The following is a 56,219-nucleotide window of genomic DNA, read 5'->3' on the forward strand; positions in this document are numbered from 1 at the left end:
CGACCGGTTCGGCCGCCGCACCTTCTACCTGATCGGCGTCGCGGGCTTCACCCTCGCCTCCGTCGCCATCGGGCTGTCCGGCTCCATCGAGGGCGGGACGGCCTCAGCCGGCTCATGCCGGACCCGGACGTGCTGCACCGGGCCCTGGAGACGCTCGACGCCGCGCCCGGCGAGTGCGTGCTGGTCGGCTCCTCCGTCGCCGAACAGACCGCGGCCCGCCGCGCCGGCCTGCCCTTCATCGGCCACTGCCCCACCGAACCCGTCCGCCGCGCCCTGCACGCCACCGACCCCGGCACCCCGCTGGTCGCGGACCTGCGCACCCTGCTGACGGCGGCGGAGCAGCGCTGACGGCACGTCACCGGGTGGGGTGTGGAGCGGCCGTCCCGGGCGGCCGTCCCGGCCCCCCCTTCAGGGCCCGCGCCCGACGCCCCCATTCAGCGGCCCCCCGCCCGGCCCCCTCCGGCAGGCGCCGGGCCGGGGCCGCCCGCACGATGCGAGGGAGACCGGCCGCCCGTCGGTCGAACGGTCTGTGCTCTCGGGAGGATCCGCCATGACCGCCACTCTGGAGCAGCTGCGCCGCTGCCACTTCGCCGTCGATCTCGGGGCGGCGCGGACCCGCGTGTACGTCAAGGGCGCCGGGCTGGTCGTCGACCAGCCGTCCGCCGCCGCCGTCAACACCCGTACCGGCGCGCTCATCGCGGTCGGCGAGTTCGCGGAGAAGATGACCGGCCGCACCCCCGGCTACATCCGCGTCGTCCGGCCCGTCTCGGGCGGCACGATCGTCGACATCGAGATGGCCCAGCGCATGCTGCGCCACCTGCTCGGCGACAAGGTGCGCCGCGCGCTGCGCCGAAAGCCCCGGCTGCGGGCCGCCGTCTGCACCCCGCACGACGCCGACCCGCTGGCCCAGCGGGCCGCCATCGAGACGCTGGTCGGGCTCGGCGCCCGGCGGGTGGAACTGGTCGACACCCTCATCGCCGCGGCCGTCGGCTGCGGACTCCCCGTCGAGCAGCCCGAAGCCACCATGATCATGGTCTGCGGGGCGCACGCCACCCAGGTCGCCGTGCTGTCGCTGGGCTCGATCGTGACCGCGGCCCGCATCCCGGTCGGCGGCGAGGCGGTGGACGCCGCGATCGTCCAGCACCTGCGTCACCAGCACGAACTGGTGCTGCCCAGCCAGTCCGTGCGCCCGCTCCAGCTCGCCCTGTCCGGCAACGGGCTGACCGCGCAGGGCCCGGCCTGCACCGAGATCCACGGCCGGGACGTGGCGACCGGCCTCGCGCGCAGCGTGCAGGTCGACACGGCCGCCGTGCGCAACGCCATCCAGACGCCGCTGACCGGTGTCCTCGACGGCATCGGCCGGGTGCTGCGGGACTGCCCGCCGGATCTGGTCGCCGACCTCGCCGACCGGGGCATCATGATGGTCGGCGGCAGCGCCCTGCTGCCCGGCTTCGACCAGATGCTGCGGCAGGCCACCGGTATGCCGGTGCACATCGCGGAGCGGCCCGACATCTGCGCCGTACAGGGGCTGGGCACCATGCTGGAGGGCAAGGTCGAGCCGGTGTCGCTCCAGCCGACCGCCGACTGACCCCGGCGTGAGCGGCCCGCCGCCCGGCTCCCGGCTGACCCGGCTGCTCGACGCCGTCCTCGGTCTCGGCACCGACCTGGACCCGGGCGTCACGCTGCGCCGTCTGGTGGCGGGCGCGGCCGAGCTGACCGGGGCGGCGTCGGTCGTCCTGCGCACGGCCGAGCCGGGACCGGACGGCCGTACCGGGATGCGCGCCGGCCCGGACCCGGCCGCCACCGGCCCCGCGCTGCGGGTCCCGGTCCGGGTGGGCGACGAGGAGTTCGGCGCCCTGCTGCTGACCGGGCGGCCGGGCGGCGGGCCGTTCACCGACGAGGACGAGCAGGTGGTGCGGGTACTGGCCACCCAGGCCGGCATCGCGATCGGCAACGCCCGGCTCTACCGGGCGGCCCGGCAGCGCGAGCGCTGGATCGAGGGCGCCGCGGCCGTCACCACCGCGCTGCTCACCGGGGAGGACGCCGGCGACGCGCTGACCACGGTCGCCGAGCGGGCCCGGCGGCTCGCGGACGCCGCGGCGGGGGTGATCCTCCAGCCGACCGAGGCGGGCGGCATGGAGATCGTGACCGTCTCCACGCCGGACGACCCGGCCGGCATCGTCGGCAGCGTCATCGCGCCGGGCAGCCCGGTGCTGGACCAACTGCTGGGCGGGGAGCCGGTGTTCCTGGAGGACTCGGCGACCGACCCGCGGATGACGACCCCGGTCCGGCACCGGTACGGGCCCAGCATGATGCTGCCGCTGGAGGCCGGCGGCCGCCTGATCGGCACCCTCGCCCTGCCCCGGCGGCGCGGGGAGCGCCCGTACACCGCCGTGGAACGGCAACTGGCGACGCAGTTCGCCTCGCAGGCCGCGCTCGCCCTGGTGCTGGCCGACACGCACCGCGGCCGGGCCCGCCTCGCGGTCTACGAGGACCGCGACCGCATCGCCCGCGACCTGCACGATCTGGTGGTGCAGCGGCTGTTCGCCACCGGCATGATGCTGGAGTCCACCCGCCGCCGCACGGCCGCCGGGCAGGTCGGGGAGCTGCTGGACGGGGCGGTGGACGAACTGCGGTCCACCGTCGGCGAGGTCCGCACCGCGATCATCGCGCTGCGGCAGCCGCCCGCCGGCCCGCCGGCCGGGCTGCGCGGCCGGGTGCTGCGGGAGGCCGCGGTCGCCGCCGCGGTCCTCGGGTCGCCGCCGTCCACGCACTTCACGGGCCCGGTCGACCACCGGGTCCCGGACGACACCGCCGACCGGCTGGTCGGCGCGCTGCGCGACGCCCTGGCGGACGCGGTACGCCGGCCGGGGGCACGCCGGGTCCGGATCGGCGTCGACGCGACGGCGACCGCCCCGGACGGCCGGGCCGCCGTCCGGCTGACGGTCTCCGACGACAGCGACTCCGCTACGGCCTTCGACTGGTCCGCACCCCTGTGACGGCCGGCACCCCACCGGACGGGACAGCCGACACCCCGCCAGGCGGGACAGCCGGGACCCCACCGGACGGGACAGCCGGCACCCCGCCAGGCGGGACAGCCGGCACCCCACCGGACGGGACAGCCAGCACCCCGCCAGGCGGGACAGCCGGCACCCCGCCGGGCAGGACAGCCAGCACCCCACCGGACGGGACAGCCAGCACCCCACCGGGCGCGGTCAGCCGGCACCCCGCCGGGCAGGACAGCCAGCACCCTGCCGGGCGCGGTCAGCCGGCACCCCGCCGGGCAGGACAGCCGGCACCCCGCCAGGCGCGGTCAGACCGCGAACCAGCAGCGCACCGTCGTGCCGTCCGGCCCGGTGTATGTGCGGACCAGGTCCGACACCAGGTTGACCAGCAGCAGTCCGCGGCCGCCGCGCTGGTCGCGGGCGGCGGGCCGACGCCCGGCCAGCGGGTCGGCGAGCCGCCCCTTGTCCCGCACCTCGCACACCACGTGCCCGTCCTCGGCCCAGACCCGCAGCACGCCCGTGCCGCCGCCGTGCACCACGCTGTTGGTGGCCAGCTCGGCGGTGACCAGCGCCAGGTCGTCGAGCCGGACCCCGGTGAGGCCGAGCCGCGCGGCCTCGGCGGTGGCCGCGTGCCGGGCGTCGGGCAGCGAGTCGGCCACGAAGGACAGGAGCGGCACGTCCGGGGCGGGCGGCAGCGGCTCGTTGTAGCGGGCGACGACCCCGGCCGGGTCGTAGGCGGCGCTGGCCGACTCGCCGCGGGAGCCGGCCGGGATGACGACGGGGTGGGTGGCGTGCGCGTCGGCGAGGACCCGCGCGTCCAGGCGTACGGCGTCGTACGGACACAGGATGGTCGCCGCGCGGCCCTGGAAGGCGTCGTTGATCAGCGCCTCGTGCTGGGCGCAGGCCGGGTACTCGGCGCTGTTGCGGCCGGCCCAGATCGGCTCGCCGATGATCCGCACCCGGCGGCCGGCCGGCTGGGCGTCGGCGAAGGCGCGCAGCACGCCGGGGATGATCCGGCCGGGGTTGCGGCCGGCCTCCCGCATGTCCAGCAGCCGTACCGTTTCGGCGTCGGTGCCGAGCGCGTCGCGGATCAGCGCGAGCCGCTCGCCGGGGACCGCCACGGCGACCGGCTCGCCGCCGGCCAGGCCCTCGCGGACGAAGGGGACGGTACCGGCCAGGTACTCGTCGTCGTCCCGGTAGAACAGCGCGGGGTGGACGAAGCCGCCGGGGTCCGGGACGCCGGCGGCCGGTTCGGTCACAGCACTCATGACATCGACACCTCGATCGCCGGCTGGTCGGGCCAGAACATCTCCAGCACCCGTCGCAGTGTGGCAGGCGGCCGGTGCAGCACCAGCCGCCGGCCCTGCGGAAGCCGGCCGGCCAGGTCCGCGAGCGTGTGCGCCCCGTCGACGTCGACGAACGTCACGCCCGACATCTCCACATGCACGTCGCCACCCTCACCCACCGCCTGTTCCAGCGCCCGCCGCCAGGCCCCCCGCGTCGTCAGCACGATCTCCCCGGCCGCCCGCACGCCGTCGCGCCCGGGCAGCGGGCAGACCGTCAGCCCCGGCGCCGCGCCCCCGGCTGCGGACGGCGCCTCGCCCTGAGTGCCCACTGTGTTCTCCCCTACTCCCGGACTCCGCCCCCCTACCCACCTCACGCCACCTCATTCCCCGGACTCGGGTGTACGCGCGCGGACGGCGGGCAGGCGCACTGGCGACACCGACGAGGACCGACAGGACTTCGTGACGCCGACGAGGACCGACAAGGCGGTGACATGACCTCAACGGCATCGCATTCGACGGACCGGCCGGCCGACCTGGTCATCGAGTGCCGGGTGGAGGGCGGGGCGGAGGAGGAACGGGCGCTGCTCGTGCCCCGGGGCGAGCTGGTCCAGGGCTGCGTGGATCCGCTGGCCGAGGCGCTGGCCGGGCTGCCGCCCGGGATCGGCCGGATCGACGTGGACATGCGGCACGTGGTGTTCATGGACACCGCGGGTCTCCAGTTCCTGGACCTGCTCAACGGCCACGGCCGCCGGCAGTCGCTGCCGGTGACCACCGGGCACTGGCGTGGCCAGCCGCGCCGGACCCTGGAGCTGACCGGCCTGGACCCCGACGATCCGCTGCGCGGCCCGGAGCACGACCTCCAGCAGGAGGTGGACCAGCTGCGGCACGCGATCGTCTCCCGGCCGGTGATAGACCAGGCGCGGGGCGTGCTGATGGCCGTCCACTCCTGTACGTCCGAGGAGGCGTGGGACATCCTGCGCGAGGCGTCCCAGCTGTCCAACACCAAGCTGCGCGCGGTCGCCGAGGCGGTCACCGCCAGCGCCGGCAGCGACGGCCCGGCCCCGCCGCCGAAGGTCCGCGCGGCGCTGCGCGCGGCGGTCCGCACGGCGACGGGGCGGCACGGCCGCTGAGGTGCCCGCGGCCTGGTCCGGGGTACTCGGCGAGAGGCCCGCCGGACCGACGGCCGGACCCCGTCAGCTCAGCAGGAGGCACCATGTCGAACCCGGACCAGTCCACCCCGTCGCAGGCCGAGGGCGAACGCGACGACGAACCGGGCACCCCCGAGCGCCGGACCCCGCCGCACCCCACGCCGTCCCAGGCGGAGGGCGAGCGCGACGACGACGACCGCGAGACCGAGGCGCCCGGCTCCTGAGACCCCGGCCCCGGCACGGCGGCGGGCCGCCGCGGCACCCGGCCGCGGCGGCCCGCCGGTGCGCCGGGGTCCCGGTCAGCCGCCGAGGACGCCCGCGGGCAGCAGCGACTGCGGGGAGGTGGCCGGGTGGCCGATCTCCAGCGCGCCGAGCAGCCCCTTCAGCAGCGGCGCCGAGGGAACCCCGCTCAGGGGGTCGGGGGCGGGTGCGGCCTGGGCGAGGGGGGCGGCCGTCAGGAACGCGGCGGCCAGGACGGAGACACAGACGAGTTTCTTGGTCATGCCCGGCCCAACGACCGGCCCGCCCGGGAGAGCCTCCGGCAAGCGGGTGACCGTGCGGCCCGCGCGGGCCTACGGCCGGCTGAACCCGTGGCTCCGCTCCACCTTCGCCACGTGCAGCGTGTAACTCTGGTACCACTCGGCCCGCCCGCGCCGCTGCGCCGCCCGGTGCTCGGCGTTGTCCCGCCACCGGGTGAGGGCGTCGGCGTCGCGGAAGTACCCGACGGTGATGCCCAGCCCGCCGGGAGTCTGGGCGTGGTCCATCCCCAGGAACCCGGGGACGTCCCGCACCAGCTCTTCCATGCGCGCGTTGGTCTCGCCGTAGCCGCCCTGCTCCGGAGTCCGCACGGTGGTGAAGACAGCTACGTAGTACGGCGGTTCGTACGCCGCTACGGGCGCGACGGGCTGTCCCGGTCGATCACTCATGGCGTCACGATAGGGCGGAGGCGCCGTCGCGCGCAGGCGATGTACGGCACCGGGACACTGCCCGTCGAGCGGCCCGCCGGACCGGGGGTCAGCTCGCGCCGCCCTGGCCCGCGCTGCCCATCGGGCCGACCGTGAGGGAGGAGCCGGTGCCGTCGGTGACGGGCAGGCTGGCGGCGCCCGGCCAGTCGAGGGTGACCGACTTGGTCTCGTCGGGCGGGGTCACCACGAGGCCGGTGATGCCGACGCCGGAGCCGCCCGTGTCGTTGAGCGGGTAGGAGAGGTTGAAGGAGACCGACTCACCGTCCTTGAGGACCACCGGGTCGGAGTCCTGGCCGCTGCGCTCGGCGGACAGCTCGCCCTCACTGGTCGTCAGGTCGACGCCCGCGTATCCGGTCACGGAGCAGTCCTGGCCGCCGCCGTTCTGGAAAGTGACCGCGACCGACCCCTCGGTGTCGCCGTCGATGGTGGTGTCCGACGCGGTGATCTCCAGCTCGTCGGTAGTGCACTTGCCACTCCCGGCATCGGTCCCCGTCCCGGCGGCACCGGAGGAACCGGATGACGTGTCGGACGTGCCGGACGCGGCGGAGTCGGACGAGCCGGAGTCGGACGAGCCGGAGGACGCGGCGGACACGGACGTCCCGTCGCTCTGTGCCGTGCCGTCGTCGCCGTTGCAGGCCGTGAGCGAGAGACCCGCGGCGACGGCCAGGGCGGCGAAGGTGAGCTTGCGAAGGCGCATCGTTACTTCCTCAGTCCCGGTGATAGGTCTCGGCCGCCCGGTCCAAGCCGGTACGAGCGAGCGTTTCTGATCACCAAGACAGGCCCGCCCGGCAACCCGTTCCGCCCGGCCACGGCTGCGCACAGGGCCGTTACACAGCCACCGCGAACCACCACCGCCCAGCCCCACCGACTCCCGCGCCCTGCCACGCCTCTCCCCCGGTTCCGACCACCGACCGACACCCTCCACCCCCACCACCCGGCTGGGACAGACCCGTAACCCAGCCCCCCTTGACCGCCCCCCGCCACCTCGAACCCGGGGCCCACCACGGCCGCCAATAACCAGAAGCGCGAAAGACCGCCACCGGGCTAACCTCCGCAGTCGCACATCAACCGTCCCCGTCCCCATCCCCGTTCGAGGAAGCCACCGCCCATGCCGCGTCGTTCGACCGTCTCCCGCACGGAGTTCCCCGTGTCCGACCACGGGGCCGGACCGTACGGCGCGTTGTGACGGACGTGAAGCCTGACCCCGGACAGCGGCAGGCCCTTCGGAAACCCGGGAGCGCCGAGCCGGGCCTCTTCGCCCAGCGGTACGCCACCACGACCATGACGTTCACCGCGGTCATGTTCGTCACCGGGTTCGCCGCGCTGGCCGTGGTACCCACCCTGCCGACGGCCGCCCAGGAACTGGACGGGGTCTCCCTCTTCCCCCTGGTCGCGGGCTGCTTCGTGGCCGCCGGCCTGTTCGGCGGGGTCCTCGGCGGGCACTGGGCCGACCGGTCCGGAGCCGGCCGCCCACTGGCCCTCGGCATGGTGCTCTCCGTGGTGACGCTGCTCGTCTCGGCGTCCAGCGGGTCCGTCTGGCAGCTGGCGGCCGGCCGGTTCCTGGACGGTCTCGCGGCGGGCATGGTCGCCGTGTCGGTGACCACCGCGATCGGCCAGTCCTACCCGGAGCGCCTGCGGCCCCGGATGCTCGCGATGATGAGCACCAGCTGGATCATCCCGTCCCTGGTCGGACCGCCGATGGCCGGCATGGTCGCCGCGACGTGGTCATGGCGCACGCTCTTCTACGGACTGGCCGCGCTGACCGCGCTCCCGGCACTCGGACTGGTGGTGGTCCTGCGCGGCGCCTCCACACGCAGTACGGCCGGCAGCGGACAGGCACCCGCCGACGCGCCGCCCGCCGGGGAACACGCCGCCCGGCCGCCGCTGCTGATCGCGGCACTGCTCAGCGCGGGCGCGGCGTTCGGCCAGTACGGCGTGTCGGAGTGGGACGCCCACCACCTCCCCTTCGTCCTCGCCGGCGTCGCCCTGCTGGTCCTGTTCGCGCCGCGCCTGCTGCCCAGGGGCACGTGGCGCGGCGTCCCGGGCCTGCCGACGGCCGTACTGCTGCGGGGGCTGACCTCCGGCACGTACTTCACCGTCGAGGCCCTGGTGCCGCTGATGCTGATCACCGAACGGCACGTCGCGGCGGTCACGGTCGGCGGCGCGTTCACCGCCTCCGCGGTGCTGTGGGCGGGGGCCTCCTGGGTACAGGGCAGACTGCTCCAGCACGTTTCCCGGCACCGGCTCGTCGTCGCGGGCGCCCTGCTCATGACGGTCTCGGTCGGCTTCGCGACAGCGGGCAGCTTCGAGAGCCTGCCGCCCCTCACCGCCGTGGCCGCCATGCCGCTCGCGGCCATCGGGATGGGCCTGCTCGACCCCTGCGTCACCGTGCTCTCGCTCTCCCACAGCGCCCCAGGACGCCAGGGCCACACCACCAGCGCCATGCAGACCAACATGAACCTCGGCCAGGTCGTCGTCCTGGCGCTCACCACGGCCGCCCTCAACGCCTGCCTGACCGCGGGCCTCGACACCCCCACCGGCTACGCGACCGCGCTGGCGCTGCTGTTGCTGCCGCCCCTGCTCGTCGCCCTCGAAGCGAAGGCGATCGCCGCGACAGCGACTGCCCGCGCCGGTCACGATGTCGATGAACCAGACGGTCTCCGCCGAGCGTGCGCGTCGGCCTCTGCCAGCCGGGAGTTGCAGGCGGTCGCGCCGGTGCCGTACTCGTCGGAGTGCTGGACGGTGATGTCCCGTGGACATTGCCGAGTTGCAGAACGGTGGAACCGCTGGCGCGATACCCACGAGTTGCCGTACGCGCGAGCCCGGGGAGCGACCCGGAGTTCTCCGCAGGCCGCGACTCGGCCGGCACGAAACAGACCGGGAACAGCGCAGACGTCGTGCGGATGTGGCGGGTCGCGGACGGAGCGCAAAGCCTCCCTCGAACCCCCTGAAAAGCGTATCCCCAGGTCAGAACGATTCTTCCTGGGGAAGCTCGGTGGGGCGGGTGGGACTCGAACCCACGGCCGGCGGATTATGAGTCCGCTGCTCTAACCGGCTGAGCTACCGCCCCATAGCGGCGTGTCGCGTACACGTGTGCGCGCCGTCTGCCGCAGCATAGCCGCTCATACGATCTCCTGCTCCGGGTGGTCGGCTTCCCGCTGCGGCCTCATGACCTTGAGGACTCCGGTGCGGCCCGTGCGGTTCCCGGGCCGGGTCACGGACTGTCCGCGGACGTGAAAAAGGACCCCGCGGGGTCCTCGTTCAGCAAGCTCTCCCGACTGGACTCGAACCAGTAACCTGCCGGTTAACAGCCGGCTGCTCTGCCAATTGAGCTACGGAAGATCGAAGCTCCCCGGACTGGACTCGAACCAGTAACCTGCCGGTTAACAGCCGGCTGCTCTGCCAATTGAGCTACCGAGGATCGCCTCGTCGCATCGAACGTAGCTCCCTGGGTATCCGCCAGGGGGCGCGCGCTCGCTGCGACACATACATTAGCGCAAGCAGGGGGGTGCTCCGCCAATCGGTTCTCCCCGGCACCGCAGACAGAAGGCAAAGGAAGGGTGGCCGTCATGCGTTACCGGCTCACGTTCGTCGTCGGACTCGCCGTGGGGTACGTACTGGGCACGAAGGCGGGACGGGAGCGTTACGAGCAGTTGAAGAAGGCTGCTCGCCAGGTCTCGCAGAATCCGGCGGTGCGCAACACCGCGGAGTCGGCCGCGCAGCAGGGCCGGCAGTTCGCGGACAAGGCGTACCACGTGGTCAGCGACAAGGTCGGGGACCGGGTGCCGGACTCGGTGGCGCAGCGGGTGAAGTCGCTGCGGGAGCGGAGTGCGGGCGGTGGTGGGGACGACTGGGGCGGCAGCAACACCTGAGGGTGGTGCCGCTCACACCCGCTCCCGTGACTCCCGGCGGCTGAGCGAGCGCAGCGATACGGCAGAATTTCGGTCATGGGGATAGTCGCCGGGTTGGACAGTTCACCCGATTTCACTCGTATCGTCGTCTGCGACGCGGACACGGGAGCCGTACTCAGGCAGGGGTACGCGCCGCATCCGGTGGACGGTCCCGAGAGTGGGGGCCGTCCCTCCGACGTCGATCCGCAGGCCTGGCTGCTGTCCCTGGGGGAGGCGGCCGGCGGGGGGCTGCTGGAGGGGGTGCAGGCGATCGGCGTGTCGGCGCAGGCCAACGCCGTGGTGCCGTTGGACTCGCAGGGGAACACCGTGCGGCCCGCGATGGTCGGCGGGGACAAGCGGGCGCAGGTCGCCGGGGCGGACCTGGTGGACGCGTTCGGCGGGCGGGAGGCGTGGGCGCAGGCCGTGGGGTGTGTGCCGGGGGCCGCGCAGCCGGTGACCAAGCTGCGCTGGCTGGCCCGCAGCGAGCCGGAGAACGCCGCGCGGACCGCCGTGCTGCTGCAGGCCCACGACTGGCTGGTGTGGCAGTTGCTCGGGCGGCCGGTGCGCAGGACGACGGATCGGGGCGGGGCGTCGGGGACCGGGTACTGGTCGGCGGCGAGTGGGGGGTACCGGCCGGATCTGGTGGAGCTGGCGCTCGGGCATCACGCGATGCTGCCGGAGGTGATCGGTCCGGCGGACGCGGCCGGTACGACGCCGGAGGGGCTGCTCATCTCCGCCGGGACCGGGGAGACCCAGGCCGCCGCGTTCGGGCTCGGGATCGGGCTGGGGGACGCGGTGGTGTCGCTGGGCGCTTCGGGGTCGGTGATGGCCGTGCACTCCGAGCCGCTGGTCGAGCCGTCCGGGATGATCACCGCGCTCGCGGACGCCACCGGTATGCATCTGCCGGTGGTCACCACCCTGAACGCGGTACGGACCCTGCGCGGGGCCGCCGAGCTGCTCGGGGTGCCGGATCTGGAGGGGCTGTCCGAGCTGGCGATGAAGTCGACGCCGGGGGCCCACGGGCTGGTGCTGCTGCCCTATCTGGAGGGGGAGCGGACGCCGCATCTGCCGCACACCGCGGGGACGCTGGCGGGGCTGCGGCGGGAGTCGATGCGGCCGGAGCATCTGGCGCGGGCCGCGTTCGAGGGAATGCTGTGCGGGCTCGCCGACGCGCTGGACGTGCTGCGCGGCCGGGGGGTCGACGTACGGCGGATCTTCCTGCTGGGGCCGGCCGCCGAGCTGCCCGCCGTGCAGGCGGCGGCGCCCGCGCTGTTCGGCGTACAGGTGGTCGTACCGCAGCCGGCCGACTACGGGGCGATCGGGGCGGCGCGGCAGGCCGCCTGGGCACTGGGCGCCTCGCAGGGGGCGCTGGACGCGCGCACTCCCCCGGCCTGGCAGGGCGCGGTCGCCCAGGTGCTGGAGCCGGGTGAGGAGCTGGCGGTGGGCCAGGCGGTGCGTCAGCAGTACGTGTCCGTACGGGAACAGACGCATCCCGGCGCGTTCCGCGGGTGAGAACTCGTTAAGAGGTCCTGTTGGGTTAATCGGTTGGGGTAACGCGGGGGGAGTGCCCGACGATAGGGGCCAGGGGCAACCAACCGCCCCTCCCGCCCACTCCGAGAGACCGAGCGTGCTCATACGACTGCTGCGGACCTATCTGAGGCCCTACAAGAAGTCCATCGTCCTGCTGGTGGCGCTCCAGTTCCTGCAGACCTGCGCCACCCTCTACCTGCCGACCCTGAACGCCGACATCATCGATCACGGTGTCGTCAACGGGGACACCGGCTACATCCTGAGCTACGGCGCCCTGATGATCGGCATCTCGCTGGTGCAGGTCGTGTGCAACATCGGGGCCGTCTACTACGGCGCGCGGACCGCCGCCGCGCTCGGGCGGGACGTGCGCGGTGCCGTCTTCGACCGGGTGCAGACCTTCTCCGCCCGGGAGGTCGCGCACTTCGGCGCGCCGTCGCTGATCACCCGCACCACCAATGACGTGCAGCAGGTCCAGATGCTGGCCCTGATGACGTTCACGCTGATGGTGTCGGCGCCCATCATGTGCGTGGGCGGCGTGGTGCTGGCGCTCGGTCTGGACGTGCCGCTGTCCGGGGTGCTGGTCGCGGTGGTGCCGGTGCTGGTGATCTGCGTCACGCTGATCGTGCGGCGGCTGCGGCCGCTGTTCCGTTCGATGCAGGTGCGGCTGGACACCGTGAACCGGGTGCTGCGGGAGCAGATCACCGGCAACCGGGTCATTCGCGCCTTTGTGCGGGACGAGTACGAGGAGCGGCGGTTCCGGAAGTCGAACGGTGAGCTGACCGAGGTGGCGCTGGGCACCGGCAATCTGCTCGCGCTGATGTTCCCGGTGGTCATGACGACCGTGAACCTGTCGTCGATCGCGGTGGTCTGGTTCGGCGCGCACCGGATCGACAGCGGCGGGATGCAGATCGGTGATCTGACGGCGTTCCTCGCCTATCTGATGCAGATCGTGATGTCCGTGATGATGGCCACCTTCATGTTCATGATGGTGCCGCGCGCGGAGGTCTGCGCCGAGCGCGTCCAGGAGGTGCTGGCCACCGAGAGCAGTGTGGTGCCGCCGCTCGCGCCGGTCACCGAGCTGCGCCGGCACGGGCATCTGGAGATCCGGGGGGCGGGTTTCCGCTACCCGGGCGCCGAGGAGCCGGTGCTGCGGAACATCCGGCTTCAGGCCCGGCCGGGCGAGACGACCGCCGTCATCGGCTCGACCGGCAGCGGCAAGTCCACGCTGCTCGGGCTGGTCCCCCGGCTGTTCGACGCCACCGACGGGGAGGTGCTGGTGGACGGGACCGACGTACGGACCCTCGATCAGAAGGTGCTGGCGAAGACGGTCGGGCTGGTGCCGCAGAAGCCGTATCTGTTCGCGGGCACCGTCGCGACCAATCTGCGGTACGGCAATCCGCGGGCCACCGACGAGGAGCTGTGGCACGCGCTGGAGGTGGCGCAGGCCAAGGGGTTCGTCGAGGGGCTGGAGGGCGGTCTGGACGCGCCCGTCGCGCAGGGCGGCACCAATGTGTCGGGCGGGCAGCGGCAGCGGCTGGCCATCGCCCGGACCCTGGTGCAGCGCCCGGAGATCTACCTCTTCGACGACTCCTTCTCGGCGCTGGACTACGCCACCGACGCCGCGCTGCGCGCCGCGCTCGCCGCGGAGACGGCGCAGGCCACCGTCGTCATCGTCGCCCAGCGGGTGTCGACGATCCGCGACGCCGACCGGATCGTCGTCCTCGACGAGGGCCGGGTGGTCGGCACCGGACGGCACCACGAGCTGATGGCGGACAACGACACCTACCGGGAGATCGTGCTCTCCCAGCTCACGGAAGCGGAGGCTGCCTGATGGCCGGGCCGGCAGGGCGGATGATGGCCGGGGGCGGGCCGGACACCCGTTCGATGGATTTCAAGAACTCGGGCAAGCGGCTGGTGGGGCAGTTCCGGCCGGAGCGGCTGACGATCGGCCTGCTGCTGCTGTGCCTGGTGGTCAGCGTCGGCCTCAACGTGATCGGGCCGAAGATCCTCGGCGAGGCCACCGACCTGGTCTTCGCCGGCATCATCGGACGGCAGTTCCCGTCCGGGGCCAGCAAGGACCAGGTGCTGGAGTCGATGCGGGAACGCGGTGAGGGCAGCGTCGCCGACATGCTGCGCTCCACCGACTTCACGCCCGGCCAGGGCATCGACTTCACCGCCGTCGGGCATGTGCTGCTGCTGGCGCTGGGCACCTTCCTGGTCGCCGGGCTGCTGATGGCGGTGGCCACCCGGCTGGTCAACCGGGCGGTCAACCGGACCATGTTCCGGCTGCGCGAGGACGTGCAGACCAAGCTGTCGCGGCTGCCGCTGTCCTACTTCGACAAGCGCCAGCGCGGCGAGGTGCTGAGCCGCGCCACCAACGACATCGACAACATCGGGCAGACCCTCCAGCAGTCGATGGGCCAGCTGATCAACTCGCTGCTGACCATCATCGGCGTGCTCGCGATGATGTTCTACGTGTCCTGGATCCTGGCGCTGGTCGCGCTGGTGACCGTGCCGCTGTCGTTCGTGGTCGCCACCCGGGTCGGCAAGCGGTCGCAGCCGCACTTCGTGCAGCAGTGGCGCTCCACCGGCACGCTGAACGCGCACATCGAGGAGATGTACACCGGGCACGCGCTGGTGAAGGTGTTCGGCCGGCAGGAGGAGTCGGCGGCGCAGTTCGCCGAGCAGAACGAGGCGCTGTACGAGGCGGGGTTCAAGGCGCAGTTCAACAGCGGGGTCATGCAGCCGCTGATGATGTTCGTGTCCAACCTGAACTACGTGCTGGTCGCCGTGGTCGGCGGGCTGCGGGTGGCGTCGGGGACGCTGTCCATCGGCGACGTGCAGGCGTTCATCCAGTACTCCCGGCAGTTCTCGATGCCGCTGACGCAGGTCGCCTCGATGGCCAACCTGGTGCAGTCCGGCGTCGCCTCCGCCGAGCGGATCTTCGAACTGCTGGACGCCGAGGAGCAGTCGGCCGACCCGGCCGAGGCGGAGCGGCCGGCCGAGCTGCGCGGGCGGGTGGCCCTGGAGCACGTGTCGTTCCGGTACGACCCGGAGAAGCCGCTGATCGAGGATCTGTCGCTGACGGTGGAGCCGGGGCACAAGGTCGCCATCGTCGGACCGACCGGAGCCGGCAAGACCACCCTGGTCAATCTGCTGATGCGGTTCTACGAGGTGTCCGGCGGGCGGATCACGCTCGACGGGGTCGAGATCGCGAGGATGACCCGGGACGAGCTGCGGGCCGGGATCGGGATGGTGCTCCAGGACACCTGGCTGTTCGGCGGCACCATCGCGGAGAACATCGCGTACGGTGCCGCGCGCGAGGTGACCCGCGGGGAGATCGAGGAGGCGGCGCGGGCCGCGCACGCCGACCGGTTCGTCCGGACGCTGCCCGAGGGCTACGACACGGTCATCGACGACGAGGGCACCGGCGTGAGCGCCGGGGAGAAGCAGCTCATCACCATCGCGCGGGCGTTCCTGTCCGACCCGGTGATCCTGGTCCTGGACGAGGCGACGTCCTCCGTGGACACCCGGACCGAGGTGCTGATCCAGAAGGCGATGGCCAAGCTGGCGCACGGGCGGACCTCGTTCGTCATCGCGCACCGGCTCTCCACCATCCGGGACGCGGACACCATCCTCGTCATGGAGAACGGGTCGATCGTGGAGCAGGGCGCGCACGACGAGCTGCTGGCGGCGGGCGGGGCGTACGCGCGGCTGTACCGGGCGCAGTTCGCGCAGGCGGTGGCCGAAGTGGACTAGGGCCTGTCGTTTGGATCAGGACGCAGGGCATCGGCGGAACTTGTCCATGCCGGTGAGCGGGGCCTGGTGCGTGCAGCTGCAAGGCGGAGGAGGGCGGCAACGCGATGGGGGTCCCCCCGCGCGAGCGAAGCCGAGCGTGGGGGAGTTGACAACCGACGACAACGCGGCTGGGGGTCCCCCCACGCCGTTCAGGCAGTGGGGGAGCGCGTGCCAGGCTCCGCGTCTGCGGCGTGATCCAAACGACAGGCCCTAGCGGGTCGAGGACAGGAGCATCGGCAGGGAGACCGTGTCGGCCAGGGCCTGCTGGCCGGCGATGTTCGCGTGGATGCCGTCGCCGGTGTCGTAGCGCGGGTCGATGCTGTTCGGCCGCACCGGGTCCTTGAGGACCTGGTCGAAGTTGAGCAGGCCGTCGCAGGTGCCGCCGCAGGTGTTCCACTTGGTGACGGCGTTGTTGACGGTCTGGCGGATCCGGTTGTGCTGGTCGGTGTAGCCGGGGCGCGGGGTGACGGGGGTGACGTACACCTCGATCCCCGCGTCGTGCAGGCGCTGGAAGGTGGTGCGGTAACTGGCCAGGATCTGTTCGGCGTCGCAGCCGGCGGGCAGGTCGTTGGTGCCGTAGTAGTACAGGACGCCGGTGACTCCGTGCAGGGACAGGACGTCCCGTTCGAGCCGGGCGCCGGCGTCCAGGCCGCGGACCGGGTCGGCCAGGTTCGGGCAGCCCGGCGCGCTGGTGGTGCCGTTGACGCCGGCGTTGGCGATCGCGAGCTGCCGGTCCGCCGGCAGTTCGGTGCCGATCCGGCGGGCCAGGTCGTCCGTCCAGCGGCGGTTGCCGCCCAGCTCCGTGCAGCCGGGGCCGCAGTTGGTGGAGCCGATGCCGTCGACCACCGAGCTGCCGTAGGCGACGACCGTGCCCTTCAGGCGGGGGTTGCGCACGTCGACGGCGGTGACCAGGTACGTGGACTCGGTGGTCCGGGTGAAGGCGGTGGCGTCGGTGTCGGCGGTGTGGTCGCCCGCGCCGGGCTCGGTGAGGTAGTTGGTGCGGAAGGCGGTCTCGTGCCGACCGGGTACGACGGTGCCGGAGACGGACAGGGAGACCGCGACGTCGCTCTGCGCGCGGGTGGTGAGGGCGGTGGCGTCGCTCCACACCTCGCCGCCGGCCGGGACGACGACCCGGCGGTCGCCGTCGAAGGTGAGCGGACTCGGACGTCCCTCGGTGGCGGCGCTCTTGCCGTCGGTGGGGGCGGCGGTGGCGGCGTCGACGGTGAGGGGGGTCGTGCCGAAGGTGTTCTGGACGCGCACCCGCAGCGCGTCGCCGCCCTGGCTGAGGTGGGTGACCACGCGGACCGTCTGGTCGGTGAGGGCGGTCGGGGCGAGGCTGTGCTGGGAGGCGGACCAGGAGGTGAACCAGCCGCGGGTGCGGGTGTCCTGGGCGGCCGCGGTGCCCGAGACCAGGAGGGCCGCCGTGGTGACCGTGAGGGCCAGGGCGGCCACGGCCCGTCGCACTTCGGGGATCGACCACATGAGCGCCTCGCCGGGGACGGTGCCGTCTTCACTTGCGGACGGTCTTGTTCTGTCCCGCCCGGCACAGGAACAAACTTACGATCAACGCGGTCACGTCAAGCACCGACGCAAGGGGGCACCATGTCCGGCATGTCCAGGCGAGCGCTGCTGGGTTACTCGGGAACGGCCGCGGCGGGCGCGGCCGTCGGGGCCTCGGCTCCGGCGCAGGCCGCCGCCGCGGCGGCCGACGAGACGGCGGCGGTCACGTTCCAGCGGGACACCTACTTCAGCGGCGACGCCCATATCGCCAACACCAACCCCGAGTTCACTGAGCCCGACGCCGCCGTGCACATCGACTTCCGCGTGAGCTTCGAGCGCAGCAACCCCGACATCGCCGCCGTCGAGCCCATCGACATCGCCGACGCCCTGAACGAGTTCCTCGTCTCCCGCGGCTTCCCCGCCATGACGTTCTACGGCACCCCGGAGCCCGCCCCGCTCAACTAGTCCGAACAACTAGTCCAGGTAACCCCGGAGTTGGTCCGCGAAGGCGTGGTCGCGGAGTTTGTTGAGGGTCTTGGACTCGATCTGGCGGATCCGTTCCCGGGTCACGCCGAAGATGCGGCCGATCTCCTCCAGGGTGCGGGGGCGGCCGTCGACCAGGCCGTAGCGGAGCTGGACCACCTTGCGTTCGCGCTCGCCGAGGGTGGAGAGCACCGCCTCCAGGTGCTCGCGCAGCAGCAGGAACGCGGCCGACTCGACCGGGCTGGCGGCGTCGCCGTCCTCGATCAGGTCGCCGAGCGCGACGTCGTCCTCCTCGCCGACCGGGGCGTGCAGCGAGACCGGTTCCTGGGCCAGCCGCAGCACCTCGCTGACCCGCTCGGGCAGCAGGTCGAGGTGGGCGGCGACCTCGGCCGGGGTCGGCTCGTAGCCGCGCTCCTGGAGCATCCGGCGCTGCACCCGGACGACCCGGTTGATCAGCTCCACGACGTGCACGGGGACGCGGATGGTGCGGGCCTGGTCGGCCAGGGCGCGGGACATGGCCTGGCGGATCCACCAGGTGGCGTAGGTGGAGAACTTGTAGCCGCGGGCGTAGTCGAACTTCTCCACCGCCCGGATCAGCCCCAGGTTGCCCTCCTGGACCAGGTCGAGCATGGTCAGCCCGCGGCCCACGTACCGCTTGGCGACGGAGACCACCAGCCGCAGGTTGGCCTCGATGAGGCGGCGCTTGGCCATCCGGCCCATGACGACCAGCCGGTCCAGGTCGTGCGCGAGGCGGCTGTCCAGGTCGGGGGCACCGCTCAGCTTCTCCTCGGCGAACAGGCCGGCCTCCACCCGGCGGGCGAGTTCGACCTCCTCGGCCGCGGTGAGCAGCGGGATACGGCCGATCTCGCGCAGGTACTGGCGGAACAGGTCCGAGGACGGCCCGCCGGTCTCGGCGCGGGCGGGCGGCGGCGCCGGCTCGGCGGGTTCCGGCTCGGGTTCGGCGGCGGCCGGGGCCAGGGCTTCGGCCGGCGGGTCCTCCGGGTGGTGCGCGGCGCGGTGCTGGCCGGGTACCGCGGCCAGGACGTCGCCGTCCGGCTGGGCCTCGGCCGGTGGGCCGGCGGTGCTGCTGTCGTGCTGTGCGAGGGTCTGGGTCTGCACGGGTGCGACCTCCAGGGTGATCGCTGCCCGGCCGTGCGGCAGCGGTACTTCGGGGACGGAGTCGGCGGCCACGCCGCTGCCCGTCCCGTACGCGTGGGTCGGAACCGCGGGGATCAGGGACCCGTCGGGGACGGGCCGGCCGCGCTCCGAGGACTCAGGCACCGGAACCAGTGTGGGGTACGACACAACTCCGCCACGAGGGGCGTGCGGTGACTTTTTGCGTCCGGTCCGTGACCGCGCGGTCATCTCCCCCACGGGTACTCAGCCACCGGGAGTCGAAACCGCTCGGGCGGCTCAGAGTGCGGCGGCGCCGTGCTCGCGCAGGGCGCGGTCGTACTTCTCCAGCACCCACAACTCGTTCTGTACGGTGGCGAGTTCGGCCGGGTCGCCGCCGTTGCCCAGCCGGGTGAAGGTGGCGTGGATGTCGCGGATGCGGCGCTCGACGGCGCGGCGGCGGACCCGGACCAGCACCTCGCCGGCGTACACCTCGTCGACCGCGCGGCGCATGATCGCCTCGACGGCGAGTTCGGTGACCATCGCGCGGACGGTGTCGTCGGGGGCCGCCTCGCGCACCCTGACCAGGTACTCGTGCGGGTCGTCGACGCCGTGCTCGGCGCCGCCCGCGTCCATGACCGCCTGGCGGACGGCGGCGTAGGGCGGGGCGGTGAACTCGTCGACGCCGTACGCGTCGAAGGCCGGGGAGACCAGTTCGGGGCGCTGGAGGGCGAGCTTGAGCAGTTCGCGTTCGGTGGCGTAGACGGGGTTGCGGAGGTTGAGGGCGGGGCCGCGGGGGCCGGCCGGGGCGGCGTCGGCGTACTGCTGCTGGGGGCCGCGGGCCGGCGCGGGGCCCCGGTCGCCGCGCTCGCGGGCCCAGCGGGCGAGCTGGCCGACCCGCTTGACCACGAACTGGGTGTCCAGGATGCCGAGCATGCCGGCCAGCTGGACGGCGACCTCGTGCTGGGCGCCGCTGTTCTTGATCCGGGCGACCACGGGGGCGGCCTCGTCCAGGGCGGCGGCGCGGCCCGCGGGGGTGTCCAGGTCGTACCGGGCGACGATCTGCCGCAGCGCGAACTCGAACAGCGGCGTACGCGGCTGGACCAGGTCGGCGACCGCCTCGTCGCCCTTGGCGAGCCGCAGGTCGCAGGGGTCCATGTTGTCCGGCGCGATGGCGATGTAGGTCTCGGCGGCGAACTTCTGGTCGTCCTCGAAGGCGCGCAGGGCGGCCTTCTGCCCGGCGGCGTCGCCGTCGAAGGTGAAGATCACGCGGGCGCTGCCATTGTCCATCAGCAGCCGGCGCAGGATCTTGATGTGGTCGGTGCCGAAGGCGGTGCCGCAGGTGGCGATGGCGGTGGTCACGCCGGCCAGGTGGCAGGCCATGACGTCGGTGTAGCCCTCGACGACGACCGCGCGGGACGCCTTGGCGATGTCCTTCTTGGCCAGGTCGATGCCGTAGAGGACCTGGGACTTGCGGTAGATCGGGGTCTCGGGGGTGTTCAGGTACTTCGGCCCGTTGTCCGCCTCGTAGAGCTTGCGGGCGCCGAAGCCGACCACCTCGCCGCCGATGTCGCGGATCGGCCACATCAGCCGGCCGCGGAAGCGGTCGATGGGGCCGCGGCGGCCCTCCTGGGCGAGGCCGGACAGCAGCAGTTCCTTGTCGGTGAAGCCCTTGCCGCGCAGGTAGCGGGTGAGGTGGTCCCAGCCCTGCGGGCTGTAGCCGACGCCGAAGTGCTGGGCGGCGCTCTGGTCGAAGCCGCGCTCGGCGAGGAAGATCCGGCCGGTGTCGGCCTCGGGGCCGGTCGTGAGCTGTTCCGCGTACCACTCGGCGGCGACCTTGTGCGCCTCGACCAGGCGGATGCGCTCGCCGCGCTGGTGGGAGGGGTTGTACCCGCCCTCCTCGTAACGCAGCGTGATGCCGGCCTGGCCGGCCAGCCGCTCGACCGCCTCCGAGAAGGTGAGGTGGTCGATCTTCATCACGAACGTGATGGTGTCGCCGCCCTCCTGGCAGCCGAAGCAGTGGAAGAACCCCTTGCTGGGGCTGACCTGGAAGGAGGGCGACTTCTCGTCGTGGAACGGGCACAGCCCCTTGAGGTTGCCGCCGCCCGCGCCGCGCAGCTGGAGGTACTCCGAGACGACGGCGTCGATCGGGACCGCGTCCCGTACCGCCTTCACGTCCTCGTCGTTGATCCGTCCAGCCACGTGGTGAGTCTACGGGGGCGGTACGACACTCAGGTGCCGAGGCTTTCGAGGGGGACGCGCGGGTCGGACAGCGCCTCCGCGTTCACCGGGGTTCCGGTGCGGATCAGCCGCTGGATGTCCTCTGTGACGTCCCACACATTCACGTTCATCCCGGCCAGCACCCGCCCCTCCTTCAGCCAGAACGCGATGAACTCCCGTTTTCCGGCGTCCCCCCGGATCACCACCTCGTCGTACGTCCCCGGCGGCGCCCATCCGCTGTACTCCATCCCCAGGTCGTACTGGTCGGAGAAGAAGTAGGGCACGCGGTCGTAGCCGATCTCCTTGCCCAGCATGGCGCGGGCGGCGGCCGGGCCGCCGTTCAGGGCGTTGGCCCAGTGCTCCACGCGCAGCCGGGCCGCCTGGGCCCGGGGGAAGGACGCCACGTCGCCGGCGGCGAAGATGTCCGGGTCGGAGGTACGCAGGTTCGCGTCGACGACGATGCCGCCGCCGTCGGCCGGGGCGGCGATCTCCAGGCCGGCCGCCTGGGCCAGCGAGACGCGCGGCGCGGCGCCGATCGCGGCGAGCACGTCGTGCGCGGGGTGCTCCTCGCCGTCGTCGGTACGGGCGGCCAGCACCACGCCGTCCTGGCCGACGATCTCGGTGAGGCCGACGCCGAACCGGAAGCGGACCCCGTGCGCCCGGTGCAGCTCGGCGAAGACGGCGCCCAGCTCGGGGCCGAGGACGCCGTGCAGCGGGGTCGGCGCGGATTCCACGACGGTGACCTCGGCGCCGTACTCGCGGGCCGCCGCCGCGACCTCCAGGCCGATCCAGCCGGCCCCGGCGATCACCAGGTGGCCGTTGTCCCGGCCGAGGGCGGCCAGTACGCCCTTGAGCCGTTCGGCGTGCGCGAGGCGGCGCAGGTGGTGGACGCCGGCCAGGCCGGTGCCGGGGACGTCGAGGCGGCGCGGCTCGGCGCCGGTGGCCAGCAGCAGCTTGTCGTAGCGGACCCGGGTGCCGTCGTCGCCGTAGCGGACGGTGCGGGTGGCGCGGTCGACGGCGACCACGGTCTGGCCGAGGTGCAGCTCGATGTCGTGGCGCGCGTACCAGGCGGGTTCGTGCACGAAGACGCTGTCGCGGTCCTCCTTGCCGAGGAGGTAGCCCTTGGAGAGCGGTGGGCGCTCGTAGGGGTGGTCGCGTTCGTCACAGATGAGGATCACCCGGCCGGTGAAGCCCTCCGCCCGGAGTGTCTCGGCCGCCTTGGCACCGGCCAGTCCTCCTCCGACGATGACGAATGTCTGATCAGCGTCGACCACTTGTTTGCCTCCTCGTCAGCGTTCCGCCACATGCGAGCGTCCCGCACCCGGCGGCCGCCGGGAAGGGGGGTGGTCCGATCAGCTCAGCCGGGCGTGGAGGGAGCGGGCCGAGGCGTCGGTGAGGGCGGCGATCTGGTCGACGATCACCCGTTTGCGGGCCCGGTCGTCGGGGGCCTGGCCGAACAGGGCGCGGAACTGGGGGTCCAGGCCGTCCGGGGCCCGGCGGGTGAGGGCGGCGGCCAGTTCGGCGACGACGACGCGCTGGTCGGCGCGCAGGCGTTCCTGCTCGGCGCGCTGGATGACGTAGCGGTCGGCGACGGCCTTGAGGACGGCGCACTCCAGGCGGGTGGCGCGGGGCACGACCAGTTCGGCGGTGTAGCGGGTGAGCCGGCCGGTGCCGTACCGCTGCCGGGTGGCGGACTCGGCGGCCAGGCAGAAGCGGCCGATGAGCTGGCTGGTGGCGTCCTTCAGCCGGGCCTGGGCGATCGCGGTGCCGTCGTAGCCGTGCGGCCACCAGTCCTGGGCGAGGAGGCGGTCGAGGGCGGCGGCGAGTTCGGCCGGGTCGGTGCCACCGGGTGCGTAGCGGGTGCGGGCGGTCGCGAAGACGGCCTGCCGTTCCGGGTCGGCGAGCAGGCAGGCCGGGTCGATGTGGCCGGCGTGCAGGCCGTCCTCGACGTCGTGCACCGAGTACGCGACGTCGTCCGACCAGTCCATGACCTGGGCCTCGAAGCAGATCCGGGTGCCGGGGGCGGTCGTGCGGACCCAGTCGAAGACCGGGCGGTCGTCCTCGTAGACGCCGAACTTGGCCGACGCCGGGTCGGTGGGGTGGGCGGCCCTGGGCCACGGGTACTTGGTGGCGGCGTCGAGGGTGGCCCGGGTGAGGTTGAGGCCGACGGGGCCCTCGGGGGTGAAGCGTTTGGGTTCGATGCGGGTGAGGAGGCGCAGGGACTGGGCGTTGCCCTCGAAGCCGCCGCAGTCCGCGGCGAACTCGTTCAGCGCGGATTCGCCGTTGTGGCCGAACGGGGGGTGGCCGAGGTCGTGGGCGAGGCAGGCGGCTTCGACCAGGTCGGGGTCGCAGCCGAGGGCCGCGCCGAGTTCGCGGCCCACCTGGGCGCACTCCAGGGAGTGGGTGAGGCGGGTGCGGGGGCTGGCGTCCCAGGCGGGGGTGGGGCCACCGGCCGGTGAGCCGGGGGTGACGACCTGGGTCTTGCCGGCGAGGCGGCGCAGGGCGGAGGAGTGCAGGATGCGGGCGCGGTCGCGTTGGAAGGCGGTGCGGCCGGGGCGTTTGTCCGGTTCCGGGGCCCGGCGTCGTACTGATGTGGGGTCGTAGGGGGTTTGGGGTGCGGTGCCTTCCATGTCTTTGACAGTACGGGGGGTTCGGTTGTTTTCCGGGTGCGGGTGGATCGTGGTTGCTCGCGCGGTTCCCCGCGCCCCTTAAGCCTGCTGCAGTTGCCCGGCGCCCCTCGGGGGCGCGGGGAACTGCGCGCCAAGCCACGACGCGCCCGCAGCGGGGAAACCGGCCCGTGCCTCGTCGTAGCGGTGCAGAAGCAGTTCTGCCATGGCCGGGTGGGTGCCCAGCGGGGCCGAGGCGATCCAGGACGCCGCCCCCGCCGTCTCCGTCGCGAAGCGGCCCGGCGCGGTGAAGTAGGACGCGACGGCGACGCGGCGGTGACCGGCGGCGGTCAGGGACGCGACCGCGTCCGGGACGGTCGGCGCGGCCGTGGAGGCGTAGGCGGGCCGGACGGGGACGCCCAGGCGCGCGGCGAGGAGGCGGGCCGTGCGGCCGGTGTCCGCGGCGGACGCCGGATCGCGGGAGCCGGCCGCGGCCAGCACCACCGCGTCGCCGTGCCCGGGTCGCCAGCCGGCCTCGGTGAGGCGGGCGTGCAGGGCGTCGACGAGGAGGGGGTGCGGGCCGAGCGGGCGCGCCACCCGGGCCCGTACCGGGGAGGCGGCGGCCGTCTCGGGGATGTCCCGCTTGACGTGGTAGCCGCGGCTGAGGAGGAGCGGGACGAGGACCGCCGCCCGGTCGCCGAGCGCGGCGAGCGTGTCGGACAGGAGCGGTTCGTTCAGCTCGATGTGCCCGAGGTGGACGCGGAGGCCGGGGCGCAGGGCGCGGACCTGGTCCAGCAGGGCGCGTACGGTGCGCAGCGCGCGGGGGTCGCGGCTGCCGTGGGCCACGACGACCAGGGCGGGGTCGTGCGCGGGGCCCGGCGGTGGCGGGAAGGTCGTCGTCATGGGTCGATGGTCGCCGGGGGAGGTTGCCGCCCCGTTGCACCGGCATCACGGGTGTTTTCCGGGGGTTCACGGTGGGGCGGGCGGGGGTGTGAGGCGGAGTGCGAGCGGGGCGAGGCGGGGTGTGAGGCGGTTCGGCTGCGGGTTTTCGCGCGGGGTGAACCGTGCGGGCCGGTGCGGCGTCCCTGAGGGGCGGGAGCGACGGTGCACGGAAGGAGTCCGATGCGGATGCGGGGACCGCGTCTGCCGCGTACCCGGGCCGGGCGGCGGCGGCTGGTGCGGGCCGTGATGGCGGGGTGCGTACTGGCGTTGCTGCCGGCGACCTGGCTGCGGCTCGGGACCGGCGACCGGGTGGGCGCCCTCGCCGACGCGCCGCGCACCGACGTGGCCGTGGTCTTCGGCGCGGGGCTGTGGGACGGCGAACCGTCGCCGTATCTCGCGCACCGGCTGGACGCGGCGGCGAAGCTGTACCGGGCGGGCCGGGTCGAGGTGGTGCTGGTCACCGGGGACAACAGCCGCGCGGACTACGACGAGCCGGACGCGATGCGCGGATATCTGGTCCGGCACGGGGTGCCGGACCGGCGGATCGTCAGTGACTACGCCGGGTTCGACACCTGGGACTCGTGTGTCCGGGCGAAGAAGATCTTCGGGGTCGACCGGGCCGTCCTGATCAGTCAGGGCTTCCACATCCGGCGGGCGGTGGCGCTGTGCGAGGCGGCGGGAGTGTCGTCGTACGGCGTCGGGGCGGCCGACGAGCACGACGTGACCTGGTACTACGGGGCCGCCCGCGAGGTCTTCGCGGCGGGCAAGGCGGCGCTGGACGTGGTGTTCGAGCCCGATCCGCGTTTCCTCGGGCCCCGGGAGCCCGGGGTGGCGCGGGCGCTGCGGACCGCCGGGCACTGACCTCACGGCGGTGCCGGGGCGGCGGGGAGGTCGCCGTCCCGGCCGCGTAACAGGGAGCCGTCCGGTCGCGTAACACGCGCGACGCACGCTGGGCGGTATGCCGAACTCCGCGACGCCGATTCCCACCCACTGCCCGTACTGCGCGCTGCAGTGCGGGATGAATCTGACGCCCGCCGGTGACGGGACCGTCGAGGTGACCGAGCGCGCGGACTTCCCGGTGAACCGGGGGGCGCTGTGCGGCAAGGGACGGACCGCGCCGGCCGTGCTGTCCTCGCGGGTGCGGCTGACGTCGCCGCTGGTGCGGTCCCCGGACGGCGTGCTGGTGCCGGCGGGCTGGGACGAGGCGCTGGACCGGATCGCCGGGGCGCTCGGCTCGATCCGCGCGGCACACGGCGCGGACGCGCTCGGGGTGTTCGGCGGCGGTGGGCTGACCAATGAGAAGGCGTACGCGCTGGGGAAGTTCGCGCGGGTGGTGCTGGGGACCTCGCAGATCGACTACAACGGGCGGTTCTGCATGTCGTCGGCGGCGGCGGCCGGCACGAAGGCGTTCGGGCTCGACCGGGGGCTGCCGTTTCCGCTGGAGGACATCCCGAGGACCGGGTGCGTGATCCTGGTCGGCTCGAACCTCGCGGAGACCATGCCGCCCTCGCTGCGTTTCTTCAACGAGCTGAAGGAGAACGGCGGCACGCTGATCGTCGTCGATCCGCGCCGGACGAAGACCGCCGAGCAGGCCGACCTGCATCTGGCGCCCCGGCCGGGTACCGATCTGGCGCTGGCGCTCGGGCTGCTGCACCTGGTGGTCGCCGAGGGGCGGGTGGACGAGGAGTACGTGGCGGAGCGGACCTCCGGGTGGGCGGAGGCCAGGGCGGCGGCGATGGCGCACTGGCCGGAGTACGTGGAGCGGATCACCGGCGTGCCGGTGCCGGAGCTGCGGGCGGCGGTGCGGATGTTCTGCGCGCCACAGGCGGCGATGGTGCTGACCGCGCGCGGGCCCGAGCAGCAGTCCAAGGGGACGGACACGGTGGGCGCGTGGATCAACCTGTGCCTGGCGACCGGGCGGGCCGGGCGGCCGCTGTCCGGGTACGGCTGTCTGACCGGGCAGGGCAACGGGCAGGGCGGGCGGGAGCACGGGCAGAAGGCCGACCAGTTGCCCGGCTACCGGAAGCTGACCGACCCCGAGGCGCGGCGGCATGTGGCCGAGGTGTGGGGGGTGGACCCGGACTCGCTGCCGGGGCCGGGGCGCAGTGCGTACGAGTTGCTGGACGCGCTGGGTTCGGACATCCGTTCGCTGCTGCTGATGGGGTCCAACCCGGTGGTGTCGGCGCCGCGCGCGGCCCATGTCGAGTCGCGGCTGCGGTCGCTGGACTTCCTCGCCGTGTGCGACGTGGTGCTGTCGGAGACGGCGGAGCTGGCGGACGTGGTGCTGCCGGTGACGCAGTGGGCGGAGGAGACCGGGACGACGACCAGTCTGGAGGGGCGGGTGCTGCTGCGGCGGCGGGCGATCAGCCCGCCGGACGGCGTCCGCAGCGATCTGGAGGTCCTGCACGAGCTGGCCGACCGGCTCGGGGTGGCGAAGGGGTTCCCGGCCGATCCGGAGGAGGTGTTCGAGGAACTGCGGCGGGCCAGCGCGGGCGGGATCGCGGACTACTCCGGGATCAGTTACGGGCGGCTGGCGCAGGAGAGCGGGGTGTTCTGGCCGTGTCCGGCCGAGGACGCGGCGGTCCACCCCGGTACGCCCCGGCTCTTCCTCGACCGGTTCGCCACGGAGGACGGGCGGGCCCGGTTCGTGCCGGTCTCGCACCGGCCGTCCGCCGAGGAGCCCGACGACGAGTACCCGGTGCTGCTCACCACCGGGCGGGTGGTGGCGCAGTACCAGTCCGGGGCGCAGACCCGGCGGGTGGACGAGCTGAACGCGGCGGCGCCGGGGCCGTTCGTGGAGCTGCATCCCCGGCTGGCGGCGCGGCTGGGGGCGGCGGAGGGCGATCCGGTGGCGGTCGTGTCGCGGCGGGGGCGGGCGGTGGCGCCGGCCCGGATCACGACGGGTATCCGTCCGGACACCGTCTTCATGCCGTTCCACTGGCCGGGGGAAGGGCGGGCGAACACGTTGACGAATCCCGCGCTGGATCCGACGTCGCGGATGCCGGAGTTCAAGGTGTGCGCGGTGCGGGTGGAGGCGGTGTCGTAGGGGGCGGGGTCGTAGGGGTGACACGCCGGGACGCGGCGTCCGCCAGCCGCTCAGCTGAGTCCCCCCGCCCTAACCGCCGTACGGACGCACTGCTTTCGCCTCCCGCAAAGCCCTCCCCCACCACACCAGCTGGTCCAGCATCGTCTTCGCCGCCGCGTCCGGGCCCGCGGGGTCCTTCAGGAGGCCCGCGTCGTCGAAGGCGGCGCCCGCGTTGGGGAAGGAGACGGTGTCCCGGATCGTCACGGCGTGGAGTTCGGCGAAGACCTGCCGGAGGTGTTCCGCCGCGCGGACGCCGCCGGCCAGGCCGCCGTAGGTGACCAGGGCGACCGGCTTGGCCTGCCACGGGGTGTAGTGCCAGTCGATGAGGTTCTTCAGGCCCGCCGGGAAGGAGTGGTTGTACTCGGGGGTGAGGACGACGAAGGCGTCCGCCGCTGCCAGCCGGGGCGTGATCCCGGCGAGTGCGGCGTCCGTCCGCGGCGAGCGGGCGAAGGTGGTCGGCAGGTCGGTCGCGGCGGTGTCGATCACCTCGGTGGTCAGATCCGCGCGGGCGCGGACCCGGTCCAGGAGCCAGTCGGCGACGACCGGACCGAAGCGGCCGTGGCGGTTGCTGCCGATGATGAGGGCCGTACGCAAGGGCTTCATGACGAACAGCCTGGTACCTCGACTTTGGTTGAGGTCAAGCGGTCGCCCGTGCACTCACCCGTTCACCCTCCCCAGGGAGCGGCGCGCGGCCGGTGCCACTTTCCTCGGAGGGGCAGGGGTCACCGAACAGCTCGAAGGAGCAGCAACGATGCGACGTACCGCCCGCCTGCTGACCGGTACCGCACTCGCCGCGGCCGGCGCCGGTCTCATCGCCGCGGGGCCCGCGTACGGCGGGGAGAGCGGTGATCCGTCCGGTGCGCTGTCGCTGCGGCCGGCCTCCGTGGTGCCGGGTGACCGGGCGGCCGTGGACACGCAGGCGTGCGGCGCGGGGGGCACCGCCGCCGGGGACGCGAGTGCGGTGGGGGCCGGTGCGTTCACGCTGGCGGCGGATGCCGGCGCGGGCGCGACGACCGGCGGGTTCCGGGTGCCGCCGGGGGCGCAGCCGGGGACGTACGAGATCGTCGTCACCTGTGCGGGCAGTGGGCGGCGGGTGGCGGGGGATCTGGTGGTCGCCCTGTCGTCGGGTGCCCAGGTGTATCCCAAGGGGAGTGTGAAGACGGGGGTCGGTGGCGCCTTGGGCCCCAATCCCGTGCAGACCGCGGCCGGTGTGGCGGCTCTGGCCGTCGCCGCCGCGGGCGGTACCTGGCTCCTGCATCGCCGGGCGAGAGGCGACGGGATCTGACGGGCGCCCTCCGCCGCCCGTTCGCCGGTACCGCACTTCCCCACCCCCTCCGGGTCCGACGCCCCTCGCGGCCCGGAGGGGGCACGGGGTGAAGGGAGAGGGTCGTCATGCGCCGCAGGGTCGGCAACACGGTCATAGCGGGCGTCACCGCCGTCGCCCTCTGCTCGGGGGCCTGGTTGCTGTGGGGCGGCGCCGGGGGCGGGCCGCCGCAGCCCGCCGCCGCCGAGGCCCGCGAGCGGCAGCACGGGCGGGAGCGGGCGGCGGCCGCCGCGCTGCCGCCGTCCCCGCCCGACCGGGTCCGGATCCCGGTGATCGGCGTCGACGCGCCGTTGATCGGACTGGGTCTGACCCGCGGCGGCAGCCTGGACGTGCCGCCCGCCGACGACGACAATCTGGCCGGCTGGTACGAGGCCGGCACCACGCCGGGTGAGACGGGGACCGCGATCGTCGCCGGGCATGTGGACAACGCGGAGGGGCCCTCGGTGTTCTACCGGCTGGGCGCCCTGAAGCGCGGCTTCACGGTTCAGGTGGACCGGCGGGACGGGTCCGTGGCCGTGTTCAGTGTGGACGCGGTGGAGGTGTACGACGCCGCGGACTTTCCCGACGAGAAGGTCTACGGGCGGGCCGGGCGGCCCGAGTTGCGGGTGATCACGTGTGGCGGCGGATGGTCGCGCGGCGGCGGGTACGCGGGGAATGTCGTCGTCTTCGCTCATCTGACCGGCGTCCGGCGGTGACTCACGCCAGCCACTGCTCGTAGGCCAGGTTCGCCACCAGGGCGAAGACCACGGTGAGCAGGACGACCCGGACGAAGCCGCTGCCCTGCTTGAGGGCGGTGCGGGCGCCCAGCATGCCGCCGGCCAGGTTGAAGACGGCCATCAGGGCGGCCAGTTGCCACAGCACCGCGCCCTGCCAGGCGAAGGTGGCCAGCGCGCCCGCGTTGGTGCAGCAGTTGACGATCTTGGCGGTGGCGGAGGCCGTGACCAGGTCGAGGTGGAGGACGGCGGTGAGCGCCAGGACCAGGAAGGTGCCGGTGCCGGGGCCGATCAGGCCGTCGTAGAAGCCGATGCCGAGGCCGGCGAGGGCGATGGCGGCGAGGATCTGGCGGCGGGTGGCCGGGGCGGGGGCGGGGGCGGTGCCGAAGGCCGGGCGGAGGATGACGAAGGCGGCGACCGCGAGCAGGACGACCATGATGACCGGCTTCAGGACCTCGGTGCTCATGCCGGCCGCGAAGAACGCGCCGGCCGAGGAGCCGGCCAGGGCCGCCAGGCCGATGCGGACGGCGGTGCGGACGTCGACCGGGGCCTTGCGGGCGTAGGTCACCGCGGCGCCCGTGGTGCCTACGATCGCCACCGCCTTGTTGGTGCCCAGCGCGTGCGCGGCCGGGATGCCGGCGGGCAGGCCGAGCAGCAGCACCGGGAGCAGCAGCAGCCCGCCGCCGCCGACCACGGCGTCGATCCAGCCGGCGGCGAGCGCCGCCAGGCAGAGCAGAGCGGTCATGGTCAGCGATATGTCGGGCATGATCATGACGATAGCCCGGGGAGCCCCGGGCGCCTCACACCCGGCCCCGGCGCCGGCTGAGGGCAGCGTTCCCCCGGGGAAACAACCGTGATGCGGTCGGGTAACACCGGCACCGCAGGCTCGGTGGCATGACCTCGAATACGCGTGTGGTGGTGATCGGCGCCGGCCTCGCGGGTGTCACCCTCACCCGGCGGCTCGGCGAACTGGGCGTGCCCGCGCTGCTGATCGGCGAGGAGGCGCACCCGCCCTACAACCGGGTGCTGCTCGCCGAGGTGCTGGCCGGCCGCTACGCCGCCGAGGTGATCGCGCTGCCGGCGCCCGCCGGGCTGGTCCGGGGCCGGGTCACCGGTATCGACCGGGCCGGGCACACGGTCGCCTGCGCCGACGGTTCGGTGATCGCATACGACACGCTGGTGCTGGCCACCGGGTCCAACCCCGTGCTTCCGCCGTTGCGCGGACTGTTCACCGGCGGTGCCGAACTGCCCCGGGGAGTGCATGCCTTCCGCACCCTGGACGACTGTCTGGCCCTGTCGGACGCGGTGCGCCCGGGGGCCCGGGTGGTCGTCATCGGGGGCGGGCTGCTCGGGGTGTCCGCCGCGCGGGCGCTGGCCGTGCGCGGCGCCCAGGTGATGCTGGCCCAGCAGGCCGAGCGGCTGATGGAACGGCAGCTCGACCCGGCCGCCTCCCGGCTGGTCCGCCGGCATCTGGAGGACCTCGGCGTCGAGGTGCACACCGAGTGCCGGGTGCGCGACGTGCGCTCGGTCGGCGGTGCGGTGCGGTCGGTGGAGCTGGCCGACGGGTTCGCCCTCGACGCCGACCTGGTGGTGCTGGCCTGCGGGGTGCGGCCGCGCACCGGGCTCGCGACGGAGGCCGGACTGGACGTACGCAAGGGCGTCGTCGTCGACGACGAGCTGCGCACCAGTGATCCGGACATCCGCGCGATCGGGGACTGCGCGCAGCACGACGGCACGCTGTACGGGCTCGCCGCCCCGGCGCTGGAACAGGCCGGCGCGCTCGCCGAGGTGCTGGCCGGGCGGCCCGGCGCCCGCTACACCGGCACCCGCTCGCTGACCCGGCTCACCCTCACCGGGCCGGACAGCCCCTTCGACCTCGCCGCGTTCGGCGAGACCGAACCCCTGCCCGGAGACGACGTCGTGCAGCTCGCCGACGCCACCCGGGGCACGTACCGCAAGGTCGTCGTCCGCGACGACCGCCTGGTCGGCGGGGTTCTCGTCGGCGAACTCGGCACCGTCGGCGCGCTCGCCCGCGCCTGGGAGGGAGCAGAGCCGCTCCCCGACGACGGCCCGCTGCTCCACCTGCTCACCAACGACGGAGGCTCCTGATGTCCACGGAGAAGACGGCCACGATCGTGCTGGTCGGCCACGGCATGGTCGGCCAGCGCTTCCTCGAAGCGCTCGCCGAGCGCGGCCTGACCGCCACGCACCGCGTGGTCGTGCTGTGCGAGGAGCCGCGTCCCGCCTACGACCGGGTCGCCCTCACCTCGTACTTCTCGGGGAAGACCCCGGACGACCTGTCGATGACCGACCTGGCGTTCATCGCCGAGCACGGCATCGAGCTGCGGATCGGGGACGCCGCCGAGACCGTCGACCGGGAGGCGCGCACGGTCACCGCGCGCTCGGGGCAGGTCTTCGGGTACGACGTGCTGGTGCTGGCCACCGGGTCCTTCCCGTTCGTGCCGCCGGTCCCCGGCAAGGACGCCACCGGGTGTTTCGTGTACCGCACGATCGAGGACCTGCTCGCCATCGAGGAGTACGCGAAGACCGCGACGACCGGCGCGGTGGTGGGCGGCGGGCTGCTCGGCCTGGAGGCGGCCGGTGCGCTGAAGGGGCTCGGGCTCACCTCGCACATCGTGGAGTTCGCGCCCCGGCTGATGCCCGTCCAGGTGGACGAGGGCGGTGGCGCGGCGCTGCTGCGCACCATCGAGGACATGGGGCTGTCCGTGCACACGGGCGTCGGCACCCAGGAGATCGTGGTCGGCGCGGACGGTGCGGTCAGCGGGATGAAGCTGTCCGACGGGTCCGAGCTCGCCACCGACCTGGTGGTGTTCAGCGCCGGGGTACGGCCGCGTGACCAGCTGGCCCGGGAGTGCGGGCTGACGGTCGGCGAGCGCGGCGGCATCGCGGTCGACGAGCAGTGCCGGACCGTGTCCGACCCGCACGTCTTCGCCATCGGCGAGTGCGCGCTGGCCGTGGACGGGCGGGTGTACGGGCTGGTCGCGCCCGGGTACGAGCAGGCGCTGACGGTCGCGGCCACGATCGCCGCCGACGAGGCGTCCTTCACCGGCGCCGACCTGTCCACCAAGCTGAAGCTGCTCGGCGTGGACGTGGCGTCCTTCGGCGACGCGCACGGCACGGCGGACGGCTGCCTGGACGTCGTCTACTCCGACTCCCGGGCCGGGCTGTACAAGAAGCTGGTCATCGGGCGGGACGGCACGCTGCTCGGCGGCATCCTGGTCGGGGACGCGGAGGCGTACGGGACGCTGAAGGCGTTCACCGGGTCGGTGCCGCCGATCTCCCCCGAGGCGCTGGTGCTGCCGGCCGGGGCCGGGGAGCCGGTCCAGCTCGGCCCGTCCGCGCTCCCCGACGACGCGGTGATCTGCTCCTGCCACAACGTCACCAAGGGCGCGATCCGGGGCGCGGTCACCGAGCACCGGTGCGTCACCGTGCCCGAGGTGAAGAAGTGCACCAAGGCCGGTACCGGCTGCGGGTCGTGCGTGAAGGTGCTCGGGCAGCTCGTCGACGCCGAGCTGGAGGCGAGCGGCGTCGTCGTCGACAAGGGCCTGTGCGGCTGCTTCGGGCAGACCCGCGAGGAGCTGTACGAGATCGTGCTGGCCCTGCGGATCACCTCCTACCAGGAGCTGCTGGACCGGCACGGGCGGGACGAGGCCCGGGGTGGTGACGGGTGCGAGGTCTGCAAGCCGACGGTCGGCTCGATCATCGCCTCGCTGGCGCCGGCGATCGGCGCCAGCGGCTATGTGCTGGACGGTGAGCAGGCGGCGCTCCAGGACACCAACGACCACTTCCTGGCCAACCTCCAGAAGAACGGCTCGTACTCGGTGGTGCCGCGGATCCCCGGCGGGGAGATCGCGCCGGAGAAGCTGATCGTGATCGGTGAGATCGCCCGGGACTTCGGGCTCTACACGAAGATCACCGGCGGCCAGCGGATCGACATGTTCGGCGCCCGGGTGGAGCAGCTGCCGTCGATCTGGGCCCGGCTGGTGGACGCCGGCTTCGAGTCCGGGCACGCCTACGGCAAGTCGCTGCGGACGGTGAAGTCCTGTGTCGGGCAGACCTGGTGCCGGTACGGCGTGCAGGACTCGGTGCGGATGGCGATCGACCTGGAGCTGCGCTACCGGGGGCTCAGGAGCCCGCACAAGCTGAAGTCGGCGGTCTCCGGGTGCGCCCGCGAGTGCGCCGAGGCCCAGTCGAAGGACTTTGGCATCATCGCCACCTCCAGCGGCTGGAACCTCTACGTCGGCGGCAACGGCGGCGCCACCCCGCGCCACGCGGACCTGCTCGCGCAGGATCTGTCCGACGCCGAACTGGTCCGCCTCATCGACCGGTTCCTGATGTTCTACATCCGTACCGCCGACCGCCTGGAGCGCACCTCCACCTGGCTGGAGCGCGTCCCCGGCGGCCTGGACCACGTGCGGGACGTGGTCGTGCACGACTCGCTCGGCATCTGCGACGAGCTGGAGCGGCTGATGTCCGCGCACGTCGCCGGCTACCGCGACGAGTGGGCCGAGACCATCAACGACCCGGAGAAGCTGGCCCGGTTCGTGTCCTTCGTCAACGCGCCGGACACCCCCGACCCGGTCGTCGGCTTCGTCCCGGAGCGCGACCAGATGAAGCCCGACCTGCCGCTGCTCTCCATCGGCCACCGCCCTCTGGAAACCCTGGAAGGAAGCGCCCAGCGATGACCCTGGCACCCGAGACGACCGACCTGAAGGTACAACTGCGGCTGAGTGACGGCTGGTTCGCGGCCTGCGATCTCGGCGCCCTGCTCCCGGGCCGCGGGGTGGCCGCCCTGCTGCCCGACGGCAGCCAGGCCGCCCTGTTCCGCGACCGCAGGGGTGACCTGTACGCCATCGACAACCGCGACCCGTTCACCGGCGCGGCGGTCCTCTCCCGCGGCCTGACCGGCACCCACCAGGGACGCCCGTTCGTCGCCTCCCCGCTGCTGAAGCAGCGCTTCGACCTCGCCACCGGGCAGTGCCTGGACGACGACGCGGTGCGGGTGACGGCGTACGAGGTGAAGGCGTCGTAGCCGCCGACCGCTTATCTTGACCGATCGTTCCGGATAGCTCTAGGCTGCCGGGCGTGGCCAGGACCAAGGAGTTCGATCCGGACGCCGCGCTGCGGGCAGCCCTGGAGCTGTTCTGGCGGCGCGGCTACGAGGCGACGTCGATGTCCGATCTCGTGGCGCACCTCGGGATCGGGCGCGGCAGCGTCTACGCCACCTTCGGCAGCAAGCACGAGCTGTACCTGAAGGCGCTGGAGCACTACGAGCGGGGACTGCTGCCGGATCTGCTCCAGGACCTGGCCCGGCCGGGTCTCGCCCTGCCCGGAGTACGCGCCCTGGTCCGGCGCTACGCGGCCGAGGCCACCCGCGACGGCCTGCGCGAACGGGGCTGCTTCGTCACCAACACGGCGGCCGAGCTGGCCCCGCACGACCCGGCCGCCGCCCGGCGGGTGGAGCGCAACTGGGACCAGCTGGAGACCGCGCTGTACTCGGCGCTGGAGCGGGCCCGCGCCGAGGGCGATTTGCCGGCCGGCCGCGATCCGCGCGCCCTGGCCCGCATGCTGCTGGTGCTGCTCCAGGGGCTGCGGGTGGTGGGGAAGGCCGCCGCCGACCCGGCCCGGGTCAGGGACGCGGCGGAACAGGCGCTGGCACTGCTCGACTGAGCCACCTGGACGCCGGGGCGCCGGAACACCCCTCCGCGGAGGGGTTTTTCGCCGCCCTTATAACGAACCGATCGGTCAAGAAAAGGGGAGTTCCATGACCGCCCACCGTTTCACCGACCGCACCGCCCTCGTCACCGGAGCCGGTTCCGGCATCGGACGCGCCGTCGCGCTGGCGCTGGCCGCCGAGGGGGCCCGGGTGGCCGTCGCCGGGCGCCGGGCCGAGCCACTGGCCGAGACGGCGGCCCGCATCGAGGAGGCGGGCGGCAAGGCGCTGGCGGTCCCGGCGGACGTGTCCCGCGCCGCCGATGTCCAGGCGGTGGTGGACGCGGCCGTCGGGCACTTCGGGTCACTCGACATCGCCGTCAACAACGCGGGCGTCTTCCGCGGCGGGACCGCGCTGGCGGACCTGTCCGACGACGACTGGCGGGTGCAGCTCGACACCAACGTCACCGGGGTCTTCCACGCGCTGCGGGCCGAGATCCGGCAGATGCGCACGCAGCCGGGCGGCGGCGCGATCGTCAACATCGCCTCCACCTTCGGCCTGCACAAGCGCAGTGCGGGCGCCGCCGCGTACGCGGCCGGCAAAGCGGCCGTCTCCGTCCTCACCCGGGGCGCCGCCCTGGACCACATCGCGGACGGCGTCCGGATCAACGCCGTCTCCCCCGGCGCCACCGCGACCGCCATGTCGCTGCGGCCGGGCGAGACGGAGGCCGGCCGGGCCGCCCGGATGCGCACGGAGCTGCCGCTCGGCCGGGCGTCGGCGGTCGCGGAGGTCGCGGCGGCCGTGCTGTATCTGGCGTCGGACGCCGCCGCGTCCGTGGTCGGCACCGACCTGGTGGTGGACGGCGGGCAGACCGCTTAGGCGCCCGGCCGCTCGCTGTCGGTTTCCTGTCGGGTTGGGGCGGCCCGTCGAGTTCGCGCGGGCACCACGTTTGACTGGGTGCGCTCGCGTTCCGCACGTCCGCCCATGCTCCGCACGTCCGCTCACGTTCCGGAGGCGCATCATGACCGACCTGCCCGCCCGCCCGTCCCGCCGCGCGCTGCTCGGCGGCGCCGTCGGCACCGCCCTCGCGGTGACCGCCGCGACCGGTCCGGCCCGGGCCGCCACCCGCGAGGCGCCCTGGCCCACCGAGTTCCCGCTGCCCGCCGGCTGGCTCCCGGAGGGCATCACCATCGGCGCCCGGCCGTACGCCTACCAGGGCTCGCGCGCGCACGGCGGCATCTACCGGACCGACCTGCGCACCGGCCGGGGCGAGGTGCTGTACGCCGGCGCCACCGGTACCGCCTCCATCGGCCTCAAACTCGACCGGGACGGCCTGCTCCACGTCGCCGGGGGCGGCGGCGGCACGGCCCGGATCATCGACGCCCGCACCGGGGCGATCCTGCGCACCCACCAGCTCACCGCCGCCACCGGCCACTTCATCAACGACGTGATCCTGCTCGGCGACCGCGCCTGGTTCACCGACTCGCGCGAGGCGGTCCTGTACGGCGTCCCGCGCGGCCGGCCCGGCGAGGTCCGGGCGCTGCCGCTGACCGGCGACTGGCAGCAGCTCCCGGACGTCAACAACGCCAACGGCATCGTCGGTTCGCCCGACGGCACCGGTCTGATCGTCGTCAAGAGCACCCCGGGCGAGCTGTACCACGTCAGTCTGCGCACCGGTGCCGCCCGCCGCATCACGCTGTCCGGCGCGGCCGACGTCGTCAACGGCGACGGCCTGCTGCGCATCGGCCGCACCCTGTACGTCGTACAGAACCGCCTGAACCTGATCAGCGTCTGGGAGCTGAACGCCAAGGTCACGACGGCCACCCTGCGCCGCACGATCACCGACCCGCGCTTCGACGTCCCCACCACCGCCGCCCGCTTCGGCGACCGGCTGTACCTGGTCAACGCCCGCTTCACCAGCCCGCAGACGCCCCAGACGACGTTCACCGCGGTCGCGGTGCCGCGCTGACCAGTTCCTCGGCCCCGCTCCATGTGCCGAGGGTGATCTCGGCGGTGATGCCGGGGCCGAAGCCCGCCACGATGCCCCGGTCCGCGGGGCCGGCCCCGCCGTCGGCGAAGAGGCGCTCCAGGGCGTCGAAGACGACGGCGCTGGCGATGTTGCCGCGCTCGGTGAGGGTGGCCCGGCTGTAGCGGAACATCCGCGGCGGCAGGTCCAGGTGGGTGCACAGGTCGTCCAGGATCCTGGGCCCGCCGGCGTGCACGATGTAGAAGGCGAGCCGGGAGATGTCCCAGTCGCGCAGCTCGGCCAGGGCGCGCAGGGCGGGCGCGAGGTCGGCCATGGTGCCGGGCACCCGTTTGTCGAGCATGAAGTGGAAGCCGGTGTCGCGGACGCCGTAGGAGATCCAGCGCTCGGTGCCGGGCACCAGGTGCGAGCCGTTGTGGTCCAGGCGTACGCCCGTGCCGCCCCGGCCGCGGACCACCGCGGCGGCGATGGCGTCGCCGAACAGGCCGTTGGAGAGCAGGTTGCCCACCGCCAGGTCGGTCGGCTGGTAGCACAGCGAGCAGAACTCGCAGGCCAGGATCAGCACGTTGGCCTCGGGATAGGCGGTGCAGAAGTCGTGCGCGCGGTTGATGGCGGCGCCGCCCGCGGCACAGCCGAGCTGGGCGATCGGCAGTTGCCGGGTCTCGGGCCCGAAGCCCATCGTGTTGATGAGCCAGGCGGTCATCGACGGCATCATGAAGCCCGTGCACGACACGTAGATGATCATGTCGATGTCGCGGGGCGTGAGTTCGGCGTGGGCCAGCGCCCGCAGGGTGGCCTCGGGGACCCGGGCCTTGGCCTCCGCTTCGTACCGGGCGTTGCGCGCGGTGAAGCCGGGATGGCGCAGCGTCTCCTCGATGGGCTGCACCAGGTGCCGGGTGCGCACCCCGGTGTTGGCGATCAGGCGCAGCGCCAGTTTCAGCTGCGGGTGGCCGGCGTGCAGTTCCCTGGCCAGGTCGAGGGTCTGCTCGCGGGTGATGACGTGCTCGGGCACGGCGATGGCCGGCCTGCACAGCGTGGCCATGTCCGGGCCCTACCAGGTCACCGGGAGAGCGAGCGGATAGCGCCAGATCGACACGGTGTTCCACCGCACCTGGTCCGCGGGCACCGCCAGCCGCAGCCCGGGGAACCGGGCGAGGAGGGTGCCGATGGCCACCTGGAGGACCATCCGGGCCAGGTGGGAGCCGAGGCAGTGGTGGCTGCCGTAGCCGAAGGCCATGTGCCCGGCCGGTGCCGGCCGCGCGAAGTCCAGCTCGTCGGGCCGGTCGTAGACCAGGCCGTCGCGGTTGGCGGTCAGGTACGACACGTGCACGGTGTCGCCGGCCCGGATGACCTGGCCGCCGAGCTCCACGTCCACCAGGGCGACCCTGGGGATGCCGACGCCCTGGCGGAACGGGATGTAGCGGAGCAGTTCCTCCAGGGCCTGGTGGAGGAGTTCGGGGCGGGCCCGGAGCTGGGCGAGGTGACCGGGGTGGGTGAGCAGCGTGTAGACGCTGTTGCAGATGTCGTAGGTGGTGGTGTCGTGGCCGGTGACCAGCAGGAGCATGGCGAGGACGGCCAGTTCGTCCTGGTCCAGCGTCTCGTCGCCGATGCGGGCGGTGGCCATCGAGCTGATCAGGTCGTCGCCCGGGTCGCGCCGCCGGGCGGCGGTCAGTTCGGTGAAGTAGGCGCGCAGCGCGGCCTTCGCCTCCAGCGCCGAGGAGCGGTCGGCGGCGCTCATCGACATCATCGCCATCGCCCAGTGACGCAGCCGCGGCCGGTCCGCCTCCGGGATGTCCATCAGCTGACTGATGGTCATCAGTGGTAGCTGGTCGGCGAGATGGGCGACGATGTCGGCGGGCGGGCCGTGCTCGGCCATCGTGTCCAGCAGCGCGTCCGTGGTCCGCTGGGTCCACGGGCGCAGCGCCTCGACCCGGGGCGTGGTGAACGCCTTGACGACCAGGCGGCGCACCCGGTTGAGCGCGGGCGGGTCCATCAGGTTGATCGACTCGGACTGGGCGATGGGCTCCGGGGTGATCCGCGGGAAGTCCCGGCCGGCCAGCGCGGCCCGGCTGAACCGCCGGTCCGAGGTCACCGTCTGCACGTCCGCGTAGCGGGTCACCAGCCAGCAGGTGCCCGTCCCGTACGGCATGCGGACCCGGGCCACGGGGGCCTCGGTGCGCATCCGGGTGAGATACGGGTCGGGCTCCAGAGCGTCGTCGTGCCGGAACGGGCACGACCTTTCGGTTTCGGTCTCCGCGGCAGTCATCGCGGTGATCCCCCCTTCAGCGCGAGGCCCGCCGGATCGCGGGCCTGACGGGGCGATACCCGCCACCACCGGCGAACACCTCATTAAGCGATAAACCGCTCTTAAGGGTGCACTTGGTGCGCGGGCGCGCGGTGCGGCCCGCTCCGGCGCGGGGCGGAGGAGCCGGCCGGCACAGGGCGGGCCGCCGGAAGGAACGACCGGCGCGGGCTGCCCGGTCCGGGCAATGACTCCGGCCCGTCCCCTTGGGAGGATGCGCGCACGATTCCGACTACGCCTACGAACAAGGTGGTTGACTCCGTGAGACTGACCCGCGTGACCCTCGCCGTGGCCGCCGGCGCCCTCGCCCCGGCCCTGCTGCTCGCCACGCCGTCGTTCGCCGCCGCCCCGGCGCCGACGGCCGCCGCGGCGACCGCGGCGACCGCGGACTCGCCCTACGACGACCTGGACCCGACCGGGATACGCGTCGCCCTCGCCAGGATCCTCGCCGACCCGGACAGCGGCAGGCGGGTCAAGGCCGAGATCAACCAGCTCCTCGACAACGACGACACCGAGGAGATGCGCGCCTGGCTGGAGACCGGCTACCCACTCGCGCGGGCCGAGGACGACCGGGTCGCCATCACCACCCTCCTCGCCGACCCGGACAGCGGCAAGCGGGTCATCGCGGAGGTCAACCAGCTCCTCGACAACGACGACCCGGCGGAGATCCGCGCCTGGCTGGAGACCGGCTACCGCCTCGCCCAGGCCGAGGACGACGCGGTCGCCATCGCCCGTATCCTCGCCGACCCCGGCAGCAGCGACGCCCTGCGCGCGGCGGCGAGCGCGGCACTGGACGACAACACCCCGGAAGGTCTGCGGTACTTCCTGGAGGTCGGGCAGTACGAGGTCGACGGCTAGGCCCGACGAGCCACCACCGACGACACGGATACATCACGCCTTCGTCACATACCCTCCATAACTCCGGGCGCTCGCCGTACGGTCGTTCCCTCGAGCAACCACCTCAGGGGGACCCGATGACCAGCCCGTACCAGCCGCACGAGCCACACCAGCCGTACCAGCCGTACCAGCCGCCCCGCCCCTACCAGCCGCCCCAGCCCTATCAGCCGTATCCTGGCGCGCCCCAGCCGCCGCCCGCTTCCGGGCCCGCCCCCAAGTGGGCCCGGAAGCGGTACGTGCTGCCCGCCCTCGTGCTGGCCCTGCTCATCGGGGTCGGCATGGGCGGTGGCGGTGACGGCGCGAGAGACGACACGAAGACCACGGCCGCCGCGGCGGCGCCCACGGCCACCGTGACGAAGACGGCGACCGCGACGGCGACGGCGACCGCTGACCCCGAGCCGGCGGCGACGGTGACGGCGAAGGAGACGGTCAGGGTCAAGGTCACCGTCACGAAGACGGTGACGGAGGAGGCGGCCGTCGCGGACACCGACGACGCCGCGGACGCCGGGGGCGGCTCCGTCTACTACCAGAACTGCGACGCCGCCCGGGCCGCCGGTGCCGCCCCTGTCCACGCGGGCGACCCCGGCTACGGGTCGCATCTGGACCGGGACGGGGACGGGGTCGGCTGCGAGTGACGCACCGACCCGGCCGGCCCGGCGTCAGAGGCTGAACCGCTCGATCTTCAGGAACCAGTTCTGCACCCCGCCCTCGGCCCCGTTCAGCTTCAGCCTGACCCGGGCCGAGACGTCCCGTACGGCGGTGTCGGGCTCGAACCGCACGGTCCGGATCAAGGTGTGGCTCGACCACTCCGGGTTGCCCCGGGCGGTGGCGAACCGGTGGTTGGTGCTGACCGGTTCGCCCTGCTCGTCCCCGAAGAACACGGTGGCCTGGAGCACGCCCTGGCCGTCCTTGTCGGTGTCGGAACACAGCGCCTCGGCACTGAAGGTCGCCACGAACCGGGCTCCCTGGGACGGCCAGCCCTGGCCGAGCATGAGATGGACCTCGGCGCCGGGCACCTGCACCCAGTCGGTCGACTTGGTCTCGAACCGCTTGTCGTCCCACACCCCGTAGACGAGGTCGGGCGCGCTGGTGATCCGGAACGAGTCCGGGGCGGGAGTACTCAAGGCGGTCTCCTCCAGGCGTACTTGAACGGTCTGGAGCAGGCTGCCCGCCCCCGCCGGCGGCAGCCGGGCGACCGGGGCGAGCCATCCGTGTGGGGGACGGATCACCGTTGCGCACGCGGCGCACGGGCAACGGCCCCACCACCGGGGGCGCGCCCCGTCCGCGCGGTCACGCCGCCCGGTGCCCGACCGCCGGGTCGGTCCAGGCCGAAGGGGCGGCACCCCCGCACAAGGGTGCCGCCCCCTTCTCGTGCACCGGTGCCGCCGCCGGTCGGTGAGGGTGGTGGATGACGGGCGGTGACTCCGGGGCTAGCGGTGGTCGCTGCCCGTGGACTGGACCGACGCGCGGCCCGCTTCCAGGCGGGCGACCGGGATGCGGAACGGGGAGCAGGAGACGTAGTCCAGGCCCACCTCGTGGAAGAAGTGCACGGACTCCGGGTCGCCGCCGTGCTCGCCGCAGACGCCGAGCTTCAGGTCGGGGCGGGTGGCCCGGCCGGCCTTCGCGGCGGCGGCGACCAGCGAGCCGACGCCGTCCTTGTCGATCGTCTCGAACGGGGAGACGCCGAAGATGCCCTTCTCCAGGTAGGCGGTGAAGAAGGACGCCTCGACGTCGTCGCGGCTGAAGCCCCACACCGTCTGGGTCAGGTCGTTCGTGCCGAAGGAGAAGAACTCCGCGCACTCCGCGATCTGCCCGGCGGTCAGCGCGGCGCGCGGGAGTTCGATCATCGTGCCGATCGCCAGCTTGAGCGACGTGCCGGTGGCGGCCTCGACCTCGGCCACCACCTGGTCGGCCTCCTCACGGACGATCTCCAGCTCCTGGACCGTGCCCACCAGCGGGATCATGATCTCGGCGCGCGGGTCGCCCTTGGCGGCCTTGCGCTCGGCGGCCGCCTCCGTGATGGCCCGTACCTGCATCGTGAAGAGACCGGGGATGACCAGGCCCAGGCGGACGCCCCGCAGGCCCAGCATCGGGTTCTGCTCGTGCAGACGGTGGACGGCCTGGAGGAGCCGGAGTTCGTTCTCGTGGGGTTCCTGGCGGGACTCGGCGAGCGCCACCCGGACCGAGAGTTCCGTGATGTCGGGGAGGAACTCGTGCAGCGGCGGGTCCAGCAGGCGGATGGTGACCGGGAGTCCGTCCATCGCCTCGAAGAGCTCGACGAAGTCCCGCTTCTGGAGGGGCAGGAGTTCCTTCAGGGACTCCTCGCGCTCGGCCTCGGTGTCGGCCAGGATCAGGCGCTCCACCAGTTCGCGGCGGTCGCCGAGGAACATGTGCTCGGTGCGGCACAGGCCGATGCCCTGGGCGCCGAAGCGGCGGGCGCGCAGCGCGTCCTCCGCGTTGTCGGCGTTGGCGCGCACCCGGAGCCGGCGCTTGCGGTCGGCGAAGGCCATGATGCGGTGCACCGCCTCGACCAGTTCGTCGGCGTCCTCGGCGCCCGCGTGCATCCGGCCCTCGAAGTACTCGACGACCGGGGAGGGGACGACCGGGACCTCGCCCAGGTAGACCTTGCCGGACGAGCCGTCGATGGAGACGACGTCGCCCTCTTCCACCACATGCCCGCCGGGGACCGTCATCCGGCGGCGCTTGGTGTCGACCTCCAGCTCCTCCGCGCCGCAGACACAGGTCTTGCCCATGCCGCGCGCCACCACGGCCGCGTGCGAGGTCTTGCCGCCGCGCGAGGTCAGGATGCCCTCGGCCGCGATCATGCCGTCCAGGTCGTCGGGGTTGGTCTCGCGGCGGATCAGGATGACCTTCTCGCCCGAACGGGACCACTTGACGGCCGTGTACGAGTCGAAGACCGCCTTGCCGACCGCCGCGCCCGGCGAGGCCGCGATACCCCGGCCGACCTGCTCGACCTTGGCCGTGTCGTCGAAGCGGGGGAACATCAGCTGGGCGAGCTGGGCGCCGTTGACCCGGGTGAGCGCCTCGGCCTCGTCGATCAGGCCCTGGTCGACGAGCTGGGTGGCGATCCGGAACGCGGCGCCGGCGGTGCGCTTGCCGACCCGGGTCTGGAGCATCCACAGCTGGCCGCGCTCGATGGTGAACTCGATGTCGCAGAGATCCTTGTAGTGGTTCTCCAGCGTCTCCATGATCTGCATCAGCTGGTCGTACGACTTCTTGTCGATCCGCTCCAGGTCGGCGAGCGGGACGGTGTTGCGGATGCCCGCGACCACGTCCTCGCCCTGGGCGTTCTGGAGGTAGTCGCCGTAGACGCCCTGGTGGCCGGAGGCGGGGTCGCGGGTGAAGGCGACGCCGGTGCCGGAGTCCGGGCCCAGGTTGCCGAAGACCATCGAGCAGACGTTGACGGCCGTGCCCAGGTCGTGCGGGATGCGCTCCTGGCGGCGGTAGAGCTTGGCCCGGTCGGTGTTCCAGGAGTCGAAGACCGCGTGGATGGCGAGGTCCATCTGCTCGCGCGGATCCTGCGGGAAGTCCCGGCCGGCCTCCTTCTTCACGATCTTCTTGAAGGAGGTGACCAGTTTCTTCAGGTCGGCGGCCTCCAGCTCGGTGTCGACCGTGACCTTCTTGGCGGCCTTCGCCTTCTCCAGCGCCTCCTCGAAGAGGTCGCCGTCGACGCCGAGGACGGTCTTGCCGAACATCTGGATGAGGCGGCGGTAGGAGTCCCAGGCGAACCGGTCGTCGCCGGCCTGGGCGGCCAGGCCCTGCACGGACTTGTCGGAGAGCCCGATGTTGAGGACCGTGTCCATCATGCCGGGCATGGAGAACTTGGCGCCCGAGCGGACGGAGACCAGCAGCGGGTTGTCGGGCTGGCCGAGCTTCTTGCCCATCGTCGCTTCGAGGGCGTCGAGGTGCGCACTCACCTCGTCACGCAGTGCCGCCGGTTCCGCGCCGCTGTCCAGGTAGGTCTTGCAGGCTTCGGTGGTGATGGTGAAGCCGGGCGGGACCGGCAGGCCCAGGTTGGTCATCTCGGCGAGGTTGGCGCCCTTGCCACCGAGCAGGTCCTTGAGGTCTTTGTTGCCCTCGGTGAAGTCGTAAACGAACTTCGCTACCTGGGGATCCTGGGGATCTTTGTTTTCCGACACGGGTCTCGACTCCTCGAGGACGCGGTGGCTGCCCTGACGGCGAGGAATGTACCCAGATCGAAGGCGTCTGGGTACGTCCACTTGTCCGTCATAAGCCCGTAACCACTCGTCCGCCAGTGGATCGAATGTCAAGGCACGGCAAGCGGCTGGCGGTTCCTGTGTTCACTTCTTGAACACAGGAAGTCGTGCCGACCCCGCCAGGCGCTCACTTGAGCGCCTTCAGCTTCGATTGAGTTCGATCGATGAACGATCAAGTGGTGGCACTGAGTGCCACACTTTGGAGAAGTGCAGTCGCGCATGATCCGCTCATCTGAGCGTACCCCTTATCAGGGGTGGCGAGAATCACGCTGCCACAGCGGCCCGGATTTCACCATGCGGACGCCGCCCCGGGACGGAAACACAGATGTCACACGCGTCAGACCCGGAGCTTCAGACCCCGAGCGTCCGCAACCGCTCCTCCACCCGTTCCGCCGCGTACAGGTGCTCCACCACCAGCGCGCCCGCCCCGATCAGCCCGGCCCGCTCGCCGAGCCGGGAGGTGACGACCTCCAGCCGGGCCGTGGAGCGCGGCAGCGCCCGCTGGTAGAGCAGTTCCCGCACGCCGGTGAGGAAGGGGGTGCCGGCCAGATCTCCGGCGATCATCAGCACACCGGGGTTGAGCAGGGTGACGACGGTCGCCAGGACGTCGCCGACCAGCCGCCCCGCCTCCCGGGCCAGCGCGACCGCCTCCGGGTGGCCGCCCGCCAGCAGCTTGCGCACGTCCGAGCCGGACTCCGCCGGTACGCCGGCCGCGGTCAGCCGCCGGGCCACGGCGCCCCCGCTGGCGACGGCCGCCAGACAGCCGTACGAGCCGCACCGGCACAGCGCCTGGGCGCCCTCCGGCACCCGGATGTGGCCGATGTCGCCGGCCCCGCCGTCCGTGCCGCGGAAGATGTGACCGTCCACCACCACCCCGGCACCGATGCCCGTCGACACCTTGACCAGCACGAACGCCGAGGCGTCCGGGTGCGCGGCGCGCTGCTCGGCGTAGGCCATGAGGTTGGCGTCGTTGTCCACCAGCACGGGCACCGAGGCGGCCGCCGGACCGGTGTGCTCGGCGACCGCGCGGGCCAGCCGGCCCCGGATGTCGTAGCCGTCCCAGCCCGGCATGATCGGCGGCTGCACCACCCGGCCGGTGCCGCGCTCGACCGGCCCCGGCACCGCCAGGCCGATGCCGCACACCTCGTCGATGCCGTGCCCGGCCTTCTCCAGCAGTTCGGCGAACCAGCGGCCCAGTTCGCCGAGGACCGCCTCGGGGCCGTCCTCGACGACCAGGACGCCGCCGCGCTCGACGATGATCTCGCCGGTCAGGGTGAGCAGCGCGGCGCGGGCGTGCCGGGTGTCCAGGTCGGCGGCGAGGACGACGGCGTGCGCGTCGTCGAACTCCAGGGTGATGGCGGGGCGTCCGCCCAGCGGGGAGTCGACCGGGCCGCCCGCGCCCTCGCGCAGCCAGCCCGCGCGGAAGAGCCGGTCCAGGCGCTGGCCCACGGTGGCCCGGGACAGGCCGGTGGCCTGCTGGAGCGCGCCCCGGGTGGTGGCCCGGCCGCTGCGCACCAGGTCGAGCAGATCGCCGGCGCTCGCTTGGCCGGTCCTGACGGGCCGTTCCGTCATGCGCACCCCCTTGTGTTTCTCAACCTTGCATTACATAGTGAGTTATGCGTGTTAAATAGACGTAACTAAAGGGTAGTCACCGTCGGTCGTCACCGGCGGCTCGACTGTCCTTCGCGCACCCCTGGCTTCAGTATGGCGGCCACCAGGGAGGGGACCGGGGATGACGGAACGACATCATCTGCTTGTGTACGGCGGCACGTTCGCGGCCGTGGGTGATCACGGAGACATCAGCGGGGTGCGCGGCGGTGGTGCGCCGGACGGCCTGTTCGTCCGGGACGCGCGGCATCTCAGCCGGTGGCAGCTCACCGTCGACGGCGCCGTACCGGAGGCCCTCACCCCCGTCACGGGCGGGGACAGCGCCCGCTGTGTGCTGGTGCCGCGCGGCGGCCGCGACGAGCCGCCGGCGTACACGCTCTTTCGCGAACAGGCCGTCGGGGACGGCTCGTTCGTCGAGACGCTGCGGGTGACCAGCAACCGCCCGGAGCCGGTGGCGATCCGCCTCGCGCTCACCGCCGACGCCGACTTCGCCGACCAGTTCGAACTCCGCGCCGACCACCGCACCTACGCCAAGCCCGGCGCCACCCGCTTTCGCGAGGTGCTGCCGCACGGCGTGGAGTTCGGCTACCGGCGCGGCGAGTGGCGGTCCGTCACCACGGTGACCTCGCAGCCCGCGCCGGACGCGGTGGAGGAGACCGGGACCGGGGCCCGGCGGCTGGTGTGGACCCTCGACCTCGAACCGCACGGCACGGCGGAGCTGGTGCTGCGGGTGGTCGCCCGGCCGCACGGGCACCGGCGGGCGGTGCGGGTGCCGCGCTCCCCCGCCACCGCGGTCGAGCGGCTGCGCGCCGAGGAGGACGCGCTCGCCCGGGGCGTGGCCTTCCCGACCGGCTGGCCGGAGCTGGCGGCGGCCTGCGCGCGGGGCCTGGCGGACCTGGCCACGCTCCAGGTCCCGGCGACCGGCCCGGACGGCGAGGAACTGCGGGTGCCGGCCGGCGGCGCCCCCTGGTTCCTGACCCTGCTGGGCCGCGACGCGCTGCTGACCTCCCTGTTCACGCTGCCCTACCGGGCCCGGCCGGCCGCCGCCACGCTGGCCGCGCTGGCCGCGACCCAGGCGACCACGCGCACCGCCTCCGGCACCGACCCGGGCGTGGCCCGGCCCGGCAAGATCGTGCACGAGGTACGGCACGGCGAGCTGGCGCACTTCGGGCAGGTGCCGTACGGGCGGTACTACGGCTCGGTGGACGCCACGCCGCTGTTCCTGGTGCTGCTCGGCGCGTACGTGGAGCGGACCGGGGACGCGGCGACGGCCCGCCGCCTTCAGCCGCACGCCCGGGCCGCGGTCGGCTGGATGCTGGACCACGGCGGGCTGACCTCGCGCGGCTACCTGGTCTACCGCGCCGACCGGGGCGGCCTGGCCAACCAGAACTGGAAGGACTCCCCCGGCGCGGTCTGCCACGCCGACGGCACCCGGCCGACCGGCGCGGTCGCGGCGGCGGGCGCCCAGGGGTACGCGTACGACGCGCTGCGCCGCACGGCGTGGCTGGCCCGCACGGTGTGGGCGGACGAGAAGTACGCGGCGCTCCTGGAGCAGGCGGCCGGTGATCTGCGCGACCGCTTCCAGCGGGACTTCTGGATGCCGGAGCACGCCTTCCCCGCCCTCGCGCTGGACGGCGAGGGGCGCCGGGTGGACGCGCTGGCCTCGGACGCCGGGCATCTGCTGTGGTCCGGGCTGCTGGACAAGGAGTACGGGGAACTGGTCGGGCGGCGGCTCCTGGAACCCGACTTCTTCTCCGGGTGGGGGGTGCGGACGCTGGCCGCCGGGCAGCCGGCGTACCACCCGCTGTCGTACCACCGGGGGTCGGTGTGGCCGCACGACAACGCGCTGATCGCGCTCGGCCTGGCCCGCTACGGGCTGCACGACGAGGCGCGGACGGTGGCGCACGGCATGGTCGACGCGGCGACGGCGGTCGGCCACCGGCTGCCGGAGGTGCTGGCCGGGTACGGGCGCGAGACCCATCCGGAACCGGTGCCGTATCCGCACGCGTGCGTACGGGAATCCCGGGCGGCGGCGACACCACTGGCCCTGCTGACCGCCGTGGGCGGGGCGTGATCCCGGGCGGGGGTCCGGGCGGCGGGAGCTTGGGGGTGGGGGCACGGCGGCGTGGCGGACGCCGATGACCGGTTCCCCGGTACGCGGTACGCCCCTCCAGACGTCGCGGTGAACGCCGGCGGCCGGTTCCCCGTACTGAGGTGCGGCGGACCCGGGGCCCCCACGCCGGGTCCGCCACCGGACCGGTGTCGTCGGAGGGAATCCCCGGGTGTCTGTCTTCACGCGGTTCGCGCAGGCGGCGCCGCTCGGTGCCGCGCGCTCGCGCCTCGGCCACTGGCGGGCCTGGCCCACCCGGCACCCGGGGACAGCCGTCGGGGTGCGCCGGTCGGTGACCGTGCTGGCCCTGCTCCTCGTCCTCGGGGCGCTGCTGCTGCCGAACACGCTCGCCGCGCTGCGGCCCAACCGGTTCACGCGCCTGCCGGCGGAGGCGATCGTCGGCGCCGTGCTGCTGCTCGCGCTGGAGCGCCGGGCCCGCCGCGCGGTGGCGGCGCTGGGCGGCGCCCTGCTCGGCGCGCTGACCGTGCTGAACGTGCTCGACATCGGGTTCCAGGAGTACCTGGGCCGGGGTTTCAACCTGGTCCTCGACTGGGGACTGCTGGACGACGCGCGGTCCTACGTCGCGGACTCGCTGGGCGGGGCCACGGCCGGCTGGGCCACGGCCGGCGCGGTCGCCCTCGCCGTGCTGCTGCCGGTGGTGATGGCGCTGGCGGCGGTGCGGCTCGGCGAGGTGCTGGCCGCGCACCGGGAGCGGGCGCGGCGGGGCGCGCTGGTGGCCGCCACGGTGTGGATCACCTGCTCGGCGCTCGGCCTCCAGCTGTCCGGGCTGCCGCTCGCCTCCGACCGGGCCAGCGGGGCGCTGGAGCAGCAGGCCCGGCGGGTGGTGGACACCGTGCGGGACGAGGCGGCGTTCCGCAAGGAGACCGAGAACGACGCCTTCGGCGCCACTCCGGCCGGACAGCTGGTGCCGGACCTGCGTGGCAAGGACGTGCTGTTCACCTTCATCGAGAGCTACGGCCGCAGCGCCGTGCAGGACCCGCTGATCGCGCCTGGCGTCGACCGGACGCTGGACGCGAGCACCGGGGCGCTGGCGAAGGCGGGCTTTCACGCGAAGAGCGGCTGGCTGACGTCGGCGACGTACGGCGGCAGCAGCTGGCTCGGCCACTCCACGTTCCTGTCCGGCCTGTGGGTCGACAACCAGCAGCGCTACCGGACGGTGACCTCCAGCGACCGGCTCGCCCTCACCAAGGCGTTCGAGAAGACCGGCGCGTGGGACACCGTCGGGATCATGCCGGGCGTGCAGAAGGGGTGGCCGGAGGCGGGCTTCTTCGGCCTGGACAAGGTCTACAACGCGTTCCAGCTGGGTTATCAGGGGCCGAAGTTCAGCTGGTCGACGATGCCGGACCAGTACGCCCTAGAGGCGTTCCAGCGCCTGGTGCACGGCCGCGAGCGCGACCGGCCGCTGATGGCGGAGATCGTCCTGACCTCCAGTCACCAGCCGTGGGCGCCGGTGCCCGGCATGGTCGGCTGGGACGAGCTGGGCGACGGACGGATCTTCGGGCCGATCGCGAAGGCGGGCGAGAAACCGTCCGACGTGGTCGCCGACAGCACCCGCTCCAAGCAGGCGTACGGCCGCTCCATCCAGTACTCGGTCACCAGTCTCACCCAGTGGCTGGAGCGGTACGGCACCGACGACACCGTCCTGGTCTTCCTCGGCGACCACCAGCCCATCGCCCGGGTCAGCGGCCAGAACGCCAGCCGGGACGTGCCGGTCTCGATCGTCGCCAAGGACCCGAAGGTGCTGGCCGCGATCGACGACTGGGGCTGGGCGGAGGGCCTGAAGCCGGGCGCGGACACCCCGGTGTGGAAGATGAGCGCCTTCCGCGACCGGTTCCTGACGGCGTACGGTTCCGTCCCCGCGAAGGGGTCCGTCCCAGCGAAGGGTTCCGTCCCCGCGAAGGGCTGATCAGCCGCCGGAGGTGTCCAGTTCCGCGTCCGCGCCGAGGCCCGCGCAGTCGTACGGATCCTTGAGCCAGCCGTCCGGGAGGGCGACGCGGTTGTTGCCGGAGGTGCGGCCGCGGGGGCCGTCGGCGCCGGCCGGCCAGGGCTGGGTGAGGTCCAGTTCGTCGAGTCCGGCCCGCAGTTCCGCCAGGGTGGAGGTGATGGCGAGCCGCCCCCGCAGCCGCGAGCCGACCGCGAAGCCCTTGAGGTACCAGGCGACGTGCTTGCGGAAGTCGATCACGCCGCGGGCCTCGTCGCCGATCCACTCCCCGAGCAGGGCGGCGTGCCGGACCATCGCGTCGGCGACCAGGCCGAGGGTGGGCCGGACCCGGTCGTCCCGGCCCTCGAAGGCGGCCACCAGGTCGGCGAACAGCCACGGGCGCCCGAGGCAGCCGCGGCCGACCACGACACCGTCGCAGCCGGTCTCCCGCACCATCCGCAGCGCGTCCTCGGCCGACCAGATGTCGCCGTTGCCGAGCACCGGGATCTCCGGGACGGCCTCCTTCAGCCGGGCGACGGCGTCCCAGTCGGCGGTGCCGCCGTAGTGCTGGGCGGTGGTACGGCCGTGCAGGGCGACCGCCGTGACGCCCTCCTCGACGGCGATCCGGCCGGCGTCGAGGTAGGTGAGGTGGTCGTCGTCGATGCCCTTGCGCATCTTGATGGTGACCGGCAGGTCACCGGCGGCGGTGACGGCCTCGCGCAGGATCGCGCGCAGCAGGGGGCGCTTGAAGGGCAGCGCCGAGCCGCCGCCCTTGCGGGTCACCTTCGGGACCGGGCAGCCGAAGTTCAAGTCGATGTGGTCGGCCAGGTCCTCGTCCACGATCATGCGGACCGCCTTGCCGACGGTGGCCGGGTCGACGCCGTACAGCTGGATCGAGCGCGGCTGCTCGGTCGCGTCGAAGTGGATCAGCTGCATGGTCTTCTCGTTGCGCTCGACCAGCGCCCGGGTCGTGATCATCTCGCTCACGAACAGGCCCTTGCCGGCACTGAACTCCCGGCACAGGGTGCGGAAGGGCGCGTTCGTGATCCCGGCCATCGGGGCGAGGACGACGGGCGGCTGGACGGTGTGCGGACCGATCTGGAGAGGCGCGGGGCCGGGCGTGGACATTCCTCCATTGTGCCGTGCGCCGGAGCCGGGCAATGAAATGGCAAAACTCATTAGTTAGCCACACTATCGAAATCGGCGTACGATGGCGGCATGCCCGAGCCGACCCACCGCCGCCGCATGCTCGTGCTCGCGATCTGCTGCATGAGCCTGCTGATCGTGAGCATCGACAACACGGTCCTGAACGTCGCCCTGCCCGCCATGCAACGGGACTTGGACGCGAGTACCTCCGGTCTCCAGTGGGCGGTCGACGCCTACACCCTCGTACTCGCCGCGCTGCTGATGCTGGCCGGGTCGACGGCCGACCGGATCGGCCGCAAGAAGGTGTTCATGGCGGGCCTGGTGATCTTCACCATCGGCTCGGTGCTGTGTTCCCTCGCCCCCGACCTGTCCTCGCTGGTGGCGTTCCGGATGGTGCAGGCGGTGGGCGGTTCGATGCTCAACCCGGTGGCCATGTCGATCATCACCAACACCTTCACCGACCCGCGCGAACGGGCCCGCGCGATCGGCGTCTGGGGCGCCGTCGTCGGCATCTCGATGGCCGCCGGGCCGCTGGTCGGCGGAGTACTGGTGGAGTCGGTCGGCTGGCGCGCGATCTTCTGGATCAACCTGCCGGTGGGCCTCGCCGCCCTCCTGCTCACCCTGCGCTTCATCCCCGAGTCCCGGGCGCCCAAGGCGCGCCGTCCCGACCCGCTGGGCCAGGTGCTGGTGATCGCGCTGTTCGGCTCGCTGACGTACGCGATCATCGAGGCGCCGAACGCCGGGTTCGCGACCGTGCTGCCGTACGCGATCGTCGCCGTACTGGCGCTGGCCGGGCTGCTCGCCTATGAGCCGCGCCGCCGCGAACCCCTCATCGACCTGCGGTTCTTCCGGTCGGCGCCGTTCAGCGGGGCGACCCTGACAGCGATCTGCGCGTTCGCCTCGCTCGGCGGCTTCCTGTTCCTGTCCACGCTGTACCTGCAGAACGTGCGCGGGCTCGACGCCCTGCACGCCGGCCTGTGGATGCTGCCGATGGCGGTGCCGACCTTCCTGTGCGCGCCGCTGTCCGGGCGACTGGTGGCGAGCCGGGGGCCGCGGCTGTCGCTGCTCGTCGCGGGCGGCGCCATGACGGTGAGCGGGGTGCTGTTCGCCGCCTTCGAGGCGGAGACGTCGAACGTCACCCTCTTCATCGGCTACGTCCTGTTCGGCGTCGGCTTCGGCTTCGTCAACGCGCCCATCACCAACACCGCCGTCTCCGGCATGCCCCGGGCCCAGGCCGGGGTGGCCGCCGCCGTCGCCTCCACCAGCCGGCAGCTCGGCCAGACCCTCGGCGTGGCGGTGGTCGGCGCGGTGCTGGCCGCGGGCGTGAGCGGGTCGGCGTACGCGGACACCTTCGTCTCGGCAGCCCGGCCCGGCTGGTGGATCCTGACCGCGTGCGGCTTCGCGGTGCTGGTGCTCGGCGGGGTGACGACGGGCCGGTGGGCGCGCGGCAGCGCACAGCGGGCGGCGGAGCGGCTGGCGGCCACCGGGCCGGAGGCCCGCGAGGCGGTCCGCGCGGGGGTGTGACGGGCCCGGCCGCCGGGCAGCCGGCGGTGCCCGGCTGCCATGCTGGCCGGCATGGCACGAGTGAACCAACCGCCCGCCACGGCCGAGGACCTGCTCCCGCTGGCGCTCACCTCGTACGGACACTTCACCACGCTCCGGGTCGACGCCGAGCGCCGCGTCCGGGGCCTGTCCCTGCACCTGGAACGGCTGGTGCGGGACAGCGAGGCGGTGTTCGGCGTACCCGTGGACACCGGACGCGTCCGCGAACTGATCGGCACGGCGCTGGACGGGCGGAGCGGGGCGGATGGTTCGGGCGGGGCGGGCGGTCCGGGTGGGCTGAGCGGGGCGGGAGGGCCCTGCACCGTGCGTGTCACGCATTTCGACCCGGCCGTGGACCTGGTCCGGCCCGAGCGGGCCACCGCGCCGCGGCTCATGGTGACCGTACGCCCGGCCGGCGAGCTCTCCCCGCCGCCGCTGACCGCGATGAGCGTGCGGTACGAACGTGACCTGCCGCAGGTCAAGCACTGCGGTCTCTTCGGCGCCCTGCACGCCCGCCGCGCGGCCCGGCTCCAGGGTTTCGACGACGCCCTGTTCGTCGGCGCCGACGGCCGGGTGACCGAGGGCGGCACCTGGAACGTGGGGTTCGTCGACGCGGACGGCACCGTGGTGTGGCCGCGCGGCCCGGTGCTGCCCGGGGTGACCGCCGCGCTGCTGCGGGAACTCACCGAGTACGTGGTCGCGCCGGTGAGCCTCGCCGAGGCCAAGGGCATGCGGGCCGCCTTCGCCACCAACACCTCGGTCGGCGTGCGGGCCCTCGCGGCCGTCGACGACACGCCCCTGGCGGTGGAGCACCCGGTGCTGAGCGCGCTGCGGGAGGTCTATTCGTCCGTGCCGGGCGAGGAGGTGTAGGGGGTGTAGGGGCCGGCGGGGATCGGCGGGGGTCTGTGGTTCGTGCGGCTGCCTCAGCCCTTCAGGCCCAGCTCGCCCGCCCGCAGTCCGGCCTGGAAGCGGGAACCCGCGTCCAGGGCGGTGAGGAGGCCGGCGACGCGGCGGCGGTAGGTGCGCAGGGACATGCCGAGTTCGCGGGCGGCGCTCTCGTCGGTGGCGCCCGAGCCCAGGGCGCGCAGGATCGTCCGGTTCGCGGTGTCGAGCCGGGGCCGTTCGGCGCGCAGGAACGTGCCGAGGTCGGTGGCCGCCTCCCAGACCGCCTCGATCAGCGCGTAGACCCCGCCGACCAGGGCCGGCGCGGTGGTCACCGTGTACTCACGGCCCTGCGGGCCGGCCGGTCCGGCGAGGATGGCGTACCGGTGGTCGATGATGATCGTCTCGTGCGGGAGGGCGGTCGCGGCGATCCGCACCTGGGCACCCGCGTCGGCCATCTCGCGCAGATGCGCGCGGCCGGGCTCGTCGGCGAGCGCGAGGGGGCTCATCAGCTTGCGTACGTGCTGTACGCCGCTGGCCCGCACCCGGGCGCGGGCGGACCGGCCGGCCTCGGGCTGCGGCCAGGTGCGGAGGTCCACGGCGGCGCAGACGAACTCCTCCTGGATGGAGGAGAAGAGGTGCCCGGTGCGGGCCAGGAATTCCAGATCACCGCGGATGGTCATCGTTTCTGCCACCCCTCCATCTTGCACCCGGCACCCGTCCGGCTCGGCCGCGGCCGTCCGTCCCCGCTGGCAGCAAGTGGCCACGGCCTCGCGTCCGCACCGGCCGCCGCCGAGGCTGGACGCATGAGCAACGACTTCCGCCTCGGCGGCGACCTCCGCATCAACCGGATGGGCTTCGGCGCGATGCGCCTGGCCACGAACGGCTTCCTGGGCCCGGCCCGCGACCCGGAGACCGGCCGGGCCGTCCTGCGCCGCGCGGTCGAGCTGGGCGTCGACCACATCGACACCGCCGCCTTCTACACCAGCGGCGACGAATCCGTGCGCGCCAACGACCTGATCCGCGAGGCCCTGCACCCCTACCCGGACGGCCTGGTCATCGCCGCCAAGGTCGGCCCGGTGCGCACTCCCGACGGAGGGGCTCAGGCGATCACCGATCCGGCGGGGCTGCGCGCCCTGGTCGAGGAGAACCTCGAAGCCCTCGGCCTGGACCGCCTCGACCTGGTCTACCTGCGGATCGGGGGCATGGCGCCGCCGCCGCACGGCGAGTCCGTCGCCGCCCGCTTCGAGGCGCTGGCCGCGCTGCGCGAGGAGGGCCTGATCCGCCACCTCGGGCTGAGCCACATCGACACCGGGCATCTCGCCGAGGCCCGCGCGATCGCCCCCGTCGCGGCCGTGCAGAACTACTTCCACGCCGCCAAGCGCGACGACGTGGCGCTGCTGCGCGCCTGCGAGGCGGCCGGCATCGCCTTCGTGCCGTACTTCCCGCTGGGCGGCGGCCTGGACGACCTGGCCGACGACCGGCTCGCCAAGGTCGCCGACCGGCACGGCGCCACGGTGCCGCAGATCGGGCTGGCCTGGCTGCTGGCGTCCTCGCCCGTCACCCTCGCCATCCCCGGCACGGGTTCCGTCGCCCACCTGGAGGAGAACGTCGCGGCCGGCACGATCACCCTCACCGAGGAGGACCTCGCCGACCTCGGCTGACTCGGGGCCGGGTGTCCTGAGGGCCGGCGGACCTCAGGACCGGGCGAACTCCGGCAGCCGTTCGGCCACCCGCGGCCACATCCGCGACACCGCCGCCTCCACCCGCGGCAGCGCCCGCTGTCCGGCCAGCGCGGCGGTGATGGCGAGGGCCACGGCCGCCCAGGCCAGCGGTCCGAGCGGAGTACAGCCGAAGAGGTTGCTGGCGACCGGGGTCTGGACGAGGGCGACCAGCGCGGCGGCCGAGCCCAGCGAGGTCAGCTGCACCAGGCGGCTGCCGCGCCGGTCGGCCAGGGTCTGGGCGAGCTGGGTGCCGACCACCGCGCACAGCGCCATCGTGGTCGAGCGGCGCCGGGTGCCCGGCGTGAACCGGCCCAGCAGCCAGGCCACCGTCGCGCCGAGCGCCGTGGTCAGGGCCCGGTGCCGGATCTGCCGGATCAGGGGTTCGCCCAGCACCGCCGTACCGAGCGGCGCGCCCGCGTCGGCGTCCTGCTGTTCCGGGTCGCCGGTCTCCGTCACCGCCACGGCCATCGCCGGGAACAGGTCGGTGAAGAGGTTCACCAGCAGCATCTGCCGGGTGGACAGCGGCGCCGCGCCGCCGAGCACCGTGCCGAGGATGCCGAAG

The 56,219-nt window shown here is 73.4% G+C and carries 48 protein-coding genes, 3 tRNA genes and 1 pseudogene (1 of these 52 running past the window's edge); 28 read left to right on the forward strand and 24 right to left on the reverse strand.

Annotated features, from left to right (window positions below):
- Nucleotides 1–114 precede the first annotated feature (114 nt).
- From AB0G32_RS31220 to AB0G32_RS31230, 3 genes are all read left to right on the forward strand, one after another.
- Nucleotides 115–348: a hypothetical protein gene (locus AB0G32_RS31220; protein ID WP_361170978.1), complete on the forward strand. Its 234-nt coding sequence runs from the start codon at nt 115–117 to the stop codon at nt 346–348.
- 202 nt (nt 349–550) lie between these two features.
- A complete protein-coding gene (locus AB0G32_RS31225) occupies nt 551–1,588 on the forward strand; it encodes a rod shape-determining protein (protein ID WP_361170837.1) in 1,038 nt (345 codons plus the stop codon).
- Between the two features lie 7 nt (nt 1,589–1,595).
- On the forward strand, nt 1,596–2,999 hold the full coding sequence (locus AB0G32_RS31230) for a GAF domain-containing protein (RefSeq protein WP_361170840.1): 1,404 nt from the start codon (nt 1,596–1,598) through the stop codon (nt 2,997–2,999).
- 314 nt (nt 3,000–3,313) lie between these two features.
- Here the strand turns inward: AB0G32_RS31230 and AB0G32_RS31235 are convergent, their stop codons facing one another.
- Both AB0G32_RS31235 and AB0G32_RS31240 read right to left on the reverse strand, forming a co-directional pair.
- Nucleotides 3,314–4,273, reverse strand: a complete 960-nt coding sequence (locus tag AB0G32_RS31235) for an anti-sigma factor RsbA family regulatory protein (RefSeq protein WP_361170843.1) — start codon at nt 4,271–4,273, stop codon at nt 3,314–3,316.
- On the reverse strand, nt 4,270–4,620 hold the full coding sequence (locus AB0G32_RS31240) for an STAS domain-containing protein (RefSeq protein ID WP_361170846.1): 351 nt from the start codon (nt 4,618–4,620) through the stop codon (nt 4,270–4,272). The genes AB0G32_RS31235 and AB0G32_RS31240 overlap by 4 nt, the downstream gene beginning before the upstream one ends.
- Nucleotides 4,621–4,782: 162 nt before the next feature.
- On the opposite strand from AB0G32_RS31240, the gene AB0G32_RS31245 reads away from it, so the two are divergent.
- Together AB0G32_RS31245 and AB0G32_RS31250 are read left to right on the forward strand one after the other, a co-directional pair.
- On the forward strand, nt 4,783–5,421 hold the full coding sequence (locus AB0G32_RS31245; protein WP_361170849.1) for an ANTAR domain-containing protein: 639 nt from the start codon (nt 4,783–4,785) through the stop codon (nt 5,419–5,421).
- A gap of 83 nt (nt 5,422–5,504) precedes the next feature.
- Nucleotides 5,505–5,663 (forward strand): hypothetical protein, encoded by a 159-nt coding sequence (locus AB0G32_RS31250; RefSeq protein WP_361170852.1) that lies wholly within the window; start codon nt 5,505–5,507, stop codon nt 5,661–5,663.
- Nucleotides 5,664–5,738: 75 nt separating this feature from the next.
- On the opposite strand, the gene AB0G32_RS31255 is transcribed toward AB0G32_RS31250, so the two are convergent.
- From AB0G32_RS31255 to AB0G32_RS31265, 3 genes are all read right to left on the reverse strand, one after another.
- A complete protein-coding gene (locus tag AB0G32_RS31255) occupies nt 5,739–5,942 on the reverse strand; it encodes a hypothetical protein (protein WP_361170855.1) in 204 nt (67 codons plus the stop codon).
- Nucleotides 5,943–6,011: 69 nt separating this feature from the next.
- Entirely contained in the window at nt 6,012–6,365 is a 354-nt protein-coding gene (locus AB0G32_RS31260; RefSeq protein ID WP_361170858.1) for an antibiotic biosynthesis monooxygenase, read from the reverse strand.
- Nucleotides 6,366–6,453: 88 nt separating this feature from the next.
- Entirely contained in the window at nt 6,454–7,101 is a 648-nt protein-coding gene (locus AB0G32_RS31265; protein ID WP_361170861.1) for a DUF4232 domain-containing protein, read from the reverse strand.
- Nucleotides 7,102–7,685: 584 nt separating this feature from the next.
- Here AB0G32_RS31265 and AB0G32_RS31270 point away from each other — a divergent pair.
- Nucleotides 7,686–9,002, forward strand: a pseudogene (locus AB0G32_RS31270) (MFS transporter); the annotation flags it as partial.
- A gap of 398 nt (nt 9,003–9,400) precedes the next feature.
- Here AB0G32_RS31270 and AB0G32_RS31275 read toward each other — a convergent pair.
- The 3 genes from AB0G32_RS31275 to AB0G32_RS31285 all read right to left on the reverse strand — a co-directional run bounded on the left by AB0G32_RS31275 (nt 9,401) and on the right by AB0G32_RS31285 (nt 9,825).
- Nucleotides 9,401–9,474: transfer RNA gene (locus tag AB0G32_RS31275), tRNA-Ile, on the reverse strand.
- A 199-nt stretch (nt 9,475–9,673) separates the two neighbouring features.
- Nucleotides 9,674–9,746: transfer RNA gene (locus AB0G32_RS31280), tRNA-Asn, on the reverse strand.
- 6 nt (nt 9,747–9,752) lie between these two features.
- Nucleotides 9,753–9,825: transfer RNA gene (locus tag AB0G32_RS31285), tRNA-Asn, on the reverse strand.
- A 148-nt stretch (nt 9,826–9,973) separates the two neighbouring features.
- Between AB0G32_RS31285 and AB0G32_RS31290 the strand changes: the two genes are divergently transcribed.
- From AB0G32_RS31290 to AB0G32_RS31305, 4 genes are all read left to right on the forward strand, one after another.
- Nucleotides 9,974–10,276 carry a YtxH domain-containing protein gene (locus AB0G32_RS31290; RefSeq protein WP_361170864.1) on the forward strand — a complete coding sequence of 101 codons (303 nt, stop codon included), beginning with the start codon at nt 9,974–9,976 and terminating at the stop codon, nt 10,274–10,276.
- Between the two features lie 75 nt (nt 10,277–10,351).
- Nucleotides 10,352–11,806 (forward strand): FGGY family carbohydrate kinase, encoded by a 1,455-nt coding sequence (locus AB0G32_RS31295; RefSeq protein WP_361170867.1) that lies wholly within the window; start codon nt 10,352–10,354, stop codon nt 11,804–11,806.
- A 115-nt stretch (nt 11,807–11,921) separates the two neighbouring features.
- A complete protein-coding gene (locus AB0G32_RS31300; RefSeq protein ID WP_361170870.1) occupies nt 11,922–13,655 on the forward strand; it encodes an ABC transporter ATP-binding protein in 1,734 nt (577 codons plus the stop codon).
- Nucleotides 13,655–15,583, forward strand: coding sequence for an ABC transporter ATP-binding protein (locus AB0G32_RS31305; RefSeq protein ID WP_361170873.1), 1,929 nt, complete (start codon nt 13,655–13,657; stop codon nt 15,581–15,583). The genes AB0G32_RS31300 and AB0G32_RS31305 overlap by 1 nt, the downstream gene beginning before the upstream one ends.
- Before the next feature lie 249 nt (nt 15,584–15,832).
- Here AB0G32_RS31305 and AB0G32_RS31310 read toward each other — a convergent pair whose 3' ends face one another.
- Entirely contained in the window at nt 15,833–17,086 is a 1,254-nt protein-coding gene (locus tag AB0G32_RS31310; protein ID WP_361170876.1) for a GDSL-type esterase/lipase family protein, read from the reverse strand.
- 147 nt (nt 17,087–17,233) lie between these two features.
- Here AB0G32_RS31310 and AB0G32_RS31315 point away from each other — a divergent pair, with 147 nt between their 5' ends.
- Nucleotides 17,234–17,587: a hypothetical protein gene (locus AB0G32_RS31315; RefSeq protein WP_361170879.1), complete on the forward strand. Its 354-nt coding sequence runs from the start codon at nt 17,234–17,236 to the stop codon at nt 17,585–17,587.
- A 9-nt stretch (nt 17,588–17,596) separates the two neighbouring features.
- Here the strand turns inward: AB0G32_RS31315 and AB0G32_RS31320 are convergent, their stop codons facing one another.
- The 5 genes from AB0G32_RS31320 to AB0G32_RS31340 all read right to left on the reverse strand — a co-directional run bounded on the left by AB0G32_RS31320 (nt 17,597) and on the right by AB0G32_RS31340 (nt 24,447).
- Nucleotides 17,597–18,886, reverse strand: a complete 1,290-nt coding sequence (locus AB0G32_RS31320; protein ID WP_361170882.1) for an RNA polymerase sigma factor — start codon at nt 18,884–18,886, stop codon at nt 17,597–17,599.
- 132 nt (nt 18,887–19,018) lie between these two features.
- Nucleotides 19,019–20,920, reverse strand: a complete 1,902-nt coding sequence (gene dnaG, locus AB0G32_RS31325) for a DNA primase (protein WP_361170885.1) — start codon at nt 20,918–20,920, stop codon at nt 19,019–19,021.
- Nucleotides 20,921–20,949: 29 nt separating this feature from the next.
- Nucleotides 20,950–22,212: an FAD-dependent oxidoreductase gene (locus AB0G32_RS31330; protein ID WP_361170888.1), complete on the reverse strand. Its 1,263-nt coding sequence runs from the start codon at nt 22,210–22,212 to the stop codon at nt 20,950–20,952.
- Between the two features lie 78 nt (nt 22,213–22,290).
- Complete coding sequence (locus AB0G32_RS31335; RefSeq protein WP_361170891.1) at nt 22,291–23,568, reverse strand: deoxyguanosinetriphosphate triphosphohydrolase; 1,278 nt, start codon at nt 23,566–23,568, stop codon at nt 22,291–22,293.
- 78 nt (nt 23,569–23,646) lie between these two features.
- Nucleotides 23,647–24,447 carry a sirohydrochlorin chelatase gene (locus AB0G32_RS31340; protein WP_361170893.1) on the reverse strand — a complete coding sequence of 267 codons (801 nt, stop codon included), beginning with the start codon at nt 24,445–24,447 and terminating at the stop codon, nt 23,647–23,649.
- Between the two features lie 219 nt (nt 24,448–24,666).
- Here AB0G32_RS31340 and AB0G32_RS31345 point away from each other — a divergent pair, with 219 nt between their 5' ends.
- The gene (locus AB0G32_RS31345; protein WP_361170896.1) at nt 24,667–25,347 is read left to right on the forward strand and encodes an ElyC/SanA/YdcF family protein; all 681 of its coding nucleotides are present in this window, start codon (nt 24,667–24,669) and stop codon (nt 25,345–25,347) included.
- Nucleotides 25,348–25,444: 97 nt separating this feature from the next.
- Entirely contained in the window at nt 25,445–27,532 is a 2,088-nt protein-coding gene (locus AB0G32_RS31350) for a molybdopterin oxidoreductase family protein (protein ID WP_361170899.1), read from the forward strand.
- Between the two features lie 69 nt (nt 27,533–27,601).
- Here AB0G32_RS31350 and AB0G32_RS31355 read toward each other — a convergent pair whose 3' ends face one another.
- Nucleotides 27,602–28,174: an NAD(P)H-dependent oxidoreductase gene (locus AB0G32_RS31355; RefSeq protein WP_361170902.1), complete on the reverse strand. Its 573-nt coding sequence runs from the start codon at nt 28,172–28,174 to the stop codon at nt 27,602–27,604.
- Nucleotides 28,175–28,322: 148 nt separating this feature from the next.
- On the opposite strand from AB0G32_RS31355, the gene AB0G32_RS31360 reads away from it, so the two are divergent.
- Nucleotides 28,323–28,856: a hypothetical protein gene (locus tag AB0G32_RS31360; RefSeq protein ID WP_361170905.1), complete on the forward strand. Its 534-nt coding sequence runs from the start codon at nt 28,323–28,325 to the stop codon at nt 28,854–28,856.
- Nucleotides 28,857–28,963: 107 nt separating this feature from the next.
- Nucleotides 28,964–29,590: a class F sortase gene (locus tag AB0G32_RS31365; RefSeq protein WP_361170908.1), complete on the forward strand. Its 627-nt coding sequence runs from the start codon at nt 28,964–28,966 to the stop codon at nt 29,588–29,590.
- Between the two features lies 1 nt (nt 29,591).
- Here AB0G32_RS31365 and AB0G32_RS31370 read toward each other — a convergent pair whose 3' ends face one another.
- Entirely contained in the window at nt 29,592–30,374 is a 783-nt protein-coding gene (locus AB0G32_RS31370) for a TSUP family transporter (protein ID WP_361170911.1), read from the reverse strand.
- Between the two features lie 128 nt (nt 30,375–30,502).
- Here AB0G32_RS31370 and AB0G32_RS31375 point away from each other — a divergent pair, with 128 nt between their 5' ends.
- The 6 genes from AB0G32_RS31375 (at nt 30,503) to AB0G32_RS31400 (ending at nt 37,251) form a co-directional block, all read left to right on the forward strand.
- A complete protein-coding gene (locus tag AB0G32_RS31375) occupies nt 30,503–31,717 on the forward strand; it encodes an FAD-dependent oxidoreductase (RefSeq protein ID WP_361170914.1) in 1,215 nt (404 codons plus the stop codon).
- Nucleotides 31,717–34,314 carry a nitrite reductase large subunit NirB gene (nirB, locus tag AB0G32_RS31380; protein WP_361170917.1) on the forward strand — a complete coding sequence of 866 codons (2,598 nt, stop codon included), beginning with the start codon at nt 31,717–31,719 and terminating at the stop codon, nt 34,312–34,314. The genes AB0G32_RS31375 and nirB overlap by 1 nt, the downstream gene beginning before the upstream one ends.
- Complete coding sequence (gene nirD / locus AB0G32_RS31385; RefSeq protein ID WP_361170921.1) at nt 34,311–34,661, forward strand: nitrite reductase small subunit NirD; 351 nt, start codon at nt 34,311–34,313, stop codon at nt 34,659–34,661. Before nirB ends, nirD begins: the two co-directional genes overlap by 4 nt.
- Nucleotides 34,662–34,714: 53 nt before the next feature.
- The gene (locus AB0G32_RS31390) at nt 34,715–35,299 is read left to right on the forward strand and encodes a TetR/AcrR family transcriptional regulator (RefSeq protein ID WP_361170924.1); all 585 of its coding nucleotides are present in this window, start codon (nt 34,715–34,717) and stop codon (nt 35,297–35,299) included.
- Between the two features lie 94 nt (nt 35,300–35,393).
- A complete protein-coding gene (locus tag AB0G32_RS31395) occupies nt 35,394–36,161 on the forward strand; it encodes a glucose 1-dehydrogenase (RefSeq protein WP_361170927.1) in 768 nt (255 codons plus the stop codon).
- 142 nt (nt 36,162–36,303) lie between these two features.
- Entirely contained in the window at nt 36,304–37,251 is a 948-nt protein-coding gene (locus AB0G32_RS31400; RefSeq protein ID WP_361170930.1) for a superoxide dismutase, read from the forward strand.
- Here the strand turns inward: AB0G32_RS31400 and AB0G32_RS31405 are convergent.
- Together AB0G32_RS31405 and AB0G32_RS31410 are read right to left on the reverse strand one after the other, a co-directional pair.
- Nucleotides 37,226–38,308 carry a type III polyketide synthase gene (locus AB0G32_RS31405; protein ID WP_361170933.1) on the reverse strand — a complete coding sequence of 361 codons (1,083 nt, stop codon included), beginning with the start codon at nt 38,306–38,308 and terminating at the stop codon, nt 37,226–37,228. The genes AB0G32_RS31400 and AB0G32_RS31405 overlap by 26 nt on opposite strands.
- 9 nt (nt 38,309–38,317) lie before the next feature.
- Nucleotides 38,318–39,532, reverse strand: coding sequence for a cytochrome P450 (locus AB0G32_RS31410; protein WP_361170936.1), 1,215 nt, complete (start codon nt 39,530–39,532; stop codon nt 38,318–38,320).
- Nucleotides 39,533–39,829: 297 nt separating this feature from the next.
- Here AB0G32_RS31410 and AB0G32_RS31415 point away from each other — a divergent pair, with 297 nt between their 5' ends.
- Complete coding sequence (locus AB0G32_RS31415; RefSeq protein WP_361170939.1) at nt 39,830–40,426, forward strand: ALF repeat-containing protein; 597 nt, start codon at nt 39,830–39,832, stop codon at nt 40,424–40,426.
- Nucleotides 40,427–40,542: 116 nt separating this feature from the next.
- Nucleotides 40,543–41,100, forward strand: coding sequence for an excalibur calcium-binding domain-containing protein (locus AB0G32_RS31420; protein ID WP_361170942.1), 558 nt, complete (start codon nt 40,543–40,545; stop codon nt 41,098–41,100).
- Nucleotides 41,101–41,124: 24 nt separating this feature from the next.
- On the opposite strand, the gene AB0G32_RS31425 is transcribed toward AB0G32_RS31420, so the two are convergent.
- The 3 genes from AB0G32_RS31425 to AB0G32_RS31435 form a co-directional block, all read right to left on the reverse strand.
- Nucleotides 41,125–41,589 (reverse strand): hypothetical protein, encoded by a 465-nt coding sequence (locus AB0G32_RS31425; protein ID WP_361170945.1) that lies wholly within the window; start codon nt 41,587–41,589, stop codon nt 41,125–41,127.
- Nucleotides 41,590–41,895: 306 nt separating this feature from the next.
- Entirely contained in the window at nt 41,896–44,625 is a 2,730-nt protein-coding gene (gene ppdK / locus AB0G32_RS31430) for a pyruvate, phosphate dikinase (protein WP_361170948.1), read from the reverse strand.
- Nucleotides 44,626–45,054: 429 nt separating this feature from the next.
- Entirely contained in the window at nt 45,055–46,275 is a 1,221-nt protein-coding gene (locus tag AB0G32_RS31435) for an ROK family protein (protein WP_361170951.1), read from the reverse strand.
- A gap of 160 nt (nt 46,276–46,435) precedes the next feature.
- Here AB0G32_RS31435 and AB0G32_RS31440 point away from each other — a divergent pair, with 160 nt between their 5' ends.
- Together AB0G32_RS31440 and AB0G32_RS31445 are read left to right on the forward strand one after the other, a co-directional pair.
- On the forward strand, nt 46,436–48,385 hold the full coding sequence (locus tag AB0G32_RS31440; RefSeq protein ID WP_361170954.1) for a glycogen debranching N-terminal domain-containing protein: 1,950 nt from the start codon (nt 46,436–46,438) through the stop codon (nt 48,383–48,385).
- A gap of 208 nt (nt 48,386–48,593) precedes the next feature.
- Nucleotides 48,594–50,348: a CDP-alcohol phosphatidyltransferase gene (locus tag AB0G32_RS31445; protein ID WP_361170957.1), complete on the forward strand. Its 1,755-nt coding sequence runs from the start codon at nt 48,594–48,596 to the stop codon at nt 50,346–50,348.
- Here the strand turns inward: AB0G32_RS31445 and dusB are convergent, their stop codons facing one another.
- Nucleotides 50,349–51,491, reverse strand: coding sequence for a tRNA dihydrouridine synthase DusB (gene dusB / locus AB0G32_RS31450; protein WP_361170960.1), 1,143 nt, complete (start codon nt 51,489–51,491; stop codon nt 50,349–50,351).
- Between the two features lie 90 nt (nt 51,492–51,581).
- Here dusB and AB0G32_RS31455 point away from each other — a divergent pair, with 90 nt between their 5' ends.
- Together AB0G32_RS31455 and AB0G32_RS31460 are read left to right on the forward strand one after the other, a co-directional pair.
- Nucleotides 51,582–53,033, forward strand: coding sequence for an MFS transporter (locus AB0G32_RS31455; RefSeq protein WP_361170963.1), 1,452 nt, complete (start codon nt 51,582–51,584; stop codon nt 53,031–53,033).
- Between the two features lie 51 nt (nt 53,034–53,084).
- A complete protein-coding gene (locus tag AB0G32_RS31460; protein WP_361170966.1) occupies nt 53,085–53,921 on the forward strand; it encodes an aminotransferase class IV in 837 nt (278 codons plus the stop codon).
- A 53-nt stretch (nt 53,922–53,974) separates the two neighbouring features.
- On the opposite strand, the gene AB0G32_RS31465 is transcribed toward AB0G32_RS31460, so the two are convergent.
- On the reverse strand, nt 53,975–54,616 hold the full coding sequence (locus AB0G32_RS31465; RefSeq protein ID WP_361170975.1) for a DNA-binding response regulator: 642 nt from the start codon (nt 54,614–54,616) through the stop codon (nt 53,975–53,977).
- Between the two features lie 123 nt (nt 54,617–54,739).
- Here AB0G32_RS31465 and AB0G32_RS31470 point away from each other — a divergent pair, with 123 nt between their 5' ends.
- Entirely contained in the window at nt 54,740–55,597 is an 858-nt protein-coding gene (locus AB0G32_RS31470) for an oxidoreductase (RefSeq protein ID WP_361170969.1), read from the forward strand.
- Nucleotides 55,598–55,630: 33 nt separating this feature from the next.
- Here AB0G32_RS31470 and AB0G32_RS31475 read toward each other — a convergent pair.
- Nucleotides 55,631–56,219 carry part of the coding region annotated (locus AB0G32_RS31475) for a cation-translocating P-type ATPase (protein ID WP_361170972.1) on the reverse strand (this coding region is incomplete at its 5' end). The annotated region continues 3,719 nt past the right edge of the window, so 589 of the 4,308 annotated nt are shown.

The organism is Streptomyces sp. NPDC023723 (genome assembly GCF_040639815.1).
GTDB lineage: Bacteria > Actinomycetota > Actinomycetes > Streptomycetales > Streptomycetaceae > Streptomyces.

What these genes read in the sequence shown, in the direction of transcription:
- AB0G32_RS31220 (WP_361170978.1), top strand. Translation starts at nt 115, where the DNA reads ATGCCGGACCCGGACGTGCTGCACCGGGCCCTGGAGACGCTCGACGCC.
- AB0G32_RS31225 (WP_361170837.1), top strand. Translation starts at nt 551, where the DNA reads ATGACCGCCACTCTGGAGCAGCTGCGCCGCTGCCACTTCGCCGTCGAT.
- AB0G32_RS31235 (WP_361170843.1), bottom strand. Translation starts at nt 4,273, where the DNA reads ATGAGTGCTGTGACCGAACCGGCCGCCGGCGTCCCGGACCCCGGCGGC.
- AB0G32_RS31245 (WP_361170849.1), top strand. Translation starts at nt 4,783, where the DNA reads ATGACCTCAACGGCATCGCATTCGACGGACCGGCCGGCCGACCTGGTC.
- AB0G32_RS31250 (WP_361170852.1), top strand. Translation starts at nt 5,505, where the DNA reads ATGTCGAACCCGGACCAGTCCACCCCGTCGCAGGCCGAGGGCGAACGC.
- AB0G32_RS31255 (WP_361170855.1), bottom strand. Translation starts at nt 5,942, where the DNA reads ATGACCAAGAAACTCGTCTGTGTCTCCGTCCTGGCCGCCGCGTTCCTG.
- AB0G32_RS31260 (WP_361170858.1), bottom strand. Translation starts at nt 6,365, where the DNA reads ATGAGTGATCGACCGGGACAGCCCGTCGCGCCCGTAGCGGCGTACGAA.
- AB0G32_RS31265 (WP_361170861.1), bottom strand. Translation starts at nt 7,101, where the DNA reads ATGCGCCTTCGCAAGCTCACCTTCGCCGCCCTGGCCGTCGCCGCGGGT.
- AB0G32_RS31290 (WP_361170864.1), top strand. Translation starts at nt 9,974, where the DNA reads ATGCGTTACCGGCTCACGTTCGTCGTCGGACTCGCCGTGGGGTACGTA.
- AB0G32_RS31295 (WP_361170867.1), top strand. Translation starts at nt 10,352, where the DNA reads ATGGGGATAGTCGCCGGGTTGGACAGTTCACCCGATTTCACTCGTATC.
- AB0G32_RS31305 (WP_361170873.1), top strand. Translation starts at nt 13,655, where the DNA reads ATGGCCGGGCCGGCAGGGCGGATGATGGCCGGGGGCGGGCCGGACACC.
- AB0G32_RS31315 (WP_361170879.1), top strand. Translation starts at nt 17,234, where the DNA reads ATGTCCAGGCGAGCGCTGCTGGGTTACTCGGGAACGGCCGCGGCGGGC.
- AB0G32_RS31335 (WP_361170891.1), bottom strand. Translation starts at nt 23,568, where the DNA reads ATGGAAGGCACCGCACCCCAAACCCCCTACGACCCCACATCAGTACGA.
- AB0G32_RS31340 (WP_361170893.1), bottom strand. Translation starts at nt 24,447, where the DNA reads ATGACGACGACCTTCCCGCCACCGCCGGGCCCCGCGCACGACCCCGCC.
- AB0G32_RS31345 (WP_361170896.1), top strand. Translation starts at nt 24,667, where the DNA reads ATGCGGATGCGGGGACCGCGTCTGCCGCGTACCCGGGCCGGGCGGCGG.
- AB0G32_RS31350 (WP_361170899.1), top strand. Translation starts at nt 25,445, where the DNA reads ATGCCGAACTCCGCGACGCCGATTCCCACCCACTGCCCGTACTGCGCG.
- AB0G32_RS31355 (WP_361170902.1), bottom strand. Translation starts at nt 28,174, where the DNA reads ATGAAGCCCTTGCGTACGGCCCTCATCATCGGCAGCAACCGCCACGGC.
- AB0G32_RS31360 (WP_361170905.1), top strand. Translation starts at nt 28,323, where the DNA reads ATGCGACGTACCGCCCGCCTGCTGACCGGTACCGCACTCGCCGCGGCC.
- AB0G32_RS31365 (WP_361170908.1), top strand. Translation starts at nt 28,964, where the DNA reads ATGCGCCGCAGGGTCGGCAACACGGTCATAGCGGGCGTCACCGCCGTC.
- AB0G32_RS31370 (WP_361170911.1), bottom strand. Translation starts at nt 30,374, where the DNA reads ATGCCCGACATATCGCTGACCATGACCGCTCTGCTCTGCCTGGCGGCG.
- AB0G32_RS31375 (WP_361170914.1), top strand. Translation starts at nt 30,503, where the DNA reads ATGACCTCGAATACGCGTGTGGTGGTGATCGGCGCCGGCCTCGCGGGT.
- nirB (WP_361170917.1), top strand. Translation starts at nt 31,717, where the DNA reads ATGTCCACGGAGAAGACGGCCACGATCGTGCTGGTCGGCCACGGCATG.
- nirD (WP_361170921.1), top strand. Translation starts at nt 34,311, where the DNA reads ATGACCCTGGCACCCGAGACGACCGACCTGAAGGTACAACTGCGGCTG.
- AB0G32_RS31395 (WP_361170927.1), top strand. Translation starts at nt 35,394, where the DNA reads ATGACCGCCCACCGTTTCACCGACCGCACCGCCCTCGTCACCGGAGCC.
- AB0G32_RS31400 (WP_361170930.1), top strand. Translation starts at nt 36,304, where the DNA reads ATGACCGACCTGCCCGCCCGCCCGTCCCGCCGCGCGCTGCTCGGCGGC.
- AB0G32_RS31405 (WP_361170933.1), bottom strand. Translation starts at nt 38,308, where the DNA reads ATGGCCACGCTGTGCAGGCCGGCCATCGCCGTGCCCGAGCACGTCATC.
- AB0G32_RS31410 (WP_361170936.1), bottom strand. Translation starts at nt 39,532, where the DNA reads ATGACTGCCGCGGAGACCGAAACCGAAAGGTCGTGCCCGTTCCGGCAC.
- AB0G32_RS31420 (WP_361170942.1), top strand. Translation starts at nt 40,543, where the DNA reads ATGACCAGCCCGTACCAGCCGCACGAGCCACACCAGCCGTACCAGCCG.
- AB0G32_RS31435 (WP_361170951.1), bottom strand. Translation starts at nt 46,275, where the DNA reads ATGACGGAACGGCCCGTCAGGACCGGCCAAGCGAGCGCCGGCGATCTG.
- AB0G32_RS31440 (WP_361170954.1), top strand. Translation starts at nt 46,436, where the DNA reads ATGACGGAACGACATCATCTGCTTGTGTACGGCGGCACGTTCGCGGCC.
- dusB (WP_361170960.1), bottom strand. Translation starts at nt 51,491, where the DNA reads ATGTCCACGCCCGGCCCCGCGCCTCTCCAGATCGGTCCGCACACCGTC.
- AB0G32_RS31455 (WP_361170963.1), top strand. Translation starts at nt 51,582, where the DNA reads ATGCCCGAGCCGACCCACCGCCGCCGCATGCTCGTGCTCGCGATCTGC.
- AB0G32_RS31460 (WP_361170966.1), top strand. Translation starts at nt 53,085, where the DNA reads ATGGCACGAGTGAACCAACCGCCCGCCACGGCCGAGGACCTGCTCCCG.
- AB0G32_RS31465 (WP_361170975.1), bottom strand. Translation starts at nt 54,616, where the DNA reads ATGACCATCCGCGGTGATCTGGAATTCCTGGCCCGCACCGGGCACCTC.
- AB0G32_RS31470 (WP_361170969.1), top strand. Translation starts at nt 54,740, where the DNA reads ATGAGCAACGACTTCCGCCTCGGCGGCGACCTCCGCATCAACCGGATG.